Below are 57,671 nucleotides of genomic sequence, written 5' to 3'. Positions count from 1 at the left end.
TTATGCAGGCCGCTTTCATTCATATAGTACCGTTCCGGCTGGAGAACCGCAACCGTCCTCACCTCCCTCCCGGTCCACAATTCTATGAAAACGGTAGTAATTTCACATTCTTTTCACAAGAAACTTATATAAGGTACAAAGATATAGTGTTATACTGAAGAAAATAGGTCTAATAGACTTTAACTCATTAAAAAGAACTGCAGTTATGTAAAAAGAGAGGATCCTGTCCAATGGTTTTACGTCAAACCCATAATTTGCATTCCGTCACACAGCTGCTGGATGATAAATTCTGCGTATCCATCATGGACACGGAAGGCAGAATTACCTACGTCAACCGGCGATTCTGTGAACTGTCCAAATATGAGGAATGCGAACTTATCAATCAAACATACGGCCTGTTGAATCCAGCCTACGACAGAGAGCGGTTCCTCTCGCAGCTGGAGTCCTGTGTCACAGCCCAGGGCGTCTGGCAGGAGCAGGTGAAGAGCATCGCCAAAGACGGAACTTCGTACTGGGTTCTGGCAACACTGGTGCCTGTCAGGGACGAAACCGGTGCAACGGTTCAATATATCTCTGTCGATCTGGATATCACCACGGAACAGCTGACGAGTGAACGCTATACGCAGACACTGCAGGTCCTGCACAATTTGGAGACCGCTCTGGATCACGCGTCTGTCATTGCAGTGACAGATGCAGCCGGCGTGATCCGCTATGTCAATCCGAAGTTCTGTGAGCTGTCACAATACACGGAAGACGAGCTCCTCGGCAAAACACACCGCGTCATCAATTCAGGCTATCATCCTAAGGAATTCTTCGGAGGCATGTGGGCGACCATCAAAAACGGAAATATCTGGCGCGGCGAAGTGAAGAATCGGGCGAAGGATGGCTCGTTCTATTGGATGAACACGACAATCGTCCCGTTCACCGACACCAGTGGAAAGCCATTCGAATACATTTCGATCCGGACGGACATCACCGCTCGCATCGAGGCGGAGCAGGCGCTGGAGAGTGCGCTGAAGAATGACTTCCGGAAGACGGTGAAGAACTTACAGAACGCCATTTTCAAATATGAAACGGATGAGCAGGGGCAGATCTGCATCACCCTGCTTGAAGGGAAGTTATGTGAAAAAATCGGGTTGACCGCACAGTTGCTGAACGCCAAAGGAGAAGATCATCCTTTCAGCGCTGACGAAGCCGCCCGAATACGGCCGTATTTGTACGCTGCGCTTGACGGGGAACCGGGCCAGTTCGAACTGTCGTACGCCGGCCGTACATTCATCATCTACTTGTCCCCTATCCTTGACGGCAGCTCTGTAACGGAGGTTGTCGGGACGTGTGTGGATATTACGGAACGGAAGAAGGCCGAACAGCTCGCAGAACATATGGCCTATTACGATTCTCTGACAGGACTTGCGAACCGCCGCCTGTTCAAGTCGGAGGTCACTAAAGTGATGGACAGCGGTACGGAGAGATTTTCGATTCTATATCTGGATCTCGACCGTTTTAAGAATATTAACGACTCGCTCGGACATTTCGTCGGCGACAACGTGCTGAAAGCCGTCGCCGAGCGGATCACTCTCTGTCTGAAGCCGGATGATCTCGCGAGCCGGCTCGGCGGGGATGAATACGTCATCATGCTGAAGGAAACTGCCATGGACCGTGTGAATGCGGCTGCTCGGCAGATCCTTGAGGAGATTTCCGCACCGTTCACACTGGGCTCATTGGAGGTGTTCATCACGCCGAGCATCGGGATCAGCCGTTTCCCGGCAGACGGAGAAGACTACGATACACTCATGCGGAACGCGGACACTGCGCTGTTCACGGCCAAAGACCAGGGAAAAAGCACATACCGGTTCTTCACAGAAGAGATGAACAGCAACATGATCGAAAAGACGCTGCTGGAAATGGATCTGCGGCAGGCGATCAGCCGTGATGAACTCGAACTGCATTACCAGCCGCAATATGACATAAAAACCGGCACGATCACCGGCGTGGAAGCATTGGCCCGGTGGAACCATACGAAAAAAGGCATGATCTCACCGGGACAGTTCATTCCGATCGCGGAAGAAAGCGGCATGATCCTGCCGATCGGTCAGTGGGTGATGGAAACTGCATGCCGCCAGGCGAAACAGTGGCAGGACGCAGGGCTGCTGCTGGGCAGGGTCAGCGTAAACGTCTCCATCCGCCAGTTCAAGCAGCCCTCGTTCGTCAGTTCTGTACTGGCTATTCTGGAAAAGACGGGTCTGGCGCCTCAATTCCTGAACATCGAGATTACGGAGAGCATGACGACCGATGTCCACTATTCACAGAAGATACTGAAGCAGCTGCATGAGGAAGGGATCCGTGTCAGTATCGATGATTTCGGGACCGGGTATTCATCACTCAGTTATTTAAGCACCTTCCCGATCACCCATTTGAAGATCGACCAGATCTTCTTGAAGGATCTGAGCAGCAGCAATACCGCGATCATCAAGACAATCATCGAACTGGCCAAAAACCTGAGTATCGATGTCATCGCAGAAGGTGTGGAAACAAACGAGCAGGCATCCTTCCTGAGCACACTGCGGTGTGACGAAGTCCAAGGTTTTCTGTACTCACGTCCGCTGCCGTCCGATACACTGACTCAGCTGCTCATGGAGCAGGAGAATAGGTGAAAAAGGAGAAAACATCGGGAACCTTCCGTGTTTTCCCCTTTTTATTCGTGTCGGTAAATGACAACCCGTTCGTCAGGGTCATTCTCCACTAAAACCGGAATTGCGATTTCTTCCTTTCGGACAAACGGTGTCTGTTCATCTAAGAACTCCAGATAGTCTGCTGTCGGATAATACAAGAGTATGTCCGCCTGGCGGGGCGCCTCCTCCAGGGATTCGAGAATACCATGGACGACAGACTTGAAGATCTCGGTCGAGAACGGATTGAAACAGTAGAAGACGGTCTGTTCCGGCTGGATCGGATAATTTTCCGCCTTCACCTCTTCGAATGTAATAACCCCCCTGCGCTTTTTGCTGCCGCCTCTTCTGAAACTTGCCAAGTTGGCATAGGCTTCCTGCAGGAGCCGTCCGTTCAGATCGATTCCGGTGATACTGCAGCCGAACCGGTCACAGCAATAGAACGGCACCCTGCCTTTTCCGCAGCCGAAGTCGACGAGATGATCTCCGGGTTCAAGAGGATAGGCTAAGAACAATTCGTCCAGCACATCGTACGGTGTGGCTTCATACCGGTTGTAGTGCGCGGAATTCTGCAGGATTTCGATAGTCCCTTCCGTCTGGATACGGAGTTCCCTATCCCGCTCTGCTTCTGTCATTCGTGCCCCTCCATTCCGGATCATCGGATCATCCTGTTCTTGGAACCGGTCTTCAGGATTTCTCCCATCCAGCCCTTTTTCTTTAAGTAGATATAGAGCCCGAGTGTGGACGATATGATGACGGCCAGGGAAAATGCATAGCCATGCGCCCATTCGAACTCGGGAATCGACTTGAAGTTCATACCCCAGATGGCACCGAAGACAGCTGCAGGTGTGAAGATGGTCGTGATGACCGTCAAAGTCTTCATGATTTCATTCCCCCGGTGATTCGACACGAGACTTTCCATGTCTGTCAGCGCTTCCACTTCCCTCCGGTATTCGTAGATCAGCATGCGGATCCGCTCCAGCCGAGTGCAGAGCCTCTTGTATTCCGCTGTTTCCGTGTGTTCTTCTTCAAAGGTTTCACTGACGGTCATCTGTATTTCCACGAGCGGAATGATGAGGTTATTCCAGACGATGAGTTCATGTTTGCTCTCTGCAATCCGCTCGAGCACTTCACTGCTGTTATTGTTTTTCAATTCCCATATGAGATCTCTCATCCCGCATTCGAACTTATCCAGCTGTTCAAGGAATTTGTGGAGAATCGTATTCAGCAGAATGATGAACGCCTGCACTGCATTGTCTGCTTGTTTCATTTTCCCTTCCAGCTCTTCCATTGCTTCTGAAGGGAAGAGCGTCCGGTCAAGTTCCGACGTCAGCAGTGTTTGGACATTGAGAAAAAACGCAAACGTCCTGTTCTCGTTCTTTTCGTGTACATTCTGATCATAGGTTATCCGTCCCCAAAGCGCTTCCTCACCTTTGATGGCAGTCGTATTGCCGATGACATCCAACTCACTATTCTCCAATGTCTTGAACCATTTCGTTTTCATCTTTGTCTGGTTGGACAACAGGCTCTTCAGATCATCGTCCTGCCCTGCTTCGAGCCATTCCCAATCATCTCGTTTAAAAGAGAAATACATGGCGGGTTCCCCCTTCCAGATAGCTTTATAATTTAGTTTACCCACATTTGAGGAACGGGCAACCCCGTCACGATGATTAGTCAGGACGGAAATCGGGAAGAATCCAAACATCTTGTGTCAGTTGAACAACCGGCAGGACTTTTCGCGTTGTCTCCTATACAATGGAGCTGTACAACACGTTCAAATAAGCCTTGCTCTCTGCATTCTGTTTCACTTATACTTACTTTACCGAATAGTAAGAAATGATCGAAAACAATTGGAGGGATTCTGCATGCGTGTACGAGACTTATTTGTGGAAAGAAACTATGTAACTACTGTGAACGATAAAGACACTGTAAAAGAGGCGCTGGACAAAATACGGAAGAGCGGTTTCCGTTCCGTGCCAGTGGTGGATGCCCAGGATACGTACAAAGGGATGATCTACAAAATCCACCTGATCGAGTACCTGTATGAACAGAACGGTGATGAGAACGCCACTGTTGAATCGATCGTCAAGCACAAGGATGACTGTATCGAAGAGACCTCCTCGTTCTTGGATGCTTTGCTGAAAATCAAAGCGCTTCCCTTCATATCGGTCACCGATCATGGCAGACTGGTCGGCATCCTGACACACAATCAGATCGAGGGCGTATTCGAGGATGCTTTCGGTGTCAAAACCGGCGGTCTCAATCTGACGATTTCCTCCACGGAAGCGAGGGGCATGATCGAAAAGCTGGCCCGTACGCTCCGCGGAGAGAATATCGAAGGCATGCTGACGCTCGATAACGGATCTGTTCTGGTACGCCGTGTCGTCCTGACACTTGAAGGTGAAAAGACGGAAGAAGAGACCCGGGCACTTCAGACGAAACTTGAAAAGGCAGGCTTCCGGATCCTGCAGATCGAACGACTTGAAAAACAATGATGACGCACAAGCAGCTGTTCAGAATGCCGGTTCCGCCGGTTTCTGAATGGCTTTTTTGCAATTCTGCAGGTGTCCTGCCCCGAATGACTCCAGCAGGCCGCCTATCGTTTTCCATACTCGCCGGATGGGTATAGGAAACAGTTAAGGGGGAGGTGCAGTTGAGATGAAGCTGTCAATTCGAAAGACATACCGGTTCCAGGAAATCATCAATGCGTTCCTGCGGAATGGGTTCAGCCATGTCCTGTTCCGTCTAGGCCTTACTGACCGACGCAGATCCAGGGCTGCGGATGGCGAGCAGTCCGATACGAATCTGCAGCATATCGGCGAAAAACTGAGCCGCACCCTGCAGGAACTCGGCCCGACTTTCATCAAACTCGGACAGATCGCCAGTACCCGCAGGGATCTGGTGCCGCCGGAAATCACCCGTGAACTTGAGAAACTGCAAGACCACGCCAAACCGTTCCCGTTCGAACAGGTCAAGCAGATCGTTGAGGATGAACTGGACTGTCCTCTCACCGATGCCTTCGAGTCGTTCAATGATGTGCCGATGGCAACCGCTTCGATCGGCCAGGTCCATGAAGCCTTCCGGCATGACGGTCAGAAAGTGGCGGTCAAAGTGCAGCGGCCGGGCATCCGGAACACAGTACATACTGATTTGTCGATTTTGAAAGAGATCGCAGGACTTATCGAGAACAATACAGAGTGGGGAAAAATGTACGGCATCAGGGAAATCATCAGCGAATTCGCCGACACCCTCCTCGATGAGCTCGATTATGAACACGAAGGCCGGAATGCCGAGCGGATCGCCAAGCAGTCGGAAGGCAATGATGGCGTCTATATACCGAAAATCTATTGGGACACTTCGAGCGGCCGTGTGCTGACGATGGAGCTGATCGAGGGGGTGAAATCGGACAATCTGGCGCGTCTTGATGAGCTCGGATATGATCGCGGACTCCTCGCCAGGAACCTTGTCCATGAAATGTTCAGCCAAGTGCTCGATCACGGTTTCTTCCATGGGGACCCGCATCCCGGCAACATCCTGTTCCTGCCGGGCAATACGCTGTCGTTCATCGACTTCGGCATGATGGGATTCCTGGACGATAACTTGAAATTCCAGTTTGCAAAACTGGTGATGGAACTGGAACGCGGAAACACGAAAGGGATCATCAAGGCACTGGATGCGATGGGCATCCTGGACGATGATACCGATCTTCGCAGCCTCGAGAAAGATCTCGGCCTGCTGAAAACGAAGTATTATGACGTACCGCTCGAAAACGTGAGTCTCGGCGGCGTCTTCGTCGATCTGTTCGAGGTCGCCTACCGTCATCGGATCCGGATCCCGAGTGAAATTACGGTGCTCGGCAAAACAATCCTGACGGTGGAAGGCCTGATCTCCAAACTGGATCCCCATATGCGGATCATGGACGGTGTCGAGCCGTTCGGCAAACAGCTCATCCGGGAACGGTACAGCCCATCCGCAGTGCTGAAGAACGCTTGGGAGAGCTTGAGTGAAAATGCAGAGATCATTGCAAACATCCCGAAGGACTTCAAGGACATCAGCACGGCTCTGAAGAAAGGCAAACTCAAGCTGGATATCAATCTCCGGCAGGCAGGGTTCATCCTGCGGCGTCTGGATATCATCAGCAACCGGCTCGCCTTCAGCGTCATCCTGCTCGCTTTCAGCATCCTGATGACCGGACTGATCATCGGATCGGCAATCGCCGGGCAGAACAATATCCTGCTGAACCTTCCTGTCATCGAAATCGGTGCCATCGTCGCGTTTCTCATGTTTTTGTTCCTGCTGTACTCCATATTTAAATCAGGGAGAATGTAGCGGGTAGTCATTGGGATGCGGGTACCTACCGCCTGCGGGGCATATGTCCGTGTAAATTGAAAAAACACGCTCAGGGAAATCGGATTCCCTTGAGCGTGTTTCCGTTATACAACGAAATAGGCAATGACCGACAGCAGGACCGATGTCACAGCCATCGCAGCCAGCGGACGGAGTGCCCGCTTACGCAGGTCGCGTAAGCTGACATTCAGGCCCAGGCCGACCATGGCGGCTGTCAGCAGCCAGGATGTCAGGACGCCGAGTGCATCATAGACACCATCGGATACCGGGATGACCGGACCGAATACGTACGTGCCAAGGACGCTGAGCAGGATGAACCCGACGAGGAACCACGGGAACTCGATTTTCGCATCGCCCTCTTCGGATCCTTTGTTTTTCCGCTTCATGATTGCAATGAAGATAAAACAGAGCGGAACGAGAAGGAAGACACGGCCCAGTTTCGCAAGCAGTGCGATCGCCAGGCCGTCTTCCCCGGCGGGCGCCCCTGCGAGGGCGACGTGCGCCACTTCATGCAGGCTGATGCCGGACCACATGCCGTACTGGATCATGGAGTCGAACGGCAGGATTGGGCGGAGGATCGTATACCCGATGGCAAACACAGTACCCATGAGCGCAATGATCCCTACGCCGATTGCCGTATCTTCGTCCTTGGATTTGACGATCGGTGCGACGGCCGCAATGGCAGCGGCTCCGCAGACACCCGTGCCGACGCCGAGCAGCAGTGAGATATTCTTGTCGGCTTTGAACAGCTTCGCAAGCCACAGTGTCATGAAGATGGCGAAGATGATGACGCCGACGTCCCGGACCAGCAGGCCGAGGCCGTCTTTCAAGACGACATCGATGTTCAGTTTTAATCCGTACAGGATGATCGCTGTCCTGAGCAGGCGCTTGGAAGAAAAGGCAATCCCCGGCCGGATAGCTTCCGGATAGCCGAAGAACTGGCGGTAGATGACCGCGATGATAATTGCGCATGCCATCTGGCCGATCTGGCTGAAACCTGGAAGCATGGCAAGCAGGAATCCTAATAGTGCGATGAAAAATGTGAACGCCACTCCGCCGAACCAGGCTGTCGCAGCTGACGGCTGTTTCGGTGAAGGGGATGCAGTTTGTGTATTCATGCAGAACACCTCCTGATTTCCAGTATACGCTCAGAGTTTCCATAAGAAAAATAATAATTTATAATGGTTGCCATAAGTGTTTCATTATCATAGGAGGTGAGTGGATATGGACCAGAGTCTGCTTGTATTCGTGACAGCGGCGGAGCGCAGGAATTTTTCACGTGCCGCGGAGGATCTGCACATGACACAGCCGGCCGTCAGCCAGTACATCCGGGCACTGGAAGACACGATGGGCGCCCGCCTGCTGGAGCGGACGAACAAGTATGTGCGACTCACAAAAGCGGGTGAAATCGTGTACGACCACGCAAAGGACATCGTCGGGTTGTACGGACGCATGCACCGGCTCGTCGATGATCTGTCGAACGAGGCGGGTGGGCCTTTGTCGATCGGGGCGAGTTATACGTTCGGCGAATATGTCCTTCCCCATATACTGGCCCGGCTGCTGGCGGACTATCCGCGCATCCAGCCGGATGTCACCATCGGGAATACGGCCGAAATCGCCGATCTGATTGTCGCCCAGCAGCTCGACGCGGGCATCGTGGAAGGCCGTTTCAAGGAAAACCGGCAGCTCGCCGTACTGCCGCTTGCGGAAGATCATATGGTGCTGGCAGCGTCGCCCGGGCACCCGCTCCTGGATTCCGCCCAGCCGGTCAGCTGGGAGTCGCTTGCGGAGCAGACGTGGATCATGCGGGAACGCGGTTCCGGCACACGGGAGGCGGCAGAGACCGTTTTCAGCGATAAGAGCATCACGCCAGACCGGACAATTCAGTTCAGCAGCACCCAGCCCATCAAGGAAGCTGTCGGAGCGGGACTCGGCATCAGCCTTCTGTCGGAATGGGCTGTGCAAAAAGAGCTGGCGCATGGAGATCTCGCAGTGATACAGGCACCCGGGCTGCCCCATATCCGCCAGTTTTCCGTCGTGACCAACTCGACGTACCGAACGAAAGCGCTGCAAGTGTTCCTGGATCTGCTGCAGTCTGCGGATGATCTGACGTCGTTCGGGCAGCGGGGCTGAAAAACCAAAAACTGTCCGGGGAAGACCGTACTGGTGCTTCCTGGACAGTTTTCCTTAATCAGCGGCGATGAACCCCGTTGAGGATGATTTCACTCTGCGGAATCGATGGAATGCTCGACATGCTGTAGCTGAGCTCCTGATCCGGGACGTCATACTCCATCTTGTTCGCCAAGTAATCGAGCGTCACTTTCATCACTTCGACAGTCGCCCACTCGCCCGGACAGCGGTGGCCGGTCGCGTGATCGCCGCCTCCTTGGGGAACGAAATTGAAAGGCGTGACAGTATCTGCGGCAAACCGTCCGGGACGGAACCGGTCCGGATCCGGCCAGTTCGCTTCTTCGTGGTTCGTTCCGTAGAAATCGAAGATGACCAGCGTGCCTTCCTCGAAAGTTTCCCCGTTCCAGCTGAACTCGGCCTTGACGCGCGCCGCATTGAACGGGAAGAACGGGTACAGCCTGCGGACTTCCTGCACGAAGTGTTCGATTGGTTCCTCTTTGCTGCCCTTCAGTTTGGCGCGTTCCTCCGGATGCGTAAGGAGCGCATGCGCTGTGAATGCAATATAGATGGAAACGGCAACGATCGGCCGGACGATGTTCAGCACTTCCACTGCAGCTGTGCGGGCATCGAGCAGATTGCCGTCCAGATCCTTATGCTGGGAGAATGTCAGCAATGCTGTGCCGGCCGGCGGCTGCAGCCGGTCAGCGCGCACGTCCTCGACGAGACCCCCGATCCAGTCTTCGAGATCACTGCGCGCCCGGGTGCCGCGGATATACTGGACACCGACGGAGGTCGGCGATTCGAACAGCTGGACGATCTGGCCTGTCCGCTTCTGGACGTCGTCTTCGGACAGCGGGACGCCGGCCCAGCGGACGGCAGCGCGGGTGAGCACCTCCTGGGCCGTTTCATATAGGTTGATGTCCGCACCGCTGCCCCACTGATCGAGTTTCCGCTCCCATTCGTCCGCCGTCAGCTTCCCGAGCTGGCGGGTATGATCGGGATTCATAAGTTCCATAAACATCGCTTTCCGATGGTGGTGCACTTCCCCGTCCAGCGTCTGCACCCCGTTTTCGCCGAGCAGTGTTTTCTGGGCATGCTTCGGTGCCGCCCCATGACGGATGAATTTATCATTATCATAGAAAATCCGGCCCGCCTCTTCCCCCGTCAGACAAATGACACGCTCCCCGAGCAGCCGCGTTTCAAAGATCGGAGAGCCAAACTCCCGGCTCCGCTTCGGGATGTAGTCATAGCCTTCCTTCATCAGGCCGAGTGTATGGTCGATCCCTTCCTCTTTCGGTATCGGTGACATGTATGATCCGCTCCATTTCCTTTTTGCTATATCCTTTCCCTGGGAACGGCTGGGTAAACGCCGGGCGCCGGGCGCGGGCAAAATGGAATCAGCCTGAAGTGGTTTAATAAGAATGCGCCGTCCCGGCGGCGCCGACAAGCCAGGAACTGATTTGGCGGGAGCGGCATGAGAGATTCGGCATGGTGGTCTGGCGATGCAGGGCCTGGCTTTTTGCATGGTGTGTCGGTTGGCCGGACTTCGTGCAAGTAAGACAGCTCTTTTTACATGAAGGCACCGGTTTGCTGGGCTTCGTGCAATTAAGACGGCTCTTTTTACAATGAAGGCACCGGCTTGCTGGGCTTCGTGCAAGTAAGGCGGCCCTTTTCGCATGATGCTGCCGGTTCCCTGGGCTTCGTGCAATTAAAACGGCTGCATCTTCGACTCGCACACAATTCCATACACGAGTCGCAGTTGTACCACCAACAGTCATGTGCCCTCTTCAATCAAAAAAACGAGCTGCCCGGCCGGCAGCTCGCTTGCGTCATTCTATAATCAGTTTTCCTGGGTTCAGCAAGTTCTCCGGGTCGAGCGCCTGCTTGATCTTCAGCATGACGTCGTAGGCGGCACCGTGTTCCTCACGCTGGTATTTCTGTTTGCCGACGCCGACGCCGTGCTCGCCGGTGCACGTGCCGCCGCAGGCGAGGGCGCGGCGGACGATGGTTTCGTTGTAGTCATTGGCCCGCTGCAGTTCATCCTCATCGGAATGGTCGATCATGAGCAGGACGTGGAAGTTGCCGTCGCCGACGTGGCCGACGATGCCGCCTTCGAGCCGCAGCCGGTCGAGCTCTTCCCGGGCGAAGACGACCGCCTCTGCGAGTTCCGAAATCGGGACACAGACATCCGTCAGCATCATCTGTTTGCGCGGGAAGCCGTGCGTGTAGGCGTACGCCGCATTGTGGCGCGCTTCCCACAGCTGGTTGCGGCTCGCGGTCTCCTTTTCGAACAGGATCTCTTTACAGCCGAAGTCGTTGACGATCTCTTCCGTGAACGCAACATCCTGGGCGAGGCCGGCCTCGTTGCCGTGGAATTCCAGGAACAGCGTCGGCTGCTCGGCGTAATCCGTTTCGCTGTAGGCGTTCACCTGGCGAATCGATTCCGTGTCGACGAGCTCCACCCGGGCGATCGGGATACCGGCCTGCAGAATCGCAGGTACGGCTTCGATTGCATTGGTGACCGAGTCAAAGACGGCGCGGGCGGCAACCGTCACCTCAGGGATACCGAACACACGCAGCGTCAGTTCCGTGAAGCAGCCAAGTGTGCCTTCCGAGCCGACGAACAGGCCGTTCAGATGATAGCCGGACGACGACTTCGCCGCCATATTGCCCGTATGGATGATCGTTCCGTCCGCCAGCACCACTTCCATATCCCGGACCTGATCTCGCATGACGCCGTATTTGACGGACGTCGTGCCGCTCGCATTCGTTGCGGCCATGCCGCCGAGCGTGGCGTCCGCTCCCGGATCGACCGAGAAGAACAGGCCATGCTTCTTCAGTTCTTTGTTAAGCGCAGTGCGCGTGACGCCCGGCTGGACCGTAACAAGCATATCCGCCGGACGGATGTCGAGGATTTTATCCATCTCCGTGAAGTCTATCGTGATGCCGCTGTCATACGGGATCACGTGGCCTTCGAGACTCGAGCCGACGCCGAACGGGATGACCGGCATCTTGTGTGCAGCCGCCGTTTTGACGATCCGGCTCACCTCCTCGGTCGACCTCGGAAAGACGACCATATCCGGCAGGCTCGGCGTATGGTAGGATTCGTCCTTGCTATGCAGGTCGCGGACCGTTTCGTTCACCGTGATCTGATCGGGCTCCAGGAATTTTGACAGGTCCTCTGTCAGCTGTTCAATTGCAGTTATCATAAGATCCTTCCTTCCGTTTTCGCTATTTTCCAAGTATAGCGCATCTTCTTTCTGTTTGGTACCGATGGAACCGGGAACACTGGTTGTAATGAACTCAGACAGGAGGACTGCATCATGAAACCAACAGCAGCGGCAGGCAGCGTCCTTGCGCTGAGCCTGCTACTCGGGGCTTGCGGCAGCACGGACGACGACAAAGCGACAGATACAACCGGTACGGAGGACACGGCCACGGAACCGGGCTCCGTCAATGACACGGATACCGGAATGGACGATGCCGGTACGGACAGTGAAGACGGCAGTACGGGTACAGAGACGGATACAAGCGGCACATCCGATTCATCGGACACAGCAGCCGACGGCCAGGACGATATGAAGGAAAAGATGGACCAGCTCGCGTATGATGAATTCGAACTGGAAGTCGACTACGGCAAGGACCAGGAATATGAAATCGAAATCGAGCAGGACAATGGTGTCGTCGAAGCAAAAGTAGAAGATGAACTGTCCAATCAGAACCTGAACGGACAGGAAGCGTTCGATGAAATCTATCCAAAACTGAAAGAACTCACCATCACTGAAACGACGTCGAAAGAAGACGCCATCCAGCAGGCGTTGGACGCATTCGGTCTGAAAGATGATTATGTGAAGTTCGACATGGAGATCACAATGCCGGACGGCAAGAAACTCACCTTTGAAGATAAAAAATGACATACGAAAAAGCGGAACCGCGTCCCGGTTCCGCTTTTTTCATTTGCTGTGGTCCTGTACGAACCGGATGATCTCTTCGGATGTGCCCATCTGCAGGATTTCCGGGATATACCCTTCCCAGTCGGCCTTCGACAGACCTGCGATCTGGGACCGCGCCTTCAGGATGCTGGACGGGCTCATCGAGAACTCGTCGAGGCCCATGCCGAGCAGGATCGGGATGGCCAGCGGGTCGCCCGCGACTTCGCCGCACATGCCGGCCCATTTGCCTTCCTTGTGCGCAGCCGTGATCACATTGTGGATCAGACGCAGCACGGCCGGATGGGTCGGCTGGTACAGATAGGAGACCGATTCGTTCATGCGGTCTGCGGCCATCGTGTACTGGATCAGGTCGTTCGTGCCGATCGAGAAGAAGTCGACCTCTTTTGCGAACAGGTCCGCAATGACGGCGGCTGCCGGGATCTCGAGCATCATGCCGACTTCATACGACTCACTTACCGCAAAACCGTCCGCTTTCAGTTTCTCTTCTTCTTCCAGCAGCATGCCCTTCGCCTTCCGGAACTCTTCGAGCGTCGCAATCATCGGGAACATGATCTTCAGGTTCCCGTGAATGCTCGCCCGCAGGAGTGCCCGCAACTGTGTGCGGAACATGTCCGGCTCCGCGAAGCAGAGACGGATGGCGCGTTCACCGAGGAACGGATTCATTTCATCCGGCGTCTTGAAATAATCAAGCTCCTTGTCCCCGCCGATATCGAGCGTCCGGACAACGGTCGGCCGGTCGCCCATTGCGGTCAACACCGCTTTGTATGCTTCCAGCTGCTCTTCTTCGGTCGGCCAGTCGCTGTTGCCCATGTACAGGAATTCGGTGCGGAACAGGCCGACGCCTTCCGCTCCGTTTTTGTCCGCCAGCGGCAGGTCATCGACAGATGCGATATTCGCGCCGACTTCAACGTGCTGTCCGTCGCTCGTCTTTGTCGATTCCGTCACATAGCGCTTCAGCAGCTCCTTGTCCTGCTGGAACTTTTCCTGTTTGACCGTGTAGTCATGGACAGCCTGTTCCGTCGGATCGATCAGCACCAATCCGTCCGTGCCGTCCACGACCAGCTGTGTGCCCTGCTCGATTGCGTCCATTGCCGACTTCGTGCCGACCACCGCCGGTATTTCAAGCATCCGCCCGAGAATGGCGGAGTGCGACGTGCGGCCGCCGATATTCGTCACGAACCCTTTGACAAACTCCTTGTTCAGCTGTGCGGTCGCAGACGGGGTCAGGTCATCCGCCACGATGATAACTTCTTCATCGATCGAGGATGGATCGGAAACGTGCACGCCGAGCAGTTTGGCGAGAAGGCGCTTCGTCACGTCCCGGACGTCCGCCGCCCGCTCGCGCATGTATTCGTTGTCCATTGCTTCGAACATTGCCGTGAATGTATCCGCCGCCTGCTGGAGTGCATACTCGGCGTTGTTTCCCTGCTCGATGCTGCCCTTCACACTCGACAGCAGTTCCGGATCGTTCAGGACGAGCAGGTGCGCTCCGAAAATGGCCGCCTTGTCTGCGCCGAAATTCTCTTCAGCTTTTTTACGGATGGCTTCCAGTTCATCAGCCGCTTCACTTTGAGCGGATTCGAACCGGGCGATTTCCGATGCCGGGTCGTCGATCGTGCGCTTTTCAACGGTCAGATCAGGTGATTCCAGACGGTAGGCTCTGGCGATCGCAATGCCGTCGGAAACCCCGATCCCTGTCAGTTCGTTTGTCACTCGCCGATACTTTCCTGCTTCATGATCTCGTCCACTTTCGCGATCGCCTCTGATTCGTCAGCGCCATCCGCTTCCACGTCCACTTGCGCGCCGGACTCGATGCCCATGCCCATGACACCCATAATCGATTTCATATTCGCTTTCTTCCCGTTATAGGTGATTGTGACGTCCGACTGGAACGGGGTGACAGCTGAGACAAGAAGGGAACAAGGACGTGCATGGAGCCCTTCACTGCTTGTGATTGTGTACGTTTTCTTTTCCATAACCGATCTCTCCTTTAAAATTAGAACTTGATGCGGCCGCTGTAGGCGGCGACCAGTTTTTCGTTATACTCTGCATTTCCCTCCAAGTTGCCGCTCTTGAAAACCGGAGGGGTGCGCCCGTCCGCTTCCATGGCGGCGACGGTCTCGCAGAACAGCGCATGCAGCAGCGTATTGCCGATGACCGAAGACACCGGACCGCACTGCACACCGCCGACCTGCATGACCGCATCGCCCGGCGGCACTTGCGTATCCAGCACAGCCGCGACGAGTTCTTCGAGCCGCCTGCCGGACGCATGGCGCGATGGATGCTCTTGTTCAGTATACCGCAAAGACTGCAGGGAAACCGTATAGGCGCCTTGTGCAGCAGCATATTCAGCGACGTCGAGCGGAACCGGATTCCGGCCGGATGTGGAGATGATGATCACAGCATCCTCGGGCCGGATATCGAGCTTGTCCAGGAACGATCTGCTGAATGCCGGATCTTTCTCATACATGGAAGAACTCACAGCCCCTTCATGCAGCATGAGCGGCCCGATGGAGATCGGCCGGACAGGCACAAGGCTGCCCGCCCGGTAGAACCCTTCCTGTGCGAGCAGCTGTGAATGGCCCGAGCCGAACAGCTGGATGATCCCGCCCCGGCTGAGACGCGCGGCCAGTTCACCCGCCGCTCCCTTCAAAACGGGGACGGCTGCCTCCCCCGCTTCGCCGATCAGTTGCTGTACCTTTTCAATATACCCTGTCATGGCAGGATCACCTCCCGATTTCACTGATGAATTTATAGCGGTCCGCCCGGTATGTACTGCGCACCACTTCAAACGGACGGCCGTCGTCAAGGGCGCTCACCCGCTCGATCAGAACGACTGCGGCAGGCAGGCTGATCTGGAGGAACTCTGCGTCCTCCTGCTTTGCAAGGGCTGCTTCCATCCGCTGTACCGCCTGCCCGATCACGAGTCCGCATTCCTGTTCAATGTAGGCATAGAGCGAACCCTGCAAGGCGGCTTCCGTCAAATCCGGCAGCAGAGCCACAGGCAGGAACGACCGCTCGATCGCCATCGGTGTATTGTCGGCGTACCGGACGCGGACAATCTGGTAGACCAGTGCACCGGCCGGCAGTCCAAGCCGGGCCGCCACCTGCTTATCCGGCTTAACCTCCTTGAAACTGACGAGCGCTGTTCCCGGCACGAACCCGCGAGCTTTCATATCTTCCGTGAAGCTGGTCAGCCCGTTCAGCGGCTGTTCCATCTTCTCTTCGGCGACGAATGTTCCCCGGCCCTTCTCCCGGTACAGCAGCCCCTCCTTGACGAGGTTCATGAGCGACTGCCGGACGGTCATCCGGCTGACGCCGAACTGCTCGGACAACTCCCGCTCGGACGGGATGAGGGAATTGACAGGATAGGTTCCGCAGGCAATCCGTTCGCGCAGCAGCTCCTCGATCTGGACGTAGATCGGAATCGATGATTGCTTGTCGACGATCATGACCACCGCCGATCCGCCGGGGTGCCGGCCCGTCCCTTACTTGCTTCCATGGCGTTCATACCCTGTCACACCGCGGCAGATCGTCCGGGTGACTTCCCAGTCCGCATCCAGCAGGACGAGATCCGCATCCTTCCCTTCCGCGATGGCACCCTTCTGATCCAAGCCGAGCTGTCGCGCTGCGTTGCCCGATGAAATCTTCGCCACTTCCACAGGTCCGAGACCGAGCATCACGGCAACATTCCGCACAGCCTGTCCCATCTTCAGGATACTGCCGGCCAGCGTGCCGTCCGCGAGCCGTGCATCGGTTTCCGTCACGTGGACCGGCTGGCCGCCGAGCTCGTATTCCCCCGGATCTAGGCCTTTCGCACGCATTGCATCGGTAATGAGAATGAGACGATCCGGGCCTTTCATGCGGTAGGCGAGTTCCACGGATTTCGGATGGCTGTGGATGAAGTCCGCGATGATTTCCGCACACAGGCCGTCCGTCAGCAGCGCCCCGCCGATCGCACCCGGCTCCCGGTGATGGAAGGGGGACATCTGGTTGTACAGATGCGTCGCCTGCTTCGCGCCGGCTGCTGCCGCATCCTCCATCTCGAGGACCGTCGCGTTCGTATGACCGAGAGACGCAATGACGCTTTCGGACGACAGTTTGGCAATGAATGCCTTGCCGCCCGGCTCTTCCGGTGCCAGCGTCACCATCCGGATCTTACCGTCCGCTTCCTTCTGCCACTGATCGAACTGATCGGCATCCGGCGGGCAGATGTACTGCAGCGGCTGTGCACCGGCGCGTTTCGGCGACACGAACGGCCCTTCCAGATGGATGCCGAGCATGTCCGCCTGACCGGGCACCGATTCAAAGCCGGCCAGATTCTTCATCGCCGCGCTGATCGCTTCCGGTGCCTGTGTCATGGACGTCGCGAGGAAGGAGGTCGTCCCTTCCTTCGGCAGCACGTCCGCCATCGTCCGGATCGCTTCCGGTGTGGCATCCATGACGTCCGCTCCTGCCGCCCCGTGGATATGCATGTCGATGAACCCCGGCAGTACAACCTGTCCTGACGCATCGATATGCTCGTCCGCTTCACGCTTCAGGCCAGGGCCCACTTCGCGGATCACACCGTCTTCGATGAACACATCACAGTGCTCCGCCAGGCCATCGGGTGTCACGACTGTTCCGTTACTGAGTAATGTTGTTGTCATATGTGTCCGCTCCTTAACGAAATGCGCCGGACGGGTGACTGTTGTCTCCCCGGCCGGCGCAGTATTTATTTATTCGTCCACTTTCAGAATCTTGTCGGTTCCTTGACGCTGGAATCCTTTTTTCAGGATATGCAGGTTCGCTTTGTCGACGTTTGTGAAGATGACCGGTGTCACAACGGAAGGCGCATGCTCCCCGATGTAGTCGAGGTCGATATTCAGCAGAGCGTCACCGCGCTGGATGAGCTGGCCGTTTTCAACGAGCAGTTCGAACCCTTTTCCGTTCAGCTTCACCGTGTCGAGACCGACGTGGATCAGCACTTCGACGCCTGTGTCCGTTTCAAGACCGATGGCGTGGTTTGTCGGGAACACACTCACCACTTTACCGTCGATCGGTGAATGGATCGTTTTCCCTTTCGGCATGATTCCGAAACCAGGGCCCATCATTTCTTTAGCGAAGACATCATCCGGCACTTCCGACAGCGGAATGATATCGCCGTCGACCGGCATCGTGAAGTCCGTCTCCGGCAAGGCCTTTACATCATGTGTCTGTGTATCCAGTTCCATCGCCTCTTCCGTCTCCGGCGGCGGATTGCCGTTCGTCATGCGCCGTTTCATCGCCTCTGCGAGGAATTCGACCGCTGTGCCGATGACGACCTGGACATTCGTCTTGCTGATCTTCATGAAGCCCATTGCGCCGTAGCGCTTCAATTCTTTCTCATCGATGATATCCGAGTCTTTCACTGTCAGGCGGAGACGTGTCGTACAGTAGTCGATCGCCTGGATGTTGCTGATACCGCCGAGTGCTTCGATCGTGTGGTAGGCTTTCACTTCCACGATATCGTCCCCATAGACCGCCTCTTCGGAAGAGACATCGTCGTCATCTTCACGGCCCGGTGTTTTCAGGTCGAGCTTGACGATCAGGAAGTAGAAGATGATGAAGTACAGGACCCCGAACACGAGACCGATCACGAGCAGGGTGAGAGGATTCTGTGCAAGACCGAAGTTCAGCACATAGTCGATCGCACCGGCCGAGAAACCGAATCCGTGGTGGACGTCAAACAGGTACGAGACGATCATGGACGCGCCTGTCAGCAGGGCGTGCACGACGTACAGGACAGGTGACAGGAACATGAACGCGAACTCGATCGGTTCGGTGATCCCTGTCAGGAACGATGTGAACGCGATACTGAAGAGCATCCCGCCGACAATCGCTTTCTTTTCCTTCTTCGCTGCCGCATACATGGCAAGACATGCTGCCGGCAGACCGAACATCATGATCGGGAAGAAACCGGACAGGAACGGACCAGCTGTCGGGTCCCCTTTGAGGAACCGGTTGATCTCCCCTTTGACGACTTCCCCGGTCGCCGTCGTGAAGCTTCCGAAGTCGAACCAGACGACGGTGTTGATGACGTGGTGGAGACCCGTCGGGATGAGGAGACGGTTCAGGAATCCGTAAGCGCCAACGCCGAGCGTTCCGGCACCGAGCACCCAGTTTCCGATTGCGTCAATAACGTTCTGGATCGGCGGCCATGCAAATACGAGAATGGCAGCCGCAAGTGTCATGGTTGCCGCAGTGACGATCGGTACAAACCGGCGGCCTCCGAAGAACGCCAGGAAGTCCGGCAGTTTGATATTATAAAAACGGTTGTAAAGAAGTCCTGCGATGATACCGGAAATGATACCGCCGAATACACCCATGTTGATATTTTCATCAATGGCGCCGAGGGCACTGGTCAGTACAAGGAAACCGACCGCTCCGGCAAGGGCTGCCCCGCCGCTGTTGTCATGGGCGAATCCCATCGCAATCCCGATGGCAAAGATCAGTGCCAGGTTGCCGATGATTCCGTCACCAGCCGCAGCGATCAGCGGAATATTGAGCAGGTCATCCTGCCCGAGACGCAGCAGCAAGGCAGCTGCCGGCAGGGTCGCAATCGGAAACATCAGTGATTTCCCGATGCGCTGAATAAAGTTCATCATCTTCTTCTCACTCCTTTTAAGTTTTCTTACTATTCACTATACCGCTGGTGCGGTCTAGTTGTCTAGACCAATTTTAACAGAAACCAAGAAGTTTGTAAGCGTTTTATTGAAGATATGAAAAAAAGTGCGGGAATATGAAAAAACGCAATCAGAGAATGATCTTCCCTGCCCGCGTTTCCTCATACTACTCACCGACTATCCATGCAGGTCAGCCATCCACTTTCACAATGCCTGCCGTGCCGGATTCCTGTCTGCCTTGTTTCAGCAAGTGAACGTTCCCTTTTTCCGTATTCGTGAAGATGATAGGCGTCACAGCGGACGGGGCGTTCGCCCGGATATGGGCAAAATCCGCTTTCAGCAGCGGTTCCCCCTGCCGGACCTCCTGGCCGTCCTCTACAAGCAGGTCAAACCCCTCTCCGTTCAGCTTCACGGTATCGAGTCCGATATGGATGAGTACTTCCACCCCTGAATCGGACATAAGGCCGACTGCGTGCTTCGTCGGGAACGTGCTGACGATTTTGCCGTTCACGGGTGAGGTGATCGTCCCGTCTTCCGGATCGACCGCAAACCCCGGTCCCATCATCTCCTGTGCGAAAACGGGATCCGGTACGTCCGCAAGCGGCATGACAGTTCCGGTCACAGGCATGACGAACGCGCCTTCCGTCAGACCGCCGCCGGCAGGCTCCGGTGCCGGCGCTCCTTCAGTTTCCGTTTCCCCGCGCAGTGACTGCGCCATCTTCTTGAAGAAATTCGCCAATGTCTCCACTCTCCTTTTCATCGTACTGTACCCTCAGGGAAGTCCGTTTACTACTCCCCGATGAAATATTTCACGAGGCTGTCGAGCATTTTCGGCAGGCGGATGAACGCGCTCTCGATATGCAGGCGCTCCGTCCGCTGGTGCGCATCCTTGCCGAACGGCCCCACGTTGAGAACGGGTGCATCGAGTGCTTTCATCTCCTCGAATGGCATCCAGTACGTCTCACCCCAGACCGGCGTGTTGTTCTCGAACGACTTCCAGCCGCTGCCTTCGTCCTCATAATGGACGTAGCTCAGGTCGCTGATCCCGTTGAAATAATGGATCTGCGAGACTTCCGTGCCGAGGGAGACCGCTTTCTCCTTCATGAGCGTCACCAGTTCCCCGACCAGCGCATCCTCCGATGTGTTGACCGACGGATAATATGGCGGCGCGAACAGCAGCACAGCGGCCGGCGCCAGTTCCTGGCATTCGATCATCAGTGCGTCGACAATCTTGAACGATTTGTCGCGATCATCCAATTCCCACTCGCCCGCAATTTCGGTGATCATCCGTTTCACTTCAGCCGCCCCAAGTTTTTCCGTCGCATACGTCAGCAGTTCCTCATACTTCAACAGCCGCACCTGGCCGACCCCCGGCACATCCGCCCGCCGGCAGATTTCATCGTAGGCGGACTGGCACGCACCGACAGCTTCCCGGGCGACTTCTTCGAACAGCGCCATCACGTCCGCAGCGGTCCGTTTCATCGTGAAGACATTATAGAGGGCCGTTGACCGGTACGGCGTCTGCACCGAGTAATGGGTCTTCAGGTCCTTCTGCTGGAGTGTGACCGGCAGCGGGGCCGTTTCGCCGTGATCCGTCTCCTCGAAGTTGCTGTTCCACTCCATGCGCTGCGTCAGGAAGGAGGCCATGAATGTTGACGTAATGCCTTTCAGCGGCTCGCCGACGTGTGTCTCCTTGCCATAGAACAGGGCAGCCGGCATGATCTTGCCGATGGAACCTGTATAGATGTATTCCTTCGGGTCGCCCGGTTCCTGTGAAAAGACCGGTTCGCCGTTCAGGAACAGCGTATACGTCAGCCTGTGCTCCTCTTTCAAACGGATGAGCGATTTGACGGCTGTCCGCATACCGGCGGAACTGACTTCCTCATCCGGGACGGTGAGCAGCAGCAGATTGACCGGCCAGCCGGCGTCCGCCGCTTTCTCGATGAGCGCCATATGCAGCGCAAGACCCATTTTCATATCCATTGTGCCGCGGCCGAACAGATACTCGCCGGATTCCAGATCGGCAAGCGCTTCATCGGGCAGCTCTTCCTTGTGCTCCTGGAGTTTCGCCGTCAGTTCTTCCGGATGGCAGGCGAACGGTTCGAGCACGCCGTATTCCTCTGTCCAGACGGTGTCATAATGGCTGATCAGCACAATCGTATCCTGTGCGTTCGGATGCTTGTACAGCGCCGTCACGGAATTCCTGCCGAGCCCCGCGTCATGGAGCTCCACGAGATCCGGCTGTTCATCGAAATACGGGATGCTGCGCAGTTTTTCCGCAAGCCGGTGGGGGAATGCCTTCTCCCCTTCCGTCGTCGTCCGGCTCTCCCAATTCACGAGTTCACACAGCAGGCCGCGCAGTGTCTCCGGCGTGCTCCACTGCAAAGGTGCTGTTATACGCTGGTTCGTCATCTATACCCCTCCCTGATAAGTTACCGCCATCGTGCATCTGGATGCCTGTATTGCATCCTGACAGTCTTTTCTGTCTACACTGTCGAGTGTACTCGTTTTCCCCGGAAGAATCACTTGGGACAGGCTGACGTTTCCCTTGCATCCTCATAAACATAAGTTTATAATATAAACATAAGTTTAAACCTCATTCTGAATGAAAGGCGGTCAGGACATGAATGAAAAAGAGCATCAGCTCCTACAGCTGCTGCGCCGTGATCCGTACTGCTCCCAGCAGGAACTGGCCGACCAGCTCGGCCTGTCGCGTCCGGCTGTCGCCAACCTGATCTCCTCGCTGACGAAGCGCGGCTATATCGAAGGCCGGGCATATGTGCTCGCGGAGGAAGAGGAGATCATCTGCATCGGCGGTGCGAACGTCGACCGGAAATTCCATGTACAGGGCCCGGTTGCCCAAGGGACCTCCAATCCATCGTCGTTGTCTGTCACGATTGGCGGGGTCGCCCGCAACGTCGCCGAGAACCTTGGCCGGCTTGGCCACCCGGTCCGCCTGCTCACAACAGCCGGGAGCGATGCGGACTGGGAACTGATCGCCGCGAATTCAGCGGCATACATGGATCTGTCATCTGTCCGTCTTCTGCCGGACCGTTCCACGGGTTCCTATTCGGCGGTGCTCGATCCGGACGGCGAACTCGTCATCGCGATGGCGGTGATGGATGTCTACGAAGCACTCGATGCGGCGTATATCTCCGAGATGGAACGCCGGCTGGCCCGCGCGAAACTCATCGTCACGGATCTGAACGTGTCAAAAGTCACAGTGCAATGCATCCGGACCATCGCCCGGCGGCACGGCGTCCCGTTCGCCATCGTCCCGGTCTCCGGCCCGAAGATGGCCAACCTGCCCGACTCACTGGAGGGCCTGGATTGGTTCATCTGCAACGAGGACGAGGCGGAAATGCTGACAGGCACCGCCATCCGGACAATGGAGGATTGGCTGACGGCCGTCCGGCAGCTGCTCGATCAAGGAATCGAACACGTTATTATCACCCGCGGACGGAACGGCATCGCTGCAGGCGACCGCACCACCGGCATCATCCGCCACCACGAAGCGATTGCGGGTGTCCATGTCGAGGACGTCACGGGGGCGGGAGACGCATTCGTTTCCGGCACCCTGCACGCCGCAGTCACTGGAAACCCGCTGCAGGATGCGGTCCGTTACGGACTGGTCAATGCAGCGAAAACGCTCGCATCCGACTCAACGGTACGCCCTGAACTGACAGCAGCAGGATTACAAAACGAACTGGAGGAATTATCATGAAATCATATATTGTCTACTCGGAAGAAGTATTGAAAGCAAAAGCGGAAGGCCAGCCGATCGTCGCGCTCGAATCGACGATCATCTCCCACGGCATGCCGTATCCGCAGAACGTACAGACCGCCCGCGAGGTGGAAGAGATCATCCGGAAGAACGGTGCGGTGCCCGCAACCATCGCACTGATCGACGGCCAGATCAAGATCGGCCTGTCCGATGAAGAACTCGAAATGTTCGGCAAAAGCGATAACGTTGCGAAAGTATCACGCCGGGATATCGGCTACCTTCTCGCAACGAAGCAGCTCGGCGCAACGACTGTGGCAGCGACGATGATCTGTGCGGATCTCGCAGAAATCCGCATCTTCGTCACAGGCGGCATCGGCGGTGTGCACCGCGGGGCAGAAATGACGATGGACATCTCCGCGGACTTGGAAGAACTCGCCAAAACGGATGTCGCTGTCGTCTGTGCAGGCGCGAAATCGATCCTCGACATCGGCCTGACTCTCGAGTACCTCGAAACGAAAGGCGTGCCGGTCATCGGTTATGAAACGGACGAGCTGCCGGCATTCTTCACCCGCAAGAGCGGCTTCCCGATCAACTTCCGTGCGGACAACCCGGAGATCGTCGCCGAAACCCTCGCTGTGAAATGGCACCTCGGCCTCACGGGCGGCGCCGTCATCGCGAACCCGATTCCGGAAGCGGACGAGATCGATCCGGATCTGATCAACCGCATCATCGAGCAGGCCCTCGCGGAAGCGAAAGAGAACAATATCAAAGGCAAGGACGTCACGCCGTTCATGCTGGCGAAAGTGAAAGAACTGACAGAAGGCAAGAGCCTGGATGCCAACATCGCCCTCGTCAAACACAACGCCGTCGTCGGCGCGAAAATCGCCGTCGCACTCAGCAAGTAATCACTGAAAAAGCTCCCCGCGGGGAGCTTTTTTGCGTGGCGTTGTCCGCGGACCGCTCGATTCCGACGGCTGAGCGATCCATTCCGCTGGCTGAGCGCTCCATTACGACGGCTGCGCGATCATTTCCCCCAGCGAACCGCTCCATTTCGCCACCCAACCGCTCCATTCCCGCGGCCGCTCACCCCCGCCCGGCCAATTCCTCCGTCGCGCCAAGTGCCCTCCTCCCCCAATCAAGCCCTGAAAAATTTGAATGGTGGGCTGCGCCTTTTCTGTTGGGGCCACCAGTGAACCAAGGGCCGGTGCGCTCAAGCAGGTGGCACTGGCGCTCAAGTTCTGGGTCAAACGCTCAAGCCGGCTGGTCAAACGCTCAAGAAACCGCCCGCACGCTCAAGCATGCCGGGAAGCGCTCAAGCAGGGGACAACCGCTCAAGCACCCCGCCGAAACGCTCAAGCCTACACTCCACCCCACCAAAAAAACAAGCAGCCCGCGGGCTGCTTGCTCCATTCACACCGCTTCCGCGCGGTGCCCGATCCATTTGTAATACACCAAATACAGCGCCGGGATCATCACCAGGGTGAACAGCCCGGAGAATGCAAGGCCTGCGATGATCGTGATGGCGAGCGCCTCGAACAGCGGATCGCCCGACACCGCCACCGGAATGAGCGCGACGATCGACGTCAGGGACGTCAGGAGGATGGGCTTGATGCGCGCGTAGCCGGATTCGACGATCGCCTCGATGACATCCATGTCCCCTTGCAGGCGGCGCGCTTCGACGAAGTCGATGAGCACAACTGCGTTCCGCACGACGATTCCCGTCAGCGAGACAATTCCCATCACGCCGAGGAAACTGAGCGGCGTCTGGGTGATGAACAATCCCAGAATCGCACCGGAAATGCCGAGGTATACGGCAAACAGCACGAGGAAAGGCAGACTGAACGACTTGAACTGGAACGCGATGACCAGATACACGAGCAGCAGGACGACGAGGAACAGGATGCCGATCTCCGCAAAGAACGCCTGCTGATCGGAGTTCTCCCCGCCCGTCGAGATGGAGTACCCATCCGGCAGTCCGTCCTTCGCTTCATCCGCAATCTCTTGCATATCCGACTTGAAGCTGTCGGACGATCCATACGCCTTCAGCGTGATCGCCCGCGCCGCCTGCTTGTGCGGGATCTGGGCGAGCTGCGGCGCCTCCTCTTCCTTCAGCAGGTCATCGAGCGGCACGAATTTCGGCGGTTCCTGTTCCGACATGGCCGGAACGGTGATCGACGACAGATCGATCGGTTTGCCGTCGTCCACGCCCTGCTGTTTCAGGACGACCTGTTTCGCGATATCCCCGTCATACTGCTTGAACAGCGGAATCCCCTGCGTCAGCAGCTGCAGCTGGTTCGTGACCAACCGGAGCGGAATGCCGTTCGCCTCGAGCGCCGTCCGGTCCGGTTCGTACACGACCGCCGGCACGGGTTCCCCGAGATTATCCGTTACGATATCCGCACCGCCGTCCAGCAGACGCTGCTTCAAGTCATCCCTCAACTCCGCAAGCCGGTCGATATCCGCACCTGTCACCGTCACGGTCACCGGCGCCCCGACAGGCGGTCCCTGCACGATCGTGTTCAAGAAGATTTCCGCATCCCCATAGCGTTTCCGGAGCTCGGGTTCCCATTTGCCGATGAATTCCGAAGCACTCGTCTTCTCTTTATCGATCCGGAATACGGCCTGCCCGGTGTTGCCGCCCGTGTTATCCATGCTGGCGGCGAACAGGTTCGGCAATCCGTCTCCTGCAAACAAGGCCGTCTCCTTGACGTGATCGTCCTCTTCCGCCACTTCATCGACAATCTTCCGGATTTCATTATCCGTCTGTTCGATCGGCGTCCCCTCCGCGAGCCGGACGTTCATCGTCACTTCCGCCTTATCGGCTGCCGGGAAGAACTCGAACGGCGTCAGCAGTGCAAGGCACAGCAGGCCGGTCGCAACCAGCAGGCCGCCGATTCCGACGACCAGCGGCCGTTTCAGAACGAACCGGAGCACCTTCTCCGAATAGAACACCGCAATCTTCTCGAGCGGTTTCCCGAGGAAGCCCGGCGTATCGGAAATCTTCTTCCGACGCCGCTTCGTCTTCATATATTGCAGCATCGGCACGAGCGTCACCGACAGCACGGTCGATGCGATGATCGTCGTGATGAGGATGCTCGGCAATGCCTTGATGAACGCGCCGTTTCCGCCAGAGAGCAGCAGCAGCGGCGAGAACGTTACGACAATCGCAAGACTCGAGGAAATGATCGACGTGTACACTTCCTTCACGCCATTCACTGCGCCGTCGAGCGGGGAATCCCCGAGCTTGTAACGCCGCTGGATGTTGTCATTGACGACGATGCTGTCGTCGACGAGAATCCCGATCGCAATGATCAGCCCGATTACGGAAATCTGGTTCAGATCAACGCCCATGAACGGAATCGGGATCAGACCCGTCAGCACCGATGCGAGAACGGTCAACGCGACCGCGAACGCCCCGTACAGCGTCAGTCCCGCCGTCGTCACGATGAGCACAGCCGCCACCGCAATCAGCAGTGACGTATACAGACTGCTGAAAATATCGTTCACATTATCCGCCTGCGACTCATACAGATGTGCCGTCACCGACTCCGGCAGGTCATCGATGAACCGGTCCATCTTCTTGCCGACCGTTTTGTCCATCGACGGGATATCCTGCCCCGGCTGGAGGAACACCGTGTACGAAATGGCCGGCTCGCCTTCGAACGTCACGATGTCTTCCGTCTCCCCCGCTGCTTCGCCGATGTCCGCCACTTTCGACAGCGGCACTGCCGCATCACCGACCTGCAGTGTCTTCAGCTTGTCGATCCCTTCCTCCCCGGCAACGCTCAGGGCGACCAGTTCCGTGCCGTCATCATGCGTCCCAAGCGACACAGGCTGGTTCGCCTGCTGGAGCACATTGAGCACATCGAACGGCTGCAGCCGGTATTGTGCGAGCTTCGCAGGATCGAGCGCAATCACAATCTGCCGGTCCGCGAACCCTTTCACGGTCGTCCCAGCCACACCTTCCGCCGACTGGATGTCATCCGACAGGCCGGACAGCGGTTTCTCGAGCTCCGCAAGCGCCGCCTCATCTCCCGTAAACATATACGAAACGAGCGGGAAGGCAAGGTCGAGTTTCCGGACATCCGGCGTCTGCACGTTCTCCGGCAGATCGGCACCGGCCCGCTGCACTTCCTGCTGCAGTTTGCTGACCGTCTGCTCGGAGTCGATCCCGTCCTTCAGCTGGATCGTCACGATCGATGCCGAATTCGCGGACACGGACTGCACCGACTCGATGCCGTCCACTTTCTTCACAGCCCGCTCGAGCGGATCCGTCACCGTCCGCTCCACCTCCTTCGGTTCCGCCCCTGGCAGGATCGCGGACACCATCACGAGATCGACCGGCGTCTCCGGAATCTCACGCTTCGGCAGTGTCAGGAACGTATAGACCCCGACCAGCATGAGGATGAATAAAAGAAAGATGAATAACTTGCTCCGTTTCAATAAATACGCCATCGCGTCCACCCTTCCCTCTTCCGATTGGATGTTATGTAAGCCTTTGCAAGACAGCCCTATGCGTCTTGCCTGCTGTCTGTTCCATCATCCCACAGCCGCAGGAAGCGCACAAATAGTAAGTCCCTAAAAGAACAGCAAGATTTGTTTGACAACTCAAGAGGAATCTTGTACAGTACATAAGGACGAACAATTATAACTAAGTCCTCAAAATCATTCGTATTTAGGAGTGTTCAACAATGGACGCAGTATTCGATTATGAAGATATCCAACTGATCCCCGCAAAATGTATCGTGAACAGCCGCTCGGAATGCGACACGTCCGTCACCCTCGGAAACCATACATTCCGCATGCCGGTCGTTCCTGCCAATATGCAGACCATCATCGATGAAAACATTGCCGTTCAGCTCGCTGAAGGCGGTTACTTCTATATTATGCACCGGTTCGATCCGGCATCCCGTCCGGCGTTCATCCGCGATATGCACAGCCGCGGCCTGATCGCATCGATCAGTGTCGGCGTCAAAGACGACGAGTACGGATTCGTCGAGCAGCTCGCTGCGGATTCCCTGATCCCCGACTACATCACAATAGACATTGCGCACGGTCACTCGAACGCGGTCATCCGCATGATCCAGCACATCAAGAAGCACCTGCCGGAAAGCTTCGTCATCGCAGGTAACGTCGGCACACCGGAAGCCGTACGTGAACTCGAGAACGCCGGCGCGGACGCAACGAAAGTCGGCATCGGGCCCGGCAAAGTCTGCATCACCAAAATCAAGACAGGCTTCGGCACAGGCGGCTGGCAGCTCGCTGCGGTCCGCTGGTGTGCGAAAGCGGCTTCGAAGCCGATCATCGCGGACGGCGGCATCCGGACGCACGGCGACATCGCAAAATCGGTCCGCTTCGGCGCGAGCATGGTGATGGTCGGGTCCCTGTTCGCAGGCCACGAGGAATCCCCGGGCCAGACCGTCGAAAAGGACGGCGGCATGTTCAAGGAATACTTCGGTTCCGCCTCCGAGTTCCAAAAAGGTGAAAAGAAGAACGTCGAAGGCAAAAAGATGTACGTCGAGTACAAAGGACCGCTCCAGGACACACTGACGGAAATGGAACAGGATCTGCAGTCGTCCATCTCCTACGCAGGCGGCCGCAACCTCGATGCCATCCGCACTGTCGACTATGCCATCGTGAAGAACTCGATCTTCAATGGCGATAAAGTCTACTGAACGGATAGAGACAAATAAAACCGGAGCTCCCGCAGAAGGAGCTCCGGTTTTATTCATTACATACCGAACGCAAATACGAAGACGAACAGCAGGATCATCAGTGCGGCGATCAGGAATCCGGCGACGAGCACGAGCAGATTGACACCGAACCCTTTCCAGGCGGAGAAGCCGTGCACCAGCCCGATCCCTTTGCTGGAAATCACAATCGCATAGATGCCAAGCGCGAACGTCAGGAAGTTCACAAACAGATAGACCGTCAGCGGCAGATACGTGATGGTCAGACTTTCCGGGTCCGGTGTCTTGAACGCAAGCTCCCCGTACACGGCGATGACGGCATAGTTGACCGGTGCCATCCAGATCATCGGAATCGACGAAGCCGGCACGACCCGCAGCATGTCACGGAACGTCCCCCGTCCGCCGAAGATACCACGGCCGATCCACGTATAGAGCGCCGAGCCGATCACCCAGGAGATCAGGGCACCGACGAATGTCGTGATGATCAGCAGCGGAATCTGGACCCCTAACGGCAGGCTGGACGTGAGATTGGTATTGCCAGCCTGGTAGCCGCCGGTCGACAGGGCGGCGAGCGCCAGGATGGCGACCGCGTATTTCAGCGACAGCCGGTCTTTCATATAGTTCAGCACATCGGTCGGGCGCGACCAGATGCTGACAAGCGGTTTGAAATTCATATCCATTTCCTCCTTGGAATAAAGGCTCCCCAAACAGTGAAAAGATGGTAAACTGGGAAGACCGGGGGTGGTATCGTTTGAAAAAGAAAATCTGGATCGCAGTCGCGGTCCTCGTCCTCATCCTGATCGCTGCGCTTGTCTTCGCCGGCAACTACTTCTACAACCAGGGCATCAAACGGGGCACCGAGGTCAAATTGCACAGCGAACCGATCGGCGTCAACGACCTGGCGTCCGATGAAGACCGGGAGCTTCTGACAGAAGCCAAGGATTGGTATATGGAACAGGACAAAAATCTGGTCACCATGAAATCCTTTGACAGCCTTAAACTGAAAGCGCAGTTCATCAAAAATCCGGATAACCCGGATCGTCGTGCCGTAATTCTCGCCCATGGGTTCCGCAACACAGGGGACAATATGGGGAAATACGCGAAATTCTATTATGATCGCGGATTCGATATCCTGCTGCCGGACGCCCGGGGGCACGGCCAGAGTGAGGGTGAGTATATCGGCTACGGCTGGCACGAGCGTCTCGATTATAAGGACTGGATCACGTATCTTATTCAACAGCATGACGCAAACGAGATCATTTTACAAGGAAATTCCATGGGGGCGGCGACCGTTCTCATGACGAGCGGGGAAACGCTGCCCGAGCAGGTGAAAGGGATCATCGCGGACAGCTCCTACACGACCGTCAAAGCGGAGCTCGCCCACCAGCTCAAGTCGATCTACGGGCTGCCCGCCTTCCCGCTGCTCGACGTGACGAGTGTCGTGGCGAAAGTACGAGCGGGCTATACCTTGCAGGAAGCGTCCGCGATCGATCAGGTGCGGAAAAACACGCGCCCGCTTCTGCTCATCCATGGCGACAAGGATGACCTCGTGCCGACTGCGATGGCCGATGTGCTGTACAAAGCCGCAGGCGGCGACAAGGAACTGTGGATTGTGCCGGATGCCGGCCATACGAAAGCGTTCGACAACCGCACGGCGGAATACGAACGCAGACTTTCCGAGTTTCTGGATAAAGTGCTCGACTGACCCGAAAACCCGTCTCCCCCGACACAGGGCGGACGGGTTTTTTTACGAGCCGTATTCAGTCGTTTCCCGTGCGCCCTTGCAGGGTAGTCAGGAAGTAAGACTAGAAACGGCACAGCCGCTGCAAGGAGGCACACACATTTGGTACCGAGACTGATCTTGAAACTCCGAAGCAGCATCTGGTTCATTCCGGGTCTATATGCCGTGCTCGCCTCTCTGCTGGCACTCGGCATGGTCCTGGTCGATACGACTTTCAATACGCAAGTGAAAGGGTTCATTCCCGAGTATTTGCGGACATCCGTTGATCTTGCCCAGACGATTCTCGGCACGATTTCCGGTGCACTGCTGACGATGACGACGATCACGTTCTCGACGATCATGGTCGTCCTGACAATGTATTCGTCCCAGTTCTCACCACGCACGCTGCAGAATTTCCTGAACGCACCGTCCACGCAGCGGGTGCTCGGCATGTTCATGGGCGGGTTCATCTACTCGATCCTGTCGCTGCTGTTCATGCGCAAGCAGTCCATCACCCATGAAGTCGTCTCCGCTACGGTCGCTGTCCTGCTGGCAGTCGTCTGCCTGGCATTCTTCGCGTATTTCATCCACAAAGTCGGCAGGGCCGTGCAGGTGAGCCGGCTGATCCGGAATCTGGCTGATGATGTGCTGGAGACGATTGATGAGACGATGCGTGCCGTGGAAGAAGAAGCGGTCGTCACCCTGCCAGAGAAACCCCCATTAGCTGCCGCCTATTCTTCCGTCACCGAATTCAGGAATGGTACGTATGGGTACATCCAATCGATCCAGATCAGAGAATTGGCGGATTGGGCGGCTGAACAGGAGGCGGTGATCGATATCCTGACGCCGATCGGCACCTTTGTCGGAACGGAAAGCATGATTGCCGCCGTCTACCATGACAGCAGGCTGCCGGACTTTGAGCCGGCCCGTAAGTTCACTGTCGGCGAAGAACGGTCGACCTTGCAGGACGTGGAGTACGGCATCGAAAAGATTGCGGAGATCGGCTTGCGCGCGCTATCCCCGGGCATCAACGACCCGAACACGGCCGTGCGCTGCATCCATACACTCGGCGAAGTCCTCGAGCGGGCCACCCATCTGCCCGGCGGGTTCCGTGTCCGCTATGCAGAGGGGAATAAACCGTGCCTGATCCTCCCCCAGGCGAGTCTGGCCGATCATCTGTATGCCGCGTTCAGCCAGATGAGTTTCTACGGCAGGCAGGATGCCGCTGTCCTGCATGCCATGCTCGATGCCCTCCTGTATATCGCAAGGAGCCGGCGTTCCTCCCACGAGACGCTGAATGAGGTCAGACGGATCGGTGAGTACGTCTGGAACCGCTTCGATCATACCGGACTCGAGCCGCTCGATTCGGAACGGCTTGCTGACAAACAGCAGTCGCTCCGTGCGCTGACCGCAGACGGGCCGCATACTTCCCTGTCCGACGGCCATCCTATCGGGTAAAAGAGGTGGTTGGATGGATTGGAGTCTTTTATGGAAAGCGGTCGTGGTCGTGATTGCCGGGACCCTGTTCCTGCGGCTCGCGGGCCGCAAATCGATCTCCCAGATGACGCTCGCACAGACGGTCATCATGATCGGACTCGGCTCCCTGCTCGTGCAGCCGATCGTCGGCCATAATGTCTGGTCCACGATGCTCGTCGGGCTGATGCTGATCATCACCCTCATCGTCATCGAATTCCTGGAAGTCAAAGTCAACCGGGTGGAAGGGCTGGTGACGGGCCGTGCCAAAATCGTCATTTTGGACGGCGTGCTGCAGGAACAGACGCTGCGGAAACTCAGGTTCACGGTGGATCAGCTGGAGATGGAACTCCGCCAGCAGAACATCACCCGGATTGAGGACGTGAAATGGGCGACGCTGGAACCGAACGGACAGGTCGGCTGTGAACTGATGGAGAGTGCGAAGCCCGCAACGAAGCAGGACCTGTACATCCTGCGCCAGGAACTGGAGGCCGTCCTGAAAAAACTGGACGCGTACCCGGTGCCGCATATCACGGAAAACATCCCGGCGGAGCAGAGCCTGTTTACGGAAACCGCCAACAAAGATCTGAAAAACGGGGCACCGAAACGACTCGAATAAGGTGCCCCGCAGAAGGAGGACACCAGTTTGAAACTGATCATCACCGGCGACACCCACCTCCCGGGCCGCGGCAGCCGGCTTCCCCGACGGCTGCTCGATGCATGCCGGGACGCCGACCTCATCATACATACAGGGGATTTCCGGTCACCGGACGTATTGGAGACGTTATCGTCGTATGCCAAAGTACGTGCGGTCTACGGCAATATTGACGGGGAAGATATCCAGGCCCTCGTTCCCGACCGGCAGCTTTTCGACGCAGGCGGGCTGCGGATCGGCCTCGTCCACGGCCACGGAGCGAAACGGACGACCGAACAGCGCGCTCTGGAGGCGTTCACGGATGACGACATCGATATCCTGATCTACGGTCACTCCCACATCCCCGTCATCAAATACTTCAAAGGGATGCTGCTGCTGAACCCCGGCTCCCCGACCGATAAGCGGAAACTGCCGTACTACTCGTTCATTGAACTGACAATTGCAGACGAACCTCACGCCGAGCTCGTGCTGTTTTCGTATAAAACCTAAGCGGCGGCTGGGGTATCGAGCGGTGGCGGAATGGAGCGCTTCGGTAAAGGATTGGAGCGCTTAGCCAAGCGAATGGATCACTTCGCCGGACGAATCGAGCGGTCGGGCCAGGCAATCGAGCGGTTACACGGTCGAATGGATCGCTCAGCGCCGCCAATATAATCGCCCTGCTGAAAAGGAGCGCCCGCGGGCGCTCCTTTCAATCTGAATCCACCTTCAGCAGCTGCATCTGCTCATTAAAAAAACTCCGGTACGACAAGTAGCCGAGGAGGACACTCGTCATCGCAGCCGTCGACAACAGCAAAAACACGATGAGCAGCTGGAACTGCACGGCCTGGATCGGGTCGGCGCCGGCGATGATCTGGCCGCTCATCATGCCAGGCAGCTGGACGAGTCCGATCGTCTTCTGGCTTTCGATCGTCGGGATCATGCTCGCCTGGATCGCCTTCAGCAGCTGCCGGTTGATGGACTGTTTCGGCGTACCGCCGAGCGACAGGATCAGTTCCGTCTGATCCCGGTGGCTTTCGATCTCCGAGGTGAACCGGTTCAAAAACAGGATGGCGAGCACCATCGAGTTGCCGATCACCATCCCGCTGATCGAGATGATATATTGCGCGGTCGCCGGAACGATGTGCAGCCCGAGCAGCACCCCTTGCGTGATCAGCTCGATTGCCGCAAACGTCACGAACAGCTTCCACGTGATACCCTTCACCGCTTTCCCTTTATGGCGCGCATTCTGCACAGCCGCCCCGATCATCAGCAGCACCATCAGGAGGATGAATACCGCATGCTCCGACTCGAAGACGAATTTCAGCACGAAGCCGACCGCAATCAGCTGGACGGCGGAGCGGATGGTCGCAATCAGCGTATCTTTCTCCAGTCCGAGATGCAGCGTCTTTGACAGCAGCAGCGGGATGAGCACGAAGATAAGCGTCAGGCTCAATGTCAGCCAGCTCATGCTTTTACCCCCTCTGCAAACTGTCGGACCGCCGCATCATCGGATGACCGGATGTCCGCTGCTGAACCTTCTGCCCGGATGACACCATCCGCCATCACCCAGAAATGCTCGCCGACCCGGAACGCCTGGTCAAGATTATGCGTGATCCATACAACCGTCACGGCCTGTTCCCGGTTCAGCCTGACGATCAATGCCTCGATCTCCCGCAATGATTCAGGATCGAGAGAAGCTGTTATCTCATCCAGCAGCAAGATCTTCGATTCATTTATCAGCGTCCGGGCGATAGATACTTTCTGGCGCTGCCCGCCCGACAGATTGCGGGCATCCTGTCCGAGTAGCTCATCCGGCAGTCCCACACGGTCCATCACCTCCGCCGCCTCTTGGTCAGACAGTTTCTTTCCCTGTAAAGTCATTGGCAATGCCAGATTATCCAGCACGGTACCGGCGATCATCGGGGAGTTCTGCAGTACAATTCCCGCCTGCCGACGCAGTGTGACCGGCGGCAGGTCCTGGATCGCCGCGTTCCCTATGTAAATTTGTCCTGCAGTCGGACTGATGAGCCCATTGCACAGCTTCAGCAAGGTCGTCTTACCTGCTCCGGACGGCCCGATCAGTGCTGTAATCTTTCCGGACGGTGCACATCCGGATGCTTGCCGGATAATTGGTTTGTCCTCTGTTTCAAACGTTACACCTGCCAGACGCAGGGCATTATCTGCCTGACTCATCTTTTCTTTCATCCTCAGTGGTCCCCCATCTCATTCAGTCATTACTGATTGCGCCTGTTAAAAACCCTTAAATAATAATTCAATCGGCCTATTGTATTCATACCTTTTCGATCAATAATCAAACAATAACATAGTTCACGGAAAAAGGAGTCTGACCCTTATGAAACTTCCGTTCTTGCACAAAAAACGGCGCAGTACCCCACCGCTTCTGATCGCTGCCAGTTTCCTGCTGACGATCTTGATAGGCACCATCCTGCTGAAACTGCCGGCAGCGACCACTGCACCGATCACCTGGACGGATGCGATGTTCACCGCTGCATCTGCCACAACGGTGACCGGTCTGTCGGTGTTTGATATCGCCTCCACCCTGACCCTGTTCGGCGAACTCGTCCTGCTGGCACTCATCCAGATCGGCGGCGTCGGCCTCATGGCGTTCGCCGTCGCTGTGCTCATCCTGCTCGGCCGGAAAGTCGGGATGAAAAACCGGCTGTTCCTGCAGGAATCGTTCAGCCAGCAGTCGATCGGCGGTACAGTCAAGTTCCTGCGCAGTATTTTCGCCTTCGTGTTCATCACGGAAGGGATCGCATTCATCCTGCTTTCCCTCGTCTGGGTGCCGAAGTTCGGCTGGACGCACGGTCTGTACTACAGTTTGTTCCATGTCGTTTCAGCATTCAACAATGCGGGGTTCTCCCTGTTCCCGGATAACCTGATCGGATTCGCAGGCGACTGGCCGGTGACGCTGATCATCTCCTCGCTGTTCATCATCGGAGGTCTCGGCTTCACGGTAGTGCTCGACCTGCTCACTGCTCGACGGGCGAGGGACTGGTCGCTCCATACGAAGATGATGGTCGCAGGTACACTGATCATGAATGCTGTCGCGATGATCATCTGGTTCCTGCTCGAATTCCATAATGCCAAAACGATCGGCGGGATGCCGGTCGGCGATCAGCTCCTGACGTCCTATTTCCAGGCGGTCACCCCGCGGACAGCCGGCTTCAACATGGTGCCGATCGGTGACATGACCGACAGTTCAATGCTGTTGACCCTTGCCCTGATGTTCATCGGCGGCGGAAGTGCTTCCACTGCTTCCGGTATCAAGCTGACGACATTCCTGGTGATCGTGCTTGCGACCATCGCCTATTTCCGCGGAACGAATGAGCCGCACCTGTTCAACCGCACCATCAAGACCGAGATCATCGTCAGGTCGCTTGCGATTGCCGCCATCAGTTCGATGGTCGTCTTCCTCGCATGCTTCCTGCTGACAGTGACCGAATCGTTCGGATTCCTGCCGCTCTTCATGGAAACCGTATCTGCCTTCGGCACGGTCGGCCTGTCCGTCGGGATTACAGGTGACCTGAGTCCAGCCGGTGAATGGATCATCAGCATTGTCATGTTCCTCGGCCGGATCGGTCCGCTGACACTGTTCTTCCTGCTGATCCGCCAAAAGAAAGAGACATTCCGCTACTCGTACGACCGCGTGCATACCGGATAACGTGAAAAGCTGCCGTTCCCTTGGCATGACAAGGAAATGGCAGCTTTTTATTGTTTTTGCGCGAGGGGAACACGGGCTGAAGGCATCGTTATGAGCACTTCGCCGCTATTTATGATCACTTTTGGACATTTATGATCACTCTGCAGGTTTTATGATCACATTCAGCGGTTTATGATCACTTTTCCAGGTTTATGATCATTTCCAGTGGTTTATGATCACTTTTGCCGTTTTATGAGCACTTCACCGACGGAAGCCTGTTGAACACCTTCACTGGATCTTCAGCAAGTCGAATGGCGTGATGATGCCGATCAATTCCTCGTCCGGCTTGGCGGTCTCGGTGATCAGCAGGGCCTCCAGCCGGGTGCCTTTCGTGATGGCGCGCTTGAAGTAGTCCTCTGCTTCGTATATGGACAAGTCCCGTCTGACAAATTCAAATGATTTTTTCCGTTTTTCATAGTTGTAGACGTCCGCCAATGTCGGTATTTCCCGGGAAATATCGCTTGCTGTCGAATGACCGGCAAACCAGTACGTAATGCCGGCAGCAGTGATCAGTCCCTGGAATTTACCTTGGTCGTAGAACGGCAGCTGACTGAACTTGTTCTCGTGCATGATCTTTAATGCGTCCGTCAGCTGATCGGATGCTTGCAGGGTGTGGACTTTGCAGCCGAACAAAGCGCCGACATTCAGCGGATTGCTGATCTTCTTGTCCAGCTCCTCGATTTTGTCGACGACGTCCTCATGCGGTTCGGCGATGACATAGTCGACCCCCGTCCGGTGATGGACGATGGCATTGCGCAGGTCACCGAACTCCCTCAGATCATCTTCGTTGTTCCGGACCACGGAATTCTTCACTTTCGCTTTATCGACCAGCCGGTAGAACGGCAGGTAACTGTTTTCTCCGACTTTCTTGACGAGTGCTTTCTCCAGCCGATTGTAGGCGGCGATAAAGCGTTCTGAGTTTTTTACAGACATACCAAGAATCAGCTCCTTTCGGCTAGTATACCCAACGGCCGGCCGAAACTCACAAAAAATCCGTCCCCCAAGAAGGAGACGGATCGGTATGCTGCTTATTCGCTGACGCCCATTTCATACAGACGAAGGTCTGAACCAGGGTCCATTGTGTAGTTAACCACACGATTGTTAACACCTGTTAATGCATAGCGGTAAACAGTCGGTGCAACTGGAACTTCATCAAACATGAGTTCCTGCCACTTGTCGTATACTTCTTTACGGTAGTCAAGGTCGAATGCTTTCTCCGATGTACCGTCTTTCAGGAGCTTATCGTTCTCTTCACTCGTCCAGCGAGTATAGTTGAACGATGCTTTACGGCCGTAGAGACCGGATGGGTCTGGGTCAGAACCAGTTCCCCAAGCGCCTTGGTAGATATCGATTTTCGGATCATCGTTTTCAACCATGTCATAGAATGCGTTGAAGTCATGCAGACGGCCGTCAACGAGCTCCACTTTCAAACCAACGTCAGCCCAATTCTGCATGTAGGCTTTCGCGATTGGCTCAGCTGTTTCGCCGCCTGACATGGAAGCGAAGTTGATGACCAATTTTTCACCGTTCTGGTCTTCACGGAAGCCGTCGCCATCCGTGTCTTTGAAGCCAGCGTCTTCAAGTAGCTGCTTCGCTTTTTCCGGATCATACGGACGTCCTTCGATGCTTTCATCGTGGAAACTTTCGAATACCGGGATGATTAATGATGTACCAGGGAAACGGAGACCGTGGTACAATTTCTCACCGATTGTTGCGTTGTCCATTGCATACCACATCGCCTGGCGCAATTCTTTGCTCGCCATTTTCGCATCAGGATCTGTTACGTTTTCTTTCTTTGCTGCATCCCACTTACCTTGTTTGAATCCAATGTATGTGTATGCATAGTCGATGTCTGCAAGCAATTCAATATTGTCTACGTCTTTAACTGTCAAGTACTGGTCAGCAGGGATGCTCGCAAGGTCGACATCGCCATTTTTCATAGACTCAACAATTGTCGCTGGGCTCACTACTTTTTGTACGATTGATTTAAGAGCTGGCTTGCCTCTCCAGTAATCGTCGTTACGAGCGTAAAGTACAGACTCGCCTGGTACGATTTTCTCGATTTTGTAAGGTCCGAATCCAATTGGGTTTACACGGATCTTATCAGAAGACTCGAGTTCTTTGATTGTCGTTTCACCAGTCATGATGTCGCCTACGTGATGACGCGGCGTTGCATATGACCAGAATCCGGAAAGGATGGATGGTGATGCTTCAGTGAAATGGAATTCCATATTCTTATCGTCAATGATTTTGATACCTGAGATTTCTTTTGTCTTGCCTTCGTGATATGCAGGCATGCCTTCTACGTTTTCAATGTTGAAGTCATAGCGGTTGCCTGCATAATCCGGATGGCCAAGAAGTTCATACGAGTAAAGAAGGTCTGTTGTTTTAACAGGCTCTCCATCATGCCAGTTGACATTGTCTTTGATTGTCAATTTCATTGTTTTGTTGTCTTCGGAAAGCTCATACGTGGCAGCTCCGTTGTTTGTGATCAGGTAGTCACCGTCTGTATCCAATAATCCTTCGTCGAAGTAGCCAAGGATTTCAGCATCATATGTGCCTGAGTAGAAGTTACGGTTCAGCGTTCCTTCGAACGGCTCAGCCGCTACCATGGCGATGGTCATTTCGCCGTCTTCCATCGGTTCTGCATCGTTGCTGACTTCAAGCGGGAAATCCAGTTCCGCTTTGTTGTCATCGCCCTTATCTGTTTCTGATGCATTGTCTTTGCCGCCGTCTTTCCCCTTGTCTTTGTTGCCGTCGGCCTTGTCATCTCCGCTGCACGCAGCAAGGAAAATACTGAGAACGAGCATCAGGCTTGCCAGAAGCATAAATCGTTTCTTCGTCAATTGTCTTACCTCCCCTTTTTTTTACGCCAATCTTTGTCTTGCATCCGACGCGCGTTTGATCGCTTGCCCGATGTAATTTATACACAGCATCATTACCAGGATCAGTAATGCTGCAGGTAACCAAACCCATGATTTGTTCACCACGACGTCAGGATTGGTTGCGAATGCAATCAGTGTCCCGAGTGATGGTGTACTGGCCGGCAGACCGAAGCCTAAGAAAGTCAATCCGGTTTCCAGGCCTATGTTGCCCGCCAAAGCCAGCGTCATATTGACGATGACAATGGAACTTAAATTTGGGAACATTTCAAAAAACATAATCTTCCAGCTCGGCGTGCCGAGTGTCTTGGATGCATTGATGTAATCCAGTTCCCGCTCAGCAAGACCTTTCGATCGGATGAGTCGCGCTTTTCCGAACCAGACGAACGCACTCATGATCAGTACAAACGTGAACACGGAGTAGTTCGGCACAATGACGACGAATACGATGATGAACATCGTGCTCGGGAGCACCATCAGGAAGTCGACAATCCGCATGATGACGTTATCCACCCAGCCGCCAAAGAAACCGGCGATCAGTCCGACTGTCAGTCCGAGTGCTCCTGCAATAAGAGTTACACCTAGAGCAATCGTGAAGGAGTTCCGTGTTCCGATCAGGAGCTGACCAAGTACATCTCTTCCCCCATCGTCTGTACCCAGAATATGTTCAGACGAAGGAGCTTCCCACGTTTCCAGGAAGTTGACCCGCTGCAGCTGCTCCTGATCGATGAACAGCGGAGATGCATAGGCCGTAATCAGAAGGGCTATCAAAAGAACCAATGAAACGAGCGCCAGTTTATCGTGTTTAATTTCCCGCCAAATTGTTTTCGCGAACGATGGGTTGTTCGCTTTCTCCTTGGCAATCAATTTTTTATCATCGAGCGTTACCATATGTGATTCCTCCTCATTCGCTTTTTCTATTCAATCCGGATTCGTGGGTCAATGATACTCAGGATAATATCCGAAAGCATTGTACCGACGATAACAGCAGCTCCTGAAATCATTACGATAGCTGTTGTTACCGTGAAGTCACGTCCTGTAATCGATTGAATGAAAAGCTGACCGAGGCCCGGGTAACTGAAAATCATTTCCAGGAAGATCGAACCGCCGATCAATCCTGTGATCTCATAGCCGAGGAATGCAGCAATCGGCAGCAGGGAATTCCGCAAAATATGACGCGTGTATACTTTGCCTTCCGGAACCCCTTTTGAACGGGCGGTTTTTACAAAGTCCTTCAATTTCGTGTCGATGATATCGTTCCGTAAATACTGGATCGTACCGAATGTCGCAAGCAATGCACCGGACATTCCCGGAAGGACAAGGTGCTTGAACTTACTGACGTAGTAGGCCCAGCTGCCTGCCTCCAGTCTGACATCCACACTGTTGCCGGTCGGGAACCAGCCGAGCAGGAAGCCGAACACATATAGCATGAGCAGAGCAAATACGAACAACGGTGTGGCGAACGAGAAGTAGTTGTACATGACAATCAGTTTATCGGCCCATGTATCGGTCCACCTGCCCGCGATAATGCCAAGTGGTATGGCGATGATATATGTCACAATCAGGATGAACAGCGCCAAGGTGACCGTATTAGCGACCCGCCCTGCCAGCAGTGATGTGACCGGCTGCTTGTGCGTGTAGCTGCTGCCTAGATCTCCTTTTACCGCTTTCCCGATCCAATGGCCGTACTGAACGTACCATGGGTCGTTCAGGCCGTATTCTTCCCGGATCTTTTCCACTTGTTCCGGTGTGACGTTCGGGTTCCCCATGAACGCTCCTGTGACCGCATCTCCCGGCATCTGCTTTGCCAGGATGAAGATGATCAGACTCAACAGGAACAGCTGGGGAATCATGACGAGTATCCGGCGAATCGCAAATTTGATCATCGGTTACATGCCCCCTTGCTGGATTGCAACAGAATGCGTCGGGGAGATCGGCTTCAGGTCGAACATCCGGCCATCCTTATCGAAATAGCTGTCGTACTCGGTACGGTAGGCAGCATTAATTTCACTTCGCATTTCCATCTTTTCGTATTTTTTCGCAGGATCCATTTCAGGGATCGCAGCGATGAGCCGCTTCGTATACAGATGTTGCGGATTGGAATAAACATCCTGTGCCGTTCCTTCTTCGACGAACCGGCCTTTGTACATGATGCCGATCCGGTCGCAGATGTGCTTGATGACCCCGAGGTCGTGGGAGATGAACAGGTACGTCAGTCCGAAGTCCTTCTGGATCTCCTGCATGAAGTTCAGCACTTGCGCCTGAACGGATACGTCCAAAGCCGAGACCGGTTCATCCGCAATGATCAGTTTTGGGTTGAGCATGAGCGCCCGGGCGATCCCGATCCGCTGCCGCTGCCCGCCAGAGAACTGGTGCGGGTATTTGTAGATCGATTCCGGACTCAGTCCGACCCGCTCGAGCATGTTCTGCACACGGGTCAGTTCCTCTTTCGGTGAGAGCTTTTCGAAATTCCGCAGTGGCTCAGCAACCAAGTTCAAGACATTCTTACGGCCGTTGAGTGACGAATAGGGATCCTGGAAGATCATCTGAATATCCCGCATGTGCTTTCTGCGTTCATGCCCGCTCATTGTCGCCAGGTTCTCTCCGTTAAAGAGCACTTCACCGTCTGTCACTTTGTTCAGTCCGATGATAGCGCGTCCGGTTGTCGTCTTGCCGCAGCCCGACTCTCCGACGAGTCCGTACGTTTCGCCCGGCTCAAGTTCGAAACTCACGCCGTCTACCGCACGCACCTGATCGACAACGGAACGGAAGAAGCCTCCGCGGATCGGGAAATGGACTTTCAGGTCTTTTACATTAAGTAGTGACATAGTCTTTATCCTCCACTCGTTCTTCCGGGAAGTGGAAGTCTTTGTAGCACGTGCAGCGTACATAATGACCTGGCTCCACTTCATGGAGCGTCGGGTGTGCTTCGTGGGCTTCCGCCGGGATCCAGGGAATCCGCGGCGCGAACCGGCACCCTTCCCTGTCCAGATTCTGGATTGACGGGACAATCCCTTCGATTACGTGCAGCTCTTCCTTATCCGACATGTTGGAAGGGATCGAGTTCAGCAATGATCGGGTATAAGGATGCAGCGGGTTTTTGAAAAGCAGATTGACATCTGCATATTCGACGAACTCCCCTGCATACATGACGGCGACACGGTCCGCCATCTCTGCGACGACGCCCAGGTCGTGCGTGATGAGGATGATGCCCGAGTCCGTGATGCGCTGCAGTTCTTTCATAAGGTCCATGATCTGTGCCTGTATAGTTACGTCAAGAGCTGTCGTCGGCTCATCGGCGATCAGCATGACCGGGTTGCAGGCAAGCGCGATCGCGATAACAACCCGCTGCCGCATACCGCCCGACAGCTCGTGCGGGTACTGCTTGTAGATGCGGTTGACATCTTTGATGCCGACTTGCTCAAGCAGTTCGAGCACCCGTTTCTTTTTGGCTGATTTCGATAACTTCATATGGTAGTCCATCGGCTCTTCGATCTGCCGGCCGATCGTTGCAAGCGGGTTCAGAGCTGTCATCGGATCTTGGAAGATCATGCCCAGGTCCTTGCCGCGTATTTTGTTCAGTTTTTCGACAGGCATCCCGATCAGGTTCTGCCCTTTCAGATTCGCTTGACCTTCCAGTTTTGTCGTCTTCGCATTATGAAGACCCATGATGGAGAGCGCCAGTGCACTCTTTCCGCATCCCGATTCACCGACGATCGCCACGACTTCATTTTTATGGACGGTGAGTGAGACGCCATCCACAGCTGCGTAATAGTTTCCCTTGATGTTGAATGATGTTCGCAGATTCTCAATTTCCAAAACTGACTCAGCCAACGCGGTTCCTCCTTGCCTAGCGCACTTCCCAAAAAGTGAATTGAGGGAAATTTAATTTTCAGACTTTAAAATCTTTTGTTAACTATACTACACTGCTTTTCTATTGGCAATAGTGTTTTTTCAGAATATCAAATACACTGATTATTTCAAAGGTGACAAAATCATGACAACCCTTGTAACAAAGGGAATCCTTTCCCTAATTGGTCTTCAAAAAAGTTTACGTACAAGAAGAAGGCCCGCCGTTTTCATCTTCCTACGTCAGTCGGTTTCCTGGGGTTTTTCATCCAGCACAAAGAGACGGTCCCCAGTAACTAGAAACCGCTCCTCGTTCTGTCTTTATGTTTGCCGACATTTCGCGACACGAATATACAGTATGCAATAACAAATCAGGCCTCGGATGTCGAAAGTGTTTCGATACAGACCGTAATGCCCCTCACCAGTTCCTGAAGCGGCCATCCCGGAATCTTGCCATGCTGCATGGCCAGCTCGAAGGAAGCGGGTATATGGAGGAATCCGCACGGCATATCCGGGTTGTTAAGGGCCGCCCAATGGAGGCCGGCATACATGACGTTGTTGCATAGGTAGAGGCCGGCGGTATTCGAGATATCTGCCGGCAGGCCTGCTTCCTTCAGACGGTTCACCATAGCACGGGTCGGCAATGTCGAGAAGTATGCCGGCGGTCCGTCTGCTTCGATCGGCTCATCGACCGGGCGGTGCCCTTCATTATCCGGCTCACCGTCCTTAACATTGAGCGCAACCCGCTCCGGGGTTAGCTTCTGTCTGCCGCCGGCAAGGCCGAGGGACAGGACGGCATCCGGCTTTTCTTCAGCAATATAGGCCAGCAGCTCGCCGGCGGACCGATTGAAATCGACGGGCAAAATCTTTCCGCAGATGGCATAGTCCCCGATTGTGGTGCCGTCAAGCTGTTCCACGACTTGCATCGTCGGATTCTGCGGGTAATCCAGAAACGGCTCGAATCCGGTAAGTAACAGTTTTTTCATCAGTCTAGTCCCCTTCACTGCGCGGATACGGTTTCCCTTTTCTGTTTCGCCATGACTTCCTCATCATGGAGATGGCAGGCGACGAAATGGCCTTCATCCTTTTCAAGCCACTTCGGCTTCTTGGCTGCACAGACGTCCATCGCATATGGACACCTTGTCCGGAACACACAGCCTGACGGCGGGTCGATCGGACTCGGCAGTTCCCCTTCCAGCAGAATCCGTTCCCGTGACTCCTCAATATCCGGATCCGGAATCGGAATGGCGGACAGCAGCGCTTCCGTATACGGATGAAGCGGTTTTCCATACAGCTGGTCGCTCGTCGTCAATTCCACGAGATGCCCCAGATACATGACGCCGATCCGGTCCGAGATATACTTGACCATCGACAGGTCGTGGGCGATGAACAGATAGGTCAGGCCTTTCTCCCGCTGCAGCCGCTGGAACAACTTCACGACTTGCGCCTGCACGGATACGTCCAGTGCGGAAATCGGTTCGTCCGCAATGATGAATTCAGGATCGAGCGCCAGCGCCCGGGCGATGCCGATCCGCTGCCGCTGCCCGCCGGAGAATTCGTGCGGGTAGCGGTTGGCGTGATCCCGGTTCAGCCCGACGTCTTCAAGCAGTTCGTTCACACGCTCACGCAGTTCTTTTTTGCTTTTGAACATTCCGTGGATCTCCATCGGTTCCGCGATGATTTCGAAGACGGTCGAACGGGGGTTCAGCGACGCATAGGGGTCCTGGAACACCATCTGCATCTTTTTCAGGAAGTCTTTCCGGTCTTTGCCGGCCATCTTGTGGATGTCCTGTCCTTCATAAAGAACTTCCCCATCTGTATTATTATACAATCCGAGTATCGTACGGCCGGCTGTCGACTTGCCGCAGCCCGACTCCCCGACCAGACCGAACGTCTCGCCTTTGCGGACTTCGAAGCTGAGCCCGTCCACCGCTTTCAATGTTTTCCCTTTGCCTACGTCAAAATGCCGTTTCAGATTGTTCACCGACAGCACTACAGGCTGGTTGTTTGTCATCCGAGTTCCTCCTCTTTGTCTGTGGCTCTAAGCTGGAATTTTGAAGAAGGATCGATCCATATGCCGAGGCCCGGCTGATCCGGGAGCCGCACAGTCTGACCTGAATACTCGACACCCCCCGTGATCGGGCTGCCGCTCAGCATGAGCGGGGCATCGAAATCCACGCGGGTCACGTTCTTCTGGCTGGCCGCGAAATGGGCAGCCGCAGAGATGCCGAGTTTCGTTTCGATCATGCTGCCGGTCATGCACTCCACGCCGAAACTCTCGGCAAGTGCATTGATCTTCAAGGCTTCGTGGATACCGCCGCATTTCATGAGCTTGATGTTGATGAGATCGGCAGCACCGGCCTGCAGGACACGCACAGCATCCCGTGCGGAGAATACGCTTTCGTCCGCCATGATCGGCGTCAGTGTATGCTTCGTGACATACGCGAGCCCCTCGACGTCGTCTGCATGGACGGGCTGTTCGATCAGTTCGATGGCAAGCCCCGCGTCTTCCATGACCGCGATGGTGCGCACGGCTTCTTTCGGTTTCCAGCCCTGGTTGGCATCCAGCCGGATTTTTACGGAACCCCCGACCGTTTTGCGGATCGCTTTCACGCGCTCGATATCGAGTGCAGGTGAACCTGTGCCGACTTTTACCTTCAGTGTCGTGAAGCCGTCGTCCACGTATCGTCCGGCGTCCTCTGCCATCTCCTCAGGTGCGTTCACGCTGACTGTGAAGTTCGAATCCAATTCGTTCGTGAAACCGCCGAGCAGCTGATACAGCGGAAGATCCGCCTGCTTGCCGAGCAGATCATGGACCGCCATGTCGACCGCTGCTTTGGCGCTCGTATTCCGGATGAGGGAGCTATGTAGGATCGTAAAGATTTCTGCACGGCTGCGGATATCAAGACCGATCAATTTCGGGGCGATGATCTCTTCGATTGCATAGGTGACACTGGCCATCGAGTCGCCGGTGATGACATGTGTCGGCGGTGCTTCGCCAAAGCCTGTCTCTCCGCTGTCTGCCGTAATCCGGACATAGACGGAATACGCTGTATGTACCGTGCGCAAGGCCGTTTTGAATGGCTTGATGAGTGGGACTGCCACAGTGAAGCAGTCGATCGATTGAATTTTCATCAGGTACACTTCCTTTCTCTCCGGGTCTGCGTGGGGAAACAAGAAAAACTGTGTGCGGCGATCGTTCGGCGCACACAGTTCTCCAAATTATTCTTTGTCAGCGTACTTCAAGTCAAGGTAGCCGACCGGGTGACGGAGGATCCCTGTAACGCCAGGCTTTTCAAGAGTCGCCTGGTTGTAATAGTAGACCGGGAACACTGGCATTTCGTCCATCAGCATCTTGTCCGCCTGCTGCAGCAGTGTCCAGCGTTTGTTTGCATCTGTTTCGTTCTTGATGTCTTCGATCAGTTTGTCATAGTCTTTGTTGGACCATGTCGTCCGGTTCATGGATGAATCGGTGATGAAGCTCTCCAGCGCATTCACCGGGTCTGCATAATCATACAGGAATGATGAACGGGACAGCTGGTACTTATGTTCTTTCTGGTCAGCGAGGAACACGCTGGCTTCGACGTTCTGCAGCTCCACATCGACACCGAGATTCTCTTTGAACATCGACTGGAGGGCCACTGCAATCTTCTGGTGTGCTTCGTTTGTCGAATACGTCAGTGTCACTTTCGGAAGTTCACTGTACCCTTCTTCTTTCATGCCTTCTTCCAGCAATTTCTTGGCGTTTTCCGGATCGAAGGAGATCAAATCGCCGGCATCTTCGCGGAACTCATTGCCATCCGGTCCGATGAATCCGTACGATACGAATCCGTGTGCCGGCTTCTCACCATTCTTCGTGACGAACTCGACGATATCTTCCTGATTCACCGCTTCCCCGAATGCGCGGCGGATCTTTGTATTCGTGAACGGTTCCATGGATGTGTTGAAACGGAAGAAGTAGACGCCCGCCTGGTCTTCCACTTTCACTTCCGGATTGTCTTTCAGGTCTTCCGCGATCTCGGATGGGACGTCTGTGCTGTCCAGTTCATCCGATTTGTACATCTGGTAAGCCGTTGTCGAGTCACTGACCATTTCCCAGTTGACTTTGTCCAATTTCACGTTGTCTGCATCCCAGTAGTTTTCGTTCTTTTCGAAGACGAATTTCACATCATGATCCCATGACGCGAGTTTGAACGGTCCGTTTGAAACGAACGAATCGGCTTCCGTGAACCATTTCGGATTGTCTTCCGCTACTTTTTCATTGATCGGGAAGAAGCTCGGGTTCGTGATGATATTGAGGAACGCTTCGTTTGGCGCGTCGAGCGTGACAACGAATGTCTTCTCGTCTTTCGCTTCGATGCCGATGTCTTCCGGCGTGCCTTCCCCGTTGTTATACGCCTCTGCACCTTTGATGAAGTACGCGAGGAACGCAGCAGGAGACGCGGTTTCCGGATCGAGCATATGCTTCCAGGCGTAGACGAAGTCGTTCGCCGTCACCGGGTCGCCGTTCGACCATTTTGCATCGTCGCGGATTGTGAATGTATACGTCAGACCGTCTTCGGAGACGTCGATCTTCTCTGCAGTCGCTTCTTCCGCCTGGTGGTCTTTGTTCAGGCGCGTAAGCCCTTCCATCAGGTTGTTCAGCGCGCTCCAGGAGACTGCGTTGAACCCGACGGACGGATCGAACGATGTCGGCTCTTCCCCGTTGTTCAAGTAAAGCACTTTTTCACCGGACGCTTCCTTCTTATCGCCGTCTTTCCCGTCGGATGTTTCGGTGCCGGAACCGGTATCGGTCTTCTTGCCGGCATCCTCGTTCGCTGTACAAGCGGCGAGAACAACAATCAATGCCGTGAACAGGATGAATTTGATCCACTTCTTCAATTTGACTTCCCCCTTTTTATGGTCAATCATGTAGTGCCATCAAGCAAATACAGCTTTTGCCCGCGGATCCTGGAGCCAGCAGTCGACGGTATGCTCTTCCGTCAGGACGGTCGTCTCCGGATAGACCTGTTCGCACACGTCCATGGCGAACGGGCAGCGTGCTGCAAACGGGCAGCCTTGCGGCGGTGCAAAGAGATCCGGCGGTGTCCCGTCGATCGGCTGCAGCTCCTCTTCCTGCAGGTCGAGACGCGGCACCGAGTTCAGCAGGCCCTGCGTATATGGATGCTGCGGGTCATAGAAGATCTCCCGCTTGTTCCCGATTTCGATGATCTTGCCGGCATACATGACGGCGATCCGGTCCGCAATCTTCGCGACGACGCCGAGGTCATGGGTGATGAGGATGATCGCCACACCGGTCTTGCGCTGGATTTCCGCGAACAGCTCGAGGATCTGCGCCTGGATGGTCACGTCGAGCGCCGTTGTCGGTTCATCCGCGATGAGCAGCTGCGGTTCGCAGATAAGTGCGATGGCGATGACGATCCGCTGACGCATCCCGCCCGAAAACTGGTGCGGATACTGCTTCAGCCGTTCTTCCGGATTCGGGATGCCGACCAATTCCAGCATCTCGACCGCTTTCCGTTTCGCTTCCGCTTTGGAAACCTTATGATGGGTGCGCAGCCCTTCCATGAGCTGTTCGCCGATCTTCAATGTCGGGTTGAGTGCGGTCATCGGATCCTGAAAGATCATCGAAATGTCCACGCCCTGGATATCCCGCAGTGCTTTCTTCGACAGCTTCGTCATATCCTTGTCTTTGAACAGCACCTGACCGTTCCGGATCCTGCCGGGCGGCTGTGGGATGAGCCCCATGATCGTATTGGCGGTGACACTCTTGCCGCAGCCCGATTCGCCGACGACCGCAAGTGTCTCACCTTTGTACAGGTCGAACGTGACGCCGCGGATCGCCTGCACTTCCCCGCCGAATGTCTTGAATGATACTTCGAGGTCACGGACGGACAGGATCGTTTCCTGCCTGTCCGATTTAGTGTTTCCGTCTGTGGCTGTGCGCTGTCCGGCATGCCGTTCCGTCTGTTGCGGGGCTTCTGCCAAACCGGATGCTGCTGCCAGCTGATGTCCTGTCATTTCCATTACCCCCTCAATTTCGGATCGAGCGCATCCTGCATTCCATCGCCGAGCACGTTAAAGGCGAACATCGTCACGGAGATGAAGAGCGCAGGGAAGAACAGCCGCCACCAGTCACCCGACAGGATGACCGGAAGCGCGTCGTTCGCCATGACACCCCAGCTCGCGTACGGTGCCTGGATGCCGAGGCCGAGGAAACTCAGGAACGCTTCGGCGAATATGGCGCTCGGCACGGTGAGGGTCATCTGGACGATGATCGGCCCCATCGTGTTCGGGAGCAGGTTTTTTCGTATGATCCTCGGCGTCTCTGCACCGAATGATTTTGACGCGGTGACGAATTCATAGTTTTTGATCTGTAACACTTGTCCGCGGACAATCCTTGCCATTCCGACCCAGCCGGTGATCGTCAGGGCCACAATGATCGTTGTCAGACTCGGCCCCATGACCACCATGAGCAGGATGACGACGAGCAGGTGCGGCAGGCCGTACAGCACTTCGATGACACGCATCATCGCGGAATCCGTGCGTCCGCCCTTGTAACCGCTGACGCCGCCGTAGATGATGCCGATGAAGAAGTCGATCAGTGCCGCCATGACACCGACGAACAGTGAGATGCGCGCGCCGTACCATGTGCGGGTGAACACATCCCTGCCCATTTCATCTGTACCGAACCAGTGGGCCGCACTCGGTGCGAGGTTCTGGCTGCGCAGATCGGTCGCCGTCACTTCATACGGCGACAGGATCGGTCCGAAGATCGCCATGAACGTCAGCAGGATCAGGAACACCAGACCGCTCATCGCCAGCTTGTTCTTCCGAAGCCGGCGCCAGGCGTCTTTCCAATAGGACAGCGACGGCCGGACGACCGTCTCCGCCTGATCGATATCCTCTTCTTTTTTGCGGAACCATTCATCCGGCACTGTCAGTCTCGGATTTTTTGCGACCATTACACTTCACCTTCCTTTTTGTGAAGCTTGATACGCGGATCCAGGAAACCGTACAGGATATCGACGACGAACAGCATGAAGACTAAAAATGCGCTGTAAAACACTGTCGATCCCATGATGACCGGGTAATCACGGTTGTTGATGCTCTCCACAAAGTATTTCCCCATGCCGGGAATCGCGAATATCTTTTCGATGACGAACGTACCGGTCAGGATACCGGCAAGCATCGTCCCCATGATCGTGACAACCGGCATGAGCGCATTGCGCAGGGCATGCCGGGCGACGATGCGGATCGGTGTCAGCCCTTTCGCGCGCGCCATCTTGATGTAATCCTGCGTCAGCACTTCCAGCATGCTGGCACGTGTCAGACGCGCGATGATCGCTGTTGGGCCTGTCGCCAGTGCGATCACCGGCAGGATCATATGCTTCGGACTGCTCCACGTTGCGGGCGGCAGCAAGCCCCAGTTGACGGCCACCTGCTGGATGAGCAGGGTGGCCAGCACGAAGTTCGGGATGGATATCCCGATGACGGCGAATGTCATTGCTCCATAATCGATGATGCCGTTATGCCTGAGCGCCGCGAATGTCCCGAGGATGATCCCCGAGATCACCGCAACTATCATTGTCGCAATCCCCAGTTCAAAGGAGATCGGGAACCCTCTCGACAGAAGCGTGTTCACGGTCTCGTTCGGTTTCTTGATGGACGGGCCATAGTCGAACGTGACAATGGACTTCAGGTAGTTCAGATACTGGATCGGCATCGGCTGGTCCAGCTTGTAGAATTTCTCCAGGTTCGCCTGGATCGTCGGGTTCGACGTCCGTTCTTCATCGAACGGGGAGCCCGGAATCGCCCGCATCAGTACAAATGTCAGCGTGGCAATAATCAGTATGGTGACAATCATCATGATGAAACGCTTCAATATGTATAGCGGCACTCTCGTTCCCCCTTAACAAAATGTCGTCTGCATCGCAAGCTCGGTCATGACGAGCATCGCTCTGTAGGCGTCGATAATATCCTTGGCTTCATACCGGACAATGGTGGTCCCTTCTTCGATTACACAGCCGGGCATCAGTGCGGCCCATTCGGCTTCCCCGTAATTGGTGAATTCGATCCTCATGACGGGATGATCGGGAGGTGTCAGCGGCTTGATGGATTCCCTGTTCTTCAGGGCCTGTTCCATCCGCTCCTGCAGCAGCGCCTGGGCTTTCTCGGGGTGAAGTGTCCGGACAGAGGAACGGGAAATGGAGTGTTTCACCGGGGCGGTGACGACATTTGGAATCAATGCTTCCGCTTCCCGGCAGGCACCGTCGTCCCCTGCCACCATCAGGACAGGTACGCCGTAATAACCGGCGACGTACGCGTTGAATCCGAGTTCCCCAACCGCCATCTTGTTGATGTAGATATTACGGACGCCGAAAATCATCGTATGGCTCATGACACCCGGCTGGCCTGCACGCGCATGATAGCCTGCAAATACTGCTCCTGTATAGGAGCTGTCCAGCGATTGAACCATTGAAAGCGGTTTCATACTACCCGTAATCAGTTCTGCATCCGGGTGGAGCTCCTCGATCATCAGATTATTCATCTTTGAGTGGCTGTCATTGATGAGCACTTCCTGGGCCCCGTTTTCAAATGCGGCAGCTGCAATTGCATTCGCTTCCTGTGTCATGATCCTCCGGGCCCGTTCGTAGTTGTGCCGATGAGAGTCCACGTATGACTCGTCCGGAAGCCCTGTAATCCCTTCCATGTCCACTGATACAAAAATTTTCATAAGAACCCTACCTTCTAGTCGACAGAAAAATCTGTCGGTTGTATTATTATCTAACAATACCAAACTATTATTCAAATAACAAGATAATTTAGTATAATGGAGCTACTCAAATATTTTTTTATGGCATGATTAACTGATAGGAAGCAGGGATCTGTTATGGGAAAATGGCTGATGATTGCAGGGATCGGTGCCATTGCGGCCGCTCTGCTGTATGCTGGGTTTTTCGGTTTGGATGAGGGACGGCCCACTTGGGTGTATCAGCTGCAGGATGCCTCCGTGGACGAACTTGTGACCCTGCCCGTCGAGTATGCTGTCATGGACCGTACAAAAGACGGGGCCGTGCCTTATACTCGCCGGGAAATCGAGCGGATCCGCCAATCGGGTGCAGAACCGATCGCGTATTTGAGCATCGGTGAGGCGAGCAGTTATCTGCCGTACTGGAAAAATGAATGGGGACAGGAGAAGAACGGGAAGCTGACCATCACGCCGGCCGCGCCTGAATGGGCCGGGTCTATCGCGAATCCTGAATGGCCGGAAAGCATAAAGGTGCGCTATTGGACTCCTGCCTGGCAGCAGATCGTCACGTCTGAATTGAAAAAGATCCAGGAGACCGGGTTCAGCGGTGTCTATCTGGATATTATCGATGCTTATGAATATTGGGGGAATGATGGAGTATATGGCGGAGGAAAAGAAGGTCGCCTGCATACCGATCCTGCAACCAGAGAAGAGGCGGCGGACCGGATGATCCAGTTTGTCCGGAGCCTGTCCGCCATAGCGAAAGATACGGACCCCGGATTTCTGATCATCCCTCAGAATGGGGAGGAGCTGATCGGAATGGCTGCTGGTGATGCATACCTGAATGCGGTTGATGGTATCGGAGTAGAGGATGTGTGGTATGACGGGAAACGGAAAAACGCTGAATCCGCAATCGCCGGACGACTGGCCTGGCTGGACCGCTTCACGGAACAAGGGAAGATTGTCCTGTCCGTCGATTATACGTCCGGCTTCCGGGCACAGCAGTACTATCAGCTTTGCCGGCGGGAAAAATTCTATTGCTATGCGGCGGATCCGGACCGTTCGCTGTCTGAGGCGACTGGATTCGGACGGAACAAAAACCAGTAGATCGAATAATGTATTTTAATCCGAAACTTTAATCTTAAATAATAACTATTGACTTTGCCTTTTAATTTCCGTATGCTCAGTTTGCATTTGATTTTTCCTAAAGACTCTGCTAGAGTCTTTCTCCTTTCAGCAGCTTGTTACAATGACCGGCTTTGATGACAATGATTGCCGGGCAGCAAGGATGGATTCTCATCCGCATCAGGCAGCAGATTGATCAGAGGTCATTTGTAAATAACATAAAGAAAGCAGTGGGGAATTTGGGCAAGTCCAAGAAGAAGATCCATTATGCTTGGTTCACGCTTGTTGCACTCTGTATTATCGTAGGGATCGGCAAAGGTTCGCTGAACAACTCGGCTGGACTGTTCATTCCGGGGGCGACTTCGGAGTTAGGCATCTCTACAGGCAACTTGACGATCTATTTCAGTATCGCTTCCATTGTAACGATGATTTTCCTTCCCATCGGAGGTAAGATCCTCGCTAAGTATGATACACGGCTCGTCCTCATCACCGCGATGATCCTGCAGGCCGGCGCGTTCGTTGCGTTCGGTTTCAGCAACTCGGTGTGGGGCTGGTATATCTTCTCGATTCCATTGGCTGTCGGCGGTGTGTTCAACACAGTCATTGCCGGTCCGGTACTGGTCAATCAATGGTTCAAGAAGAAAAATGGGATGGCGCTCGGTCTGATCGGTGCTTCCCAGGGTCTGCTCGGCGCATTGGCCCAGCCGCTTGTCGGCCGGACCATCGCTGATGCAGGCTGGCGCACAGGTTATATTTCGCTCGGACTGGCTGCGATCATCATCGTTGTCCCGACCATCCTGTTCCTGATACGCAAATCTCCTCAGGCTGTCGGCGTCCTGCCGTACGGGGCTGAAGAGGAATCGGCTGTGAAAAGTGAGAACACTGAGACGGCTGAAGCGGACAAAGGGATCACGATGGCGGTGGCGAGAAAGTCCGCTGCGTTCTACTCACTCTTCCTGTTCTTCCTGCTGATTGTTTCGATTGCAAGTTTTGCCATCCATATTCCGTCCTATATCGAGTCACTGCCGTATGGGTATGACGCAATCTTTGCAGGAAATACCATGGCAGGATACTTGATCGGTGTGCTGCTTGGCGCACTGGTCCTCGGCTTCCTCGTCGATAAGATCGGTTCACGCAACACGATCTATCTGGCGATGGTGCTGGCGATCGTATCCGTGCTCGGTATGCTGTTTGCAACCGCCAGTCCGGCTCTGCTGGTCCTGTCGGTCACACTGTTCGGCTTCACCGTATCCAATTCTGTCGGAACACTCGCACCTGCATTGACGACGAGCTTGTTCGGCAGCCGGGAATACAGCCAGATCTACTCATCCGCTTCACTCGGTCTGGCTGTTGCGGGAATCGTTGCGCTTCCTGCGTACGGCTATATTTTCGACATCACGAAGAGCTATGAATCCGCACTGTATATCCTGATTGTCATGCTTGTGCTCAACATCTTCCTCGTCACCTATGCATTCATCGGTAAGAAGAAACTGGTGAACGAAGGATACTGGAACTGAATGAAAAAGACTGCAGGCTGCTAAATGAGCAGCTCTGCAGTCTTTTTTGCATACGGACAGCTTGTTTCACATGGAACAGTCACCGGAACGGCATCGGTCCAACGGTGAGCCCGTTGCGGCCTTTGGTCGCCACTGCCTGGCTGAGAGAGTTCAGGATGGCTTCTTCCGTCACTTCGGCCGCCGCTTGAAACAGGAGGTTCATGACAGGATGGCTGTCCCGTATACTTTCCGCCAATTCCGTCCGCGCTTCCGACTCATGGGGAATCTTGCGGGCGGTGGAAAAGGCGATCACGATATCCCCGCTTCCATTGCTGTAATGGCTGCCTATTCTTGCAAGTCCGGCGCCGGCACGTTTGGCAACCCGCTTTAACTGCCTGCTGTCGAGCGGTGCATCTGTCGCCAGCACGATCATGATGGATCCGTCCGCCGGTTCCGGTGCGTCAGAGGTGTAATCGGCACCCGGCTGTATATAGCGGCCGGAGGCAAAGTCCTCCCGCTGGCCGAAATTGCTCAGCACGAGACATCCGATCGTATAAGCTTTGCCTTCTTCAAATGCAATCAGGCGCGATGAGGAGCCGATCCCCCCTTTGTATCCGAAGCAGATCATCCCTTTTCCGGCCCCGACCGCCCCCTCCGGACATGCAGCGTCGGAAGCCGAACGGATTGCCTGCAGGGCATGCTCCGGTCTCACAGCCAGGGCACGGATGCTATTCAGACGGCCGTCATTGCACTCCCCGGTCACGATGTTGAGTGTCCCTGTCGTATCCCCGATCTCCGGTGTTCTCTTGAGCATCCAGCGCAGTGTTCCTTCCGTGACAGCCGGGACGCTGAATGTATTCGTCAGCATGATCGGTGATTCCAGCTGTCCCAATTCATCAAGCTGGACGAGTCCTGTCGTCTTCCCGAACCCGTTGATAACATAACTTGCTGCCGCCAGTTTCTCCCGGAACAGATTGCCCGGATGAGGCAGGATGGCCGTGACACCGGTTGCTGTCCAGCCGCCGTCGGGCAGCGGTCCGTCCAGGGTCACATGTCCGACTTTCACACCTTCCACATCGGTGATGCAATTTTTTTCTCCAATGGGCAATCTGCCTATGTCCACTCCGCGTTCCCTTATTTTCATCGGTTCCTGTACCGGCAATTCCCCCACTCCTTTCAGGTTTACGTTCTGCAGAGCTGCCACATACTGAACAGAAAAGGATGATTCTCTATGCTGTCTGAGTTTCCGACAATCCATACGAATATCTGGGATGCTGTCTGGGCAGTCCCTGTAACGTTCGCGGCCGTACTGGCGGCGAAATGGCTGTTCCGCGTCAAACCGGCCGCCTTGTCCACAGTGGCGACAGGTGCCGCACTATTTCTTTCCATCGTCATCAGTCATCCGAAAAACCTATCTGCCGGTATTTTCATGGGATTCTTCTATAGCGGGGCTGCCATGGGGACCCTGTATTCCCTGCAGCAGACGATCCTCGCCTACCGCTCCAAATAAGGGCCTACCCTTTCTTCAGCGGACAGAAGCCGCACTGCATGAGGCCAGGGACATCTTTCGACAGACAGCAAGTGGTCCGGACAGTCGTATTCAGCAATTGTGACGGATCCCTTCCATTTAAATAGAGACGGAACCTGCAGACGTCGTGGATGCCTGCCCAAACGTCGTCCGACTTGACCAGTTCCAAAACTGTGCGGGCCTGCTCTTCGGAAGATGGATCGTCCAGCATGACATGGAAATGCCACAGCCAGAAACCGAAGACATTCTCCCACAGGACATTTGCAGAGATCGGTGCCCCCTTCCGCAGGCTGCCGATGACCTGATCGATCTCCTCCAGCAGTTTGCGGACGGCCGCCCGGGGCTGTTCCGGATCTGCTTCAACCCAGCCGCTGATGGCCGGGTAGGTGCTGACGGTCCGGTTGCCGTACTCGTCCGCTGCACCGAATCGGAACTCATCCGGCCGGCCATTCCAGAACTCGTCATACAGGACGTACTGCACCAGCTGCATGCCGGTGAACATGCCGTACCGGCGCATGAGATAGGAAGCCGCCACTGTCTTGTTCGGGCTGCCGCTGATGGTCTGGACTGCGTGCAGGATGGCTTCCGTCCGCTCTCCTGCCAGCAGGTCCGCCATCGTGAACAGCGGATGGACGGGTCTTTCGCTATACACTCCATTGCTCTGTAATTGGCTGATTTGGTTCGCTGTAAGGTTTGTCATGCCACCACTATACCAAATGATTTCCCTTCTTTCACTTACTCGTTACAGAAACCGCTCATCGGCCTGCTTGGAACTGCTGAATCGTAATGCCGTATTTTGGAAGGTCTTCCGACAGCCGTCTTGCGAATTCCAGCGCAAGCTCATTATCGCCATGCAGGCAGATCGTGTCTGCCCGAACGGAAGCAATACTGCCGGCAGCCGTCCGCACCTTCCCCTCTTTCACCAGGAGGAGCGCCTGTTCCAGCAGGACGCCGTAATCCAGGATGACAGCACCGGGCCGGCTCCTCGGTGTCAGGGTGAGATCCGCTTCATAGGTCCTGTCGGCGAACACTTCACTCGCCGTCTGCAGTCCGGCGTCCTGTCCTGCCCGGATCAGTTCGCTCTCCGCCAGACCGTACAGCACTGCACGCGGGGCAGTGTCTGCCACCGCCCGGCAGACCGCTTCCGCCAACTGGCGGTCCCCTGCAGCCATGTTATACAGGGCTCCGTGCGGTTTGACATGATGGAGAGGCAGCCCTGCAGCCTGCAGGAACCCTTGCAGCGCACCGATCTGGTACACCATGAAGTCATAGATTTCCTGTTCCGTGCAGGACATGTTCCGTCTGCCGAAGCCCTGGAGATCCGGAAATCC

Annotated in this window: 50 protein-coding genes (1 of these 50 only partly in view); 16 read left to right on the top strand and 34 right to left on the bottom strand. The window is 55.3% G+C overall.

Annotated features, from left to right (window positions below; translation table 11 throughout):
* The first annotated feature begins 230 nt into the window (after positions 1-230).
* Complete coding sequence (locus BN1190_RS02320; protein WP_052461654.1) at positions 231-2,654, top strand: sensor domain-containing protein; 2,424 nt, start codon at positions 231-233, stop codon at positions 2,652-2,654.
* A 41-nt stretch (positions 2,655-2,695) separates the two neighbouring features.
* Here the strand turns inward: BN1190_RS02320 and BN1190_RS02315 are convergent, their stop codons facing one another.
* Positions 2,696-3,304 (bottom strand): class I SAM-dependent methyltransferase, encoded by a 609-nt coding sequence (locus tag BN1190_RS02315; RefSeq protein WP_040285414.1) that lies wholly within the window; start codon positions 3,302-3,304, stop codon positions 2,696-2,698.
* 20 nt (positions 3,305-3,324) lie between these two features.
* Positions 3,325-4,263: a magnesium transporter CorA family protein gene (locus BN1190_RS02310; protein WP_040285413.1), complete on the bottom strand. Its 939-nt coding sequence runs from the start codon at positions 4,261-4,263 to the stop codon at positions 3,325-3,327.
* Between the two features lie 271 nt (positions 4,264-4,534).
* On the opposite strand from BN1190_RS02310, the gene BN1190_RS02305 reads away from it, so the two are divergent.
* Entirely contained in the window at positions 4,535-5,164 is a 630-nt protein-coding gene (locus BN1190_RS02305; RefSeq protein ID WP_040285412.1) for a CBS domain-containing protein, read from the top strand.
* Positions 5,165-5,327: 163 nt separating this feature from the next.
* Positions 5,328-6,998, top strand: coding sequence for an ABC1 kinase family protein (locus BN1190_RS02300; protein WP_040285411.1), 1,671 nt, complete (start codon positions 5,328-5,330; stop codon positions 6,996-6,998).
* Between the two features lie 104 nt (positions 6,999-7,102).
* Here the strand turns inward: BN1190_RS02300 and BN1190_RS02295 are convergent, their stop codons facing one another.
* On the bottom strand, positions 7,103-8,134 hold the full coding sequence (locus BN1190_RS02295) for a YeiH family protein (RefSeq protein ID WP_040285410.1): 1,032 nt from the start codon (positions 8,132-8,134) through the stop codon (positions 7,103-7,105).
* A gap of 106 nt (positions 8,135-8,240) precedes the next feature.
* Between BN1190_RS02295 and BN1190_RS02290 the strand changes: the two genes are divergently transcribed.
* Positions 8,241-9,149, top strand: coding sequence for a LysR family transcriptional regulator (locus BN1190_RS02290; protein ID WP_040285409.1), 909 nt, complete (start codon positions 8,241-8,243; stop codon positions 9,147-9,149).
* Between the two features lie 58 nt (positions 9,150-9,207).
* Here BN1190_RS02290 and BN1190_RS02285 read toward each other — a convergent pair whose 3' ends face one another.
* Both BN1190_RS02285 and BN1190_RS02280 read right to left on the bottom strand, forming a co-directional pair.
* Complete coding sequence (locus BN1190_RS02285; protein WP_040285408.1) at positions 9,208-10,455, bottom strand: cytochrome P450; 1,248 nt, start codon at positions 10,453-10,455, stop codon at positions 9,208-9,210.
* 520 nt (positions 10,456-10,975) lie between these two features.
* Positions 10,976-12,355 carry an FAD-binding oxidoreductase gene (locus BN1190_RS02280; RefSeq protein ID WP_040285407.1) on the bottom strand — a complete coding sequence of 460 codons (1,380 nt, stop codon included), beginning with the start codon at positions 12,353-12,355 and terminating at the stop codon, positions 10,976-10,978.
* A 114-nt stretch (positions 12,356-12,469) separates the two neighbouring features.
* Here BN1190_RS02280 and BN1190_RS02275 point away from each other — a divergent pair, with 114 nt between their 5' ends.
* The gene (locus BN1190_RS02275) at positions 12,470-13,060 is read left to right on the top strand and encodes a YusW family protein (protein ID WP_040285406.1); all 591 of its coding nucleotides are present in this window, start codon (positions 12,470-12,472) and stop codon (positions 13,058-13,060) included.
* A 39-nt stretch (positions 13,061-13,099) separates the two neighbouring features.
* On the opposite strand, the gene ptsP is transcribed toward BN1190_RS02275, so the two are convergent.
* From ptsP to BN1190_RS02235, 8 genes are all read right to left on the bottom strand, one after another.
* Positions 13,100-14,812 (bottom strand): phosphoenolpyruvate--protein phosphotransferase, encoded by a 1,713-nt coding sequence (ptsP, locus tag BN1190_RS02270; RefSeq protein WP_040285405.1) that lies wholly within the window; start codon positions 14,810-14,812, stop codon positions 13,100-13,102.
* A complete protein-coding gene (locus BN1190_RS02265; protein ID WP_040285404.1) occupies positions 14,809-15,075 on the bottom strand; it encodes a phosphocarrier protein HPr in 267 nt (88 codons plus the stop codon). The genes ptsP and BN1190_RS02265 overlap by 4 nt, the downstream gene beginning before the upstream one ends.
* Before the next feature lie 20 nt (positions 15,076-15,095).
* On the bottom strand, positions 15,096-15,818 hold the full coding sequence (locus BN1190_RS02260) for a sugar isomerase domain-containing protein (RefSeq protein ID WP_040285403.1): 723 nt from the start codon (positions 15,816-15,818) through the stop codon (positions 15,096-15,098).
* 7 nt (positions 15,819-15,825) lie between these two features.
* A complete protein-coding gene (locus BN1190_RS02255; protein ID WP_040285650.1) occupies positions 15,826-16,548 on the bottom strand; it encodes a GntR family transcriptional regulator in 723 nt (240 codons plus the stop codon).
* 39 nt (positions 16,549-16,587) lie between these two features.
* The gene (nagA, locus tag BN1190_RS02250; RefSeq protein ID WP_040285402.1) at positions 16,588-17,748 is read right to left on the bottom strand and encodes an N-acetylglucosamine-6-phosphate deacetylase; all 1,161 of its coding nucleotides are present in this window, start codon (positions 17,746-17,748) and stop codon (positions 16,588-16,590) included.
* 69 nt (positions 17,749-17,817) lie between these two features.
* Complete coding sequence (gene nagE / locus BN1190_RS02245) at positions 17,818-19,725, bottom strand: N-acetylglucosamine-specific PTS transporter subunit IIBC (protein WP_040285401.1); 1,908 nt, start codon at positions 19,723-19,725, stop codon at positions 17,818-17,820.
* Between the two features lie 208 nt (positions 19,726-19,933).
* Positions 19,934-20,503 (bottom strand): PTS sugar transporter subunit IIA, encoded by a 570-nt coding sequence (locus tag BN1190_RS02240; protein ID WP_082023235.1) that lies wholly within the window; start codon positions 20,501-20,503, stop codon positions 19,934-19,936.
* Between the two features lie 29 nt (positions 20,504-20,532).
* Positions 20,533-22,155 carry a M20/M25/M40 family metallo-hydrolase gene (locus BN1190_RS02235; protein ID WP_040285399.1) on the bottom strand — a complete coding sequence of 541 codons (1,623 nt, stop codon included), beginning with the start codon at positions 22,153-22,155 and terminating at the stop codon, positions 20,533-20,535.
* A 211-nt stretch (positions 22,156-22,366) separates the two neighbouring features.
* Here BN1190_RS02235 and BN1190_RS02230 point away from each other — a divergent pair, with 211 nt between their 5' ends.
* Positions 22,367-23,467, top strand: a complete 1,101-nt coding sequence (locus BN1190_RS02230; RefSeq protein WP_179860732.1) for a carbohydrate kinase — start codon at positions 22,367-22,369, stop codon at positions 23,465-23,467.
* The gene (locus tag BN1190_RS02225; protein ID WP_040285397.1) at positions 23,464-24,372 is read left to right on the top strand and encodes a pseudouridine-5'-phosphate glycosidase; all 909 of its coding nucleotides are present in this window, start codon (positions 23,464-23,466) and stop codon (positions 24,370-24,372) included. The genes BN1190_RS02230 and BN1190_RS02225 overlap by 4 nt, the downstream gene beginning before the upstream one ends.
* Before the next feature lie 505 nt (positions 24,373-24,877).
* Here BN1190_RS02225 and BN1190_RS02220 read toward each other — a convergent pair.
* Positions 24,878-27,922 carry an efflux RND transporter permease subunit gene (locus tag BN1190_RS02220; RefSeq protein ID WP_040285396.1) on the bottom strand — a complete coding sequence of 1,015 codons (3,045 nt, stop codon included), beginning with the start codon at positions 27,920-27,922 and terminating at the stop codon, positions 24,878-24,880.
* Positions 27,923-28,158: 236 nt separating this feature from the next.
* Between BN1190_RS02220 and guaC the strand changes: the two genes are divergently transcribed.
* Complete coding sequence (guaC, locus tag BN1190_RS02215; RefSeq protein WP_040285395.1) at positions 28,159-29,142, top strand: GMP reductase; 984 nt, start codon at positions 28,159-28,161, stop codon at positions 29,140-29,142.
* A gap of 56 nt (positions 29,143-29,198) precedes the next feature.
* Here the strand turns inward: guaC and BN1190_RS02210 are convergent, their stop codons facing one another.
* The gene (locus BN1190_RS02210; RefSeq protein ID WP_040285394.1) at positions 29,199-29,831 is read right to left on the bottom strand and encodes a YIP1 family protein; all 633 of its coding nucleotides are present in this window, start codon (positions 29,829-29,831) and stop codon (positions 29,199-29,201) included.
* A 77-nt stretch (positions 29,832-29,908) separates the two neighbouring features.
* Between BN1190_RS02210 and BN1190_RS02205 the strand changes: the two genes are divergently transcribed.
* The 4 genes from BN1190_RS02205 (at position 29,909) to BN1190_RS02190 (ending at position 33,494) form a co-directional block, all read left to right on the top strand.
* Positions 29,909-30,862 (top strand): alpha/beta hydrolase, encoded by a 954-nt coding sequence (locus BN1190_RS02205; protein ID WP_040285393.1) that lies wholly within the window; start codon positions 29,909-29,911, stop codon positions 30,860-30,862.
* A gap of 138 nt (positions 30,863-31,000) precedes the next feature.
* A complete protein-coding gene (locus BN1190_RS02200; RefSeq protein ID WP_052461653.1) occupies positions 31,001-32,335 on the top strand; it encodes a DUF2254 domain-containing protein in 1,335 nt (444 codons plus the stop codon).
* Positions 32,336-32,348: 13 nt separating this feature from the next.
* On the top strand, positions 32,349-32,969 hold the full coding sequence (locus BN1190_RS02195; protein WP_040285392.1) for a DUF421 domain-containing protein: 621 nt from the start codon (positions 32,349-32,351) through the stop codon (positions 32,967-32,969).
* A 27-nt stretch (positions 32,970-32,996) separates the two neighbouring features.
* A complete protein-coding gene (locus BN1190_RS02190) occupies positions 32,997-33,494 on the top strand; it encodes a metallophosphoesterase family protein (protein ID WP_040285391.1) in 498 nt (165 codons plus the stop codon).
* Positions 33,495-33,693: 199 nt separating this feature from the next.
* Here the strand turns inward: BN1190_RS02190 and BN1190_RS02185 are convergent, their stop codons facing one another.
* Together BN1190_RS02185 and BN1190_RS02180 are read right to left on the bottom strand one after the other, a co-directional pair.
* Entirely contained in the window at positions 33,694-34,452 is a 759-nt protein-coding gene (locus BN1190_RS02185) for an ABC transporter permease (protein WP_040285390.1), read from the bottom strand.
* Positions 34,449-35,177, bottom strand: a complete 729-nt coding sequence (locus BN1190_RS02180) for an ABC transporter ATP-binding protein (RefSeq protein WP_040285648.1) — start codon at positions 35,175-35,177, stop codon at positions 34,449-34,451. The genes BN1190_RS02185 and BN1190_RS02180 overlap by 4 nt, the downstream gene beginning before the upstream one ends.
* 151 nt (positions 35,178-35,328) lie before the next feature.
* Between BN1190_RS02180 and BN1190_RS02175 the strand changes: the two genes are divergently transcribed.
* On the top strand, positions 35,329-36,669 hold the full coding sequence (locus BN1190_RS02175; protein ID WP_425313918.1) for a TrkH family potassium uptake protein: 1,341 nt from the start codon (positions 35,329-35,331) through the stop codon (positions 36,667-36,669).
* A 267-nt stretch (positions 36,670-36,936) separates the two neighbouring features.
* Here BN1190_RS02175 and BN1190_RS02170 read toward each other — a convergent pair whose 3' ends face one another.
* The 14 genes from BN1190_RS02170 to BN1190_RS02105 all read right to left on the bottom strand — a co-directional run bounded on the left by BN1190_RS02170 (position 36,937) and on the right by BN1190_RS02105 (position 52,176).
* On the bottom strand, positions 36,937-37,641 hold the full coding sequence (locus BN1190_RS02170; RefSeq protein ID WP_040285388.1) for a CBS domain-containing protein: 705 nt from the start codon (positions 37,639-37,641) through the stop codon (positions 36,937-36,939).
* A 95-nt stretch (positions 37,642-37,736) separates the two neighbouring features.
* The gene (opp4A, locus tag BN1190_RS02165; RefSeq protein ID WP_425313914.1) at positions 37,737-39,554 is read right to left on the bottom strand and encodes an oligopeptide ABC transporter substrate-binding protein; all 1,818 of its coding nucleotides are present in this window, start codon (positions 39,552-39,554) and stop codon (positions 37,737-37,739) included.
* Between the two features lie 21 nt (positions 39,555-39,575).
* Positions 39,576-40,481, bottom strand: a complete 906-nt coding sequence (locus BN1190_RS02160) for an ABC transporter permease (RefSeq protein WP_040285387.1) — start codon at positions 40,479-40,481, stop codon at positions 39,576-39,578.
* A 26-nt stretch (positions 40,482-40,507) separates the two neighbouring features.
* Entirely contained in the window at positions 40,508-41,476 is a 969-nt protein-coding gene (gene opp4B / locus BN1190_RS02155) for an oligopeptide ABC transporter permease (protein ID WP_040285386.1), read from the bottom strand.
* A 3-nt stretch (positions 41,477-41,479) separates the two neighbouring features.
* Positions 41,480-42,418 carry an ABC transporter ATP-binding protein gene (locus BN1190_RS02150; protein WP_040285385.1) on the bottom strand — a complete coding sequence of 313 codons (939 nt, stop codon included), beginning with the start codon at positions 42,416-42,418 and terminating at the stop codon, positions 41,480-41,482.
* The gene (locus tag BN1190_RS02145; protein WP_040285384.1) at positions 42,405-43,424 is read right to left on the bottom strand and encodes an ABC transporter ATP-binding protein; all 1,020 of its coding nucleotides are present in this window, start codon (positions 43,422-43,424) and stop codon (positions 42,405-42,407) included. Before BN1190_RS02145 ends, BN1190_RS02150 begins: the two co-directional genes overlap by 14 nt.
* Positions 43,425-43,810: 386 nt before the next feature.
* Positions 43,811-44,425 carry a pyroglutamyl-peptidase I gene (gene pcp / locus BN1190_RS02140; protein ID WP_040285383.1) on the bottom strand — a complete coding sequence of 205 codons (615 nt, stop codon included), beginning with the start codon at positions 44,423-44,425 and terminating at the stop codon, positions 43,811-43,813.
* 14 nt (positions 44,426-44,439) lie between these two features.
* Positions 44,440-45,453, bottom strand: coding sequence for an ABC transporter ATP-binding protein (locus BN1190_RS02135; protein WP_040285382.1), 1,014 nt, complete (start codon positions 45,451-45,453; stop codon positions 44,440-44,442).
* Entirely contained in the window at positions 45,450-46,574 is a 1,125-nt protein-coding gene (locus BN1190_RS02130) for a mandelate racemase/muconate lactonizing enzyme family protein (protein WP_052461652.1), read from the bottom strand. The genes BN1190_RS02135 and BN1190_RS02130 overlap by 4 nt, the downstream gene beginning before the upstream one ends.
* Before the next feature lie 87 nt (positions 46,575-46,661).
* Positions 46,662-48,320 carry a peptide ABC transporter substrate-binding protein gene (locus tag BN1190_RS02125; RefSeq protein ID WP_040285381.1) on the bottom strand — a complete coding sequence of 553 codons (1,659 nt, stop codon included), beginning with the start codon at positions 48,318-48,320 and terminating at the stop codon, positions 46,662-46,664.
* 39 nt (positions 48,321-48,359) lie between these two features.
* Positions 48,360-49,460 (bottom strand): ABC transporter ATP-binding protein, encoded by a 1,101-nt coding sequence (locus BN1190_RS02120; protein WP_082023232.1) that lies wholly within the window; start codon positions 49,458-49,460, stop codon positions 48,360-48,362.
* Positions 49,461-49,465: 5 nt separating this feature from the next.
* The gene (locus BN1190_RS02115) at positions 49,466-50,404 is read right to left on the bottom strand and encodes an ABC transporter permease (protein WP_040285380.1); all 939 of its coding nucleotides are present in this window, start codon (positions 50,402-50,404) and stop codon (positions 49,466-49,468) included.
* Positions 50,404-51,339, bottom strand: coding sequence for an ABC transporter permease (locus BN1190_RS02110; protein ID WP_098060103.1), 936 nt, complete (start codon positions 51,337-51,339; stop codon positions 50,404-50,406). Before BN1190_RS02110 ends, BN1190_RS02115 begins: the two co-directional genes overlap by 1 nt.
* A gap of 12 nt (positions 51,340-51,351) precedes the next feature.
* Positions 51,352-52,176: a M55 family metallopeptidase gene (locus tag BN1190_RS02105; RefSeq protein ID WP_040285379.1), complete on the bottom strand. Its 825-nt coding sequence runs from the start codon at positions 52,174-52,176 to the stop codon at positions 51,352-51,354.
* A 156-nt stretch (positions 52,177-52,332) separates the two neighbouring features.
* Here BN1190_RS02105 and BN1190_RS02100 point away from each other — a divergent pair, with 156 nt between their 5' ends.
* Both BN1190_RS02100 and BN1190_RS02095 read left to right on the top strand, forming a co-directional pair.
* Positions 52,333-53,298 carry an MJ1477/TM1410 family putative glycoside hydrolase gene (locus BN1190_RS02100; RefSeq protein WP_052461651.1) on the top strand — a complete coding sequence of 322 codons (966 nt, stop codon included), beginning with the start codon at positions 52,333-52,335 and terminating at the stop codon, positions 53,296-53,298.
* A 257-nt stretch (positions 53,299-53,555) separates the two neighbouring features.
* Complete coding sequence (locus BN1190_RS02095; protein ID WP_040285642.1) at positions 53,556-54,833, top strand: MFS transporter; 1,278 nt, start codon at positions 53,556-53,558, stop codon at positions 54,831-54,833.
* A 79-nt stretch (positions 54,834-54,912) separates the two neighbouring features.
* On the opposite strand, the gene BN1190_RS02090 is transcribed toward BN1190_RS02095, so the two are convergent.
* A complete protein-coding gene (locus tag BN1190_RS02090; protein WP_040285641.1) occupies positions 54,913-55,956 on the bottom strand; it encodes a P1 family peptidase in 1,044 nt (347 codons plus the stop codon).
* 87 nt (positions 55,957-56,043) lie between these two features.
* Between BN1190_RS02090 and BN1190_RS02085 the strand changes: the two genes are divergently transcribed.
* Positions 56,044-56,322: a hypothetical protein gene (locus tag BN1190_RS02085; RefSeq protein ID WP_040285378.1), complete on the top strand. Its 279-nt coding sequence runs from the start codon at positions 56,044-56,046 to the stop codon at positions 56,320-56,322.
* Positions 56,323-56,326: 4 nt separating this feature from the next.
* On the opposite strand, the gene BN1190_RS02080 is transcribed toward BN1190_RS02085, so the two are convergent.
* Positions 56,327-56,992, bottom strand: coding sequence for a hypothetical protein (locus BN1190_RS02080; RefSeq protein WP_244898659.1), 666 nt, complete (start codon positions 56,990-56,992; stop codon positions 56,327-56,329).
* Positions 56,993-57,095: 103 nt separating this feature from the next.
* Positions 57,096-57,671, bottom strand: the 3' portion of a protein-coding gene (locus tag BN1190_RS02075; RefSeq protein ID WP_040285376.1) for a LamB/YcsF family protein. Its footprint extends 189 nt past the window's final position; only the last 576 of its 765 coding nucleotides appear in the window; its start codon lies off the right edge, out of view; it ends in the stop codon at positions 57,096-57,098.

Origin of the sequence: Sporosarcina koreensis (assembly GCF_000826145.2) — a bacterium.
Lineage (GTDB): Bacteria > Bacillota > Bacilli > Bacillales_A > Planococcaceae > Sporosarcina > Sporosarcina trichiuri.
The sequence above is the reverse complement of the archived record's forward strand: the minus strand, read 5'-3'. Positions and strand labels throughout refer to the sequence as shown.

Excerpts from the sequence above, each read along its gene's own strand:
- BN1190_RS02225 (WP_040285397.1), top strand. The coding sequence starts at position 23,464 with ATGAAATCATATATTGTCTACTCGGAAGAAGTATTGAAAGCAAAAGCG.
- BN1190_RS02235 (WP_040285399.1), bottom strand. The coding sequence starts at position 22,155 with ATGACGAACCAGCGTATAACAGCACCTTTGCAGTGGAGCACGCCGGAG.
- BN1190_RS02310 (WP_040285413.1), bottom strand. The coding sequence starts at position 4,263 with ATGTATTTCTCTTTTAAACGAGATGATTGGGAATGGCTCGAAGCAGGG.
- pcp (WP_040285383.1), bottom strand. The coding sequence starts at position 44,425 with ATGAAAAAACTGTTACTTACCGGATTCGAGCCGTTTCTGGATTACCCG.
- BN1190_RS02265 (WP_040285404.1), bottom strand. The coding sequence starts at position 15,075 with ATGGAAAAGAAAACGTACACAATCACAAGCAGTGAAGGGCTCCATGCA.
- BN1190_RS02280 (WP_040285407.1), bottom strand. The coding sequence starts at position 12,355 with ATGATAACTGCAATTGAACAGCTGACAGAGGACCTGTCAAAATTCCTG.
- BN1190_RS02320 (WP_052461654.1), top strand. The coding sequence starts at position 231 with ATGGTTTTACGTCAAACCCATAATTTGCATTCCGTCACACAGCTGCTG.
- BN1190_RS02315 (WP_040285414.1), bottom strand. The coding sequence starts at position 3,304 with ATGACAGAAGCAGAGCGGGATAGGGAACTCCGTATCCAGACGGAAGGG.
- BN1190_RS02085 (WP_040285378.1), top strand. The coding sequence starts at position 56,044 with ATGCTGTCTGAGTTTCCGACAATCCATACGAATATCTGGGATGCTGTC.
- BN1190_RS02260 (WP_040285403.1), bottom strand. The coding sequence starts at position 15,818 with ATGACAGGGTATATTGAAAAGGTACAGCAACTGATCGGCGAAGCGGGG.
- BN1190_RS02115 (WP_040285380.1), bottom strand. The coding sequence starts at position 50,404 with ATGGTCGCAAAAAATCCGAGACTGACAGTGCCGGATGAATGGTTCCGC.
- BN1190_RS02150 (WP_040285385.1), bottom strand. The coding sequence starts at position 42,418 with ATGTCACTACTTAATGTAAAAGACCTGAAAGTCCATTTCCCGATCCGC.
- BN1190_RS02305 (WP_040285412.1), top strand. The coding sequence starts at position 4,535 with ATGCGTGTACGAGACTTATTTGTGGAAAGAAACTATGTAACTACTGTG.
- BN1190_RS02295 (WP_040285410.1), bottom strand. The coding sequence starts at position 8,134 with ATGAATACACAAACTGCATCCCCTTCACCGAAACAGCCGTCAGCTGCG.
- BN1190_RS02290 (WP_040285409.1), top strand. The coding sequence starts at position 8,241 with ATGGACCAGAGTCTGCTTGTATTCGTGACAGCGGCGGAGCGCAGGAAT.
- BN1190_RS02240 (WP_082023235.1), bottom strand. The coding sequence starts at position 20,503 with ATGAAAAGGAGAGTGGAGACATTGGCGAATTTCTTCAAGAAGATGGCG.
- nagA (WP_040285402.1), bottom strand. The coding sequence starts at position 17,748 with ATGACAACAACATTACTCAGTAACGGAACAGTCGTGACACCCGATGGC.
- BN1190_RS02275 (WP_040285406.1), top strand. The coding sequence starts at position 12,470 with ATGAAACCAACAGCAGCGGCAGGCAGCGTCCTTGCGCTGAGCCTGCTA.
- BN1190_RS02090 (WP_040285641.1), bottom strand. The coding sequence starts at position 55,956 with ATGAAAATAAGGGAACGCGGAGTGGACATAGGCAGATTGCCCATTGGA.
- BN1190_RS02180 (WP_040285648.1), bottom strand. The coding sequence starts at position 35,177 with ATGAGTCAGGCAGATAATGCCCTGCGTCTGGCAGGTGTAACGTTTGAA.
- BN1190_RS02170 (WP_040285388.1), bottom strand. The coding sequence starts at position 37,641 with ATGTCTGTAAAAAACTCAGAACGCTTTATCGCCGCCTACAATCGGCTG.
- BN1190_RS02285 (WP_040285408.1), bottom strand. The coding sequence starts at position 10,455 with ATGTCACCGATACCGAAAGAGGAAGGGATCGACCATACACTCGGCCTG.
- BN1190_RS02105 (WP_040285379.1), bottom strand. The coding sequence starts at position 52,176 with ATGAAAATTTTTGTATCAGTGGACATGGAAGGGATTACAGGGCTTCCG.
- BN1190_RS02120 (WP_082023232.1), bottom strand. The coding sequence starts at position 49,460 with ATGACAGGACATCAGCTGGCAGCAGCATCCGGTTTGGCAGAAGCCCCG.
- BN1190_RS02185 (WP_040285390.1), bottom strand. The coding sequence starts at position 34,452 with ATGAGCTGGCTGACATTGAGCCTGACGCTTATCTTCGTGCTCATCCCG.
- BN1190_RS02135 (WP_040285382.1), bottom strand. The coding sequence starts at position 45,453 with ATGACAAACAACCAGCCTGTAGTGCTGTCGGTGAACAATCTGAAACGG.
- BN1190_RS02160 (WP_040285387.1), bottom strand. The coding sequence starts at position 40,481 with ATGGTAACGCTCGATGATAAAAAATTGATTGCCAAGGAGAAAGCGAAC.
- BN1190_RS02210 (WP_040285394.1), bottom strand. The coding sequence starts at position 29,831 with ATGAATTTCAAACCGCTTGTCAGCATCTGGTCGCGCCCGACCGATGTG.
- nagE (WP_040285401.1), bottom strand. The coding sequence starts at position 19,725 with ATGATGAACTTTATTCAGCGCATCGGGAAATCACTGATGTTTCCGATT.
- BN1190_RS02195 (WP_040285392.1), top strand. The coding sequence starts at position 32,349 with ATGGATTGGAGTCTTTTATGGAAAGCGGTCGTGGTCGTGATTGCCGGG.
- BN1190_RS02130 (WP_052461652.1), bottom strand. The coding sequence starts at position 46,574 with ATGAAAATTCAATCGATCGACTGCTTCACTGTGGCAGTCCCACTCATC.
- BN1190_RS02100 (WP_052461651.1), top strand. The coding sequence starts at position 52,333 with ATGGGAAAATGGCTGATGATTGCAGGGATCGGTGCCATTGCGGCCGCT.
- BN1190_RS02300 (WP_040285411.1), top strand. The coding sequence starts at position 5,328 with ATGAAGCTGTCAATTCGAAAGACATACCGGTTCCAGGAAATCATCAAT.
- BN1190_RS02230 (WP_179860732.1), top strand. The coding sequence starts at position 22,367 with ATGAATGAAAAAGAGCATCAGCTCCTACAGCTGCTGCGCCGTGATCCG.
- BN1190_RS02220 (WP_040285396.1), bottom strand. The coding sequence starts at position 27,922 with ATGGCGTATTTATTGAAACGGAGCAAGTTATTCATCTTTCTTTTATTC.
- opp4B (WP_040285386.1), bottom strand. The coding sequence starts at position 41,476 with ATGATCAAATTTGCGATTCGCCGGATACTCGTCATGATTCCCCAGCTG.
- guaC (WP_040285395.1), top strand. The coding sequence starts at position 28,159 with ATGGACGCAGTATTCGATTATGAAGATATCCAACTGATCCCCGCAAAA.